At 55.7% G+C, this 57,481-nt stretch carries 50 protein-coding genes and 1 pseudogene (1 of these 51 cut by a window edge); 25 read left to right on the forward strand and 26 right to left on the reverse strand.

All coding sequences use genetic code 11. From position 1 onward, the window contains the following. Window positions 1–171 precede the first annotated feature (171 nt). Window positions 172–3,531 carry an FG-GAP-like repeat-containing protein gene (locus tag AC5S3R_RS12195; RefSeq protein ID WP_494267314.1) on the reverse strand — a complete coding sequence of 1,120 codons (3,360 nt, stop codon included), beginning with the start codon at window positions 3,529–3,531 and terminating at the stop codon, window positions 172–174. Between the two features lie 362 nt (window positions 3,532–3,893). Continuing rightward, window positions 3,894–6,164, reverse strand: coding sequence for a S53 family peptidase (locus AC5S3R_RS12200; RefSeq protein ID WP_494267315.1), 2,271 nt, complete (start codon window positions 6,162–6,164; stop codon window positions 3,894–3,896). Between the two features lie 240 nt (window positions 6,165–6,404). Between AC5S3R_RS12200 and AC5S3R_RS12205 the strand changes: the two genes are divergently transcribed. Beyond that, a complete protein-coding gene (locus AC5S3R_RS12205) occupies window positions 6,405–8,393 on the forward strand; it encodes a winged helix-turn-helix domain-containing protein (RefSeq protein WP_494267316.1) in 1,989 nt (662 codons plus the stop codon). Between the two features lie 298 nt (window positions 8,394–8,691). Here the strand turns inward: AC5S3R_RS12205 and AC5S3R_RS12210 are convergent, their stop codons facing one another. Further along, on the reverse strand, window positions 8,692–9,129 hold the full coding sequence (locus AC5S3R_RS12210; RefSeq protein ID WP_494267317.1) for an RES family NAD+ phosphorylase: 438 nt from the start codon (window positions 9,127–9,129) through the stop codon (window positions 8,692–8,694). A 141-nt stretch (window positions 9,130–9,270) separates the two neighbouring features. Continuing rightward, a complete protein-coding gene (locus tag AC5S3R_RS12215) occupies window positions 9,271–9,990 on the reverse strand; it encodes a helix-turn-helix domain-containing protein (protein WP_494267318.1) in 720 nt (239 codons plus the stop codon). Between the two features lie 405 nt (window positions 9,991–10,395). On the opposite strand from AC5S3R_RS12215, the gene AC5S3R_RS12220 reads away from it, so the two are divergent. After that, window positions 10,396–11,073, forward strand: a complete 678-nt coding sequence (locus AC5S3R_RS12220) for a hypothetical protein (protein WP_494267319.1) — start codon at window positions 10,396–10,398, stop codon at window positions 11,071–11,073. After that, window positions 11,055–11,498: pseudogene (locus AC5S3R_RS12225) on the forward strand (IS21 family transposase); the annotation flags it as partial. The gene AC5S3R_RS12220 and the pseudogene AC5S3R_RS12225, both read left to right, overlap by 19 nt. Before the next feature lie 222 nt (window positions 11,499–11,720). On the opposite strand, the gene AC5S3R_RS12230 reads toward AC5S3R_RS12225, so the two are convergent. Next, a complete protein-coding gene (locus AC5S3R_RS12230; RefSeq protein WP_494267320.1) occupies window positions 11,721–12,473 on the reverse strand; it encodes an SDR family NAD(P)-dependent oxidoreductase in 753 nt (250 codons plus the stop codon). A 109-nt stretch (window positions 12,474–12,582) separates the two neighbouring features. Between AC5S3R_RS12230 and AC5S3R_RS12235 the strand changes: the two genes are divergently transcribed. From AC5S3R_RS12235 to AC5S3R_RS12245, 3 genes are all read left to right on the forward strand, one after another. Further along, complete coding sequence (locus AC5S3R_RS12235; RefSeq protein ID WP_494267321.1) at window positions 12,583–13,176, forward strand: TetR/AcrR family transcriptional regulator; 594 nt, start codon at window positions 12,583–12,585, stop codon at window positions 13,174–13,176. Window positions 13,177–13,642: 466 nt separating this feature from the next. Next, entirely contained in the window at window positions 13,643–13,972 is a 330-nt protein-coding gene (locus AC5S3R_RS12240; RefSeq protein WP_494267322.1) for a TrbC/VirB2 family protein, read from the forward strand. 39 nt (window positions 13,973–14,011) lie between these two features. After that, window positions 14,012–14,503, forward strand: coding sequence for a DinB/UmuC family translesion DNA polymerase (locus AC5S3R_RS12245; RefSeq protein WP_494267323.1), 492 nt, complete (start codon window positions 14,012–14,014; stop codon window positions 14,501–14,503). Window positions 14,504–14,521: 18 nt separating this feature from the next. On the opposite strand, the gene AC5S3R_RS12250 is transcribed toward AC5S3R_RS12245, so the two are convergent. The 6 genes from AC5S3R_RS12250 to AC5S3R_RS12275 form a co-directional block, all read right to left on the reverse strand. Then, entirely contained in the window at window positions 14,522–14,977 is a 456-nt protein-coding gene (locus AC5S3R_RS12250) for an NUDIX hydrolase (protein WP_494267324.1), read from the reverse strand. Window positions 14,978–15,005: 28 nt separating this feature from the next. Then, window positions 15,006–15,269, reverse strand: a complete 264-nt coding sequence (locus AC5S3R_RS12255) for a hypothetical protein (protein ID WP_494267325.1) — start codon at window positions 15,267–15,269, stop codon at window positions 15,006–15,008. A gap of 297 nt (window positions 15,270–15,566) precedes the next feature. Next, window positions 15,567–16,349, reverse strand: a complete 783-nt coding sequence (gene budC, locus AC5S3R_RS12260; RefSeq protein ID WP_494267326.1) for a meso-2,3-butanediol dehydrogenase — start codon at window positions 16,347–16,349, stop codon at window positions 15,567–15,569. Between the two features lie 146 nt (window positions 16,350–16,495). Then, entirely contained in the window at window positions 16,496–16,999 is a 504-nt protein-coding gene (locus AC5S3R_RS12265; protein WP_494267327.1) for an SRPBCC domain-containing protein, read from the reverse strand. Between the two features lie 2 nt (window positions 17,000–17,001). Next, the gene (locus AC5S3R_RS12270; protein ID WP_494267328.1) at window positions 17,002–17,604 is read right to left on the reverse strand and encodes an NADPH-dependent F420 reductase; all 603 of its coding nucleotides are present in this window, start codon (window positions 17,602–17,604) and stop codon (window positions 17,002–17,004) included. Window positions 17,605–17,650: 46 nt separating this feature from the next. After that, complete coding sequence (locus AC5S3R_RS12275) at window positions 17,651–18,160, reverse strand: SRPBCC domain-containing protein (protein ID WP_494267329.1); 510 nt, start codon at window positions 18,158–18,160, stop codon at window positions 17,651–17,653. 126 nt (window positions 18,161–18,286) lie between these two features. On the opposite strand from AC5S3R_RS12275, the gene AC5S3R_RS12280 reads away from it, so the two are divergent. After that, the gene (locus AC5S3R_RS12280) at window positions 18,287–18,889 is read left to right on the forward strand and encodes a TetR/AcrR family transcriptional regulator (RefSeq protein ID WP_494267330.1); all 603 of its coding nucleotides are present in this window, start codon (window positions 18,287–18,289) and stop codon (window positions 18,887–18,889) included. A 218-nt stretch (window positions 18,890–19,107) separates the two neighbouring features. Here AC5S3R_RS12280 and AC5S3R_RS12285 read toward each other — a convergent pair whose 3' ends face one another. Further along, on the reverse strand, window positions 19,108–19,872 hold the full coding sequence (locus tag AC5S3R_RS12285) for an SDR family oxidoreductase (RefSeq protein WP_494267331.1): 765 nt from the start codon (window positions 19,870–19,872) through the stop codon (window positions 19,108–19,110). Between the two features lie 540 nt (window positions 19,873–20,412). On the opposite strand from AC5S3R_RS12285, the gene AC5S3R_RS12290 reads away from it, so the two are divergent. Next, a complete protein-coding gene (locus AC5S3R_RS12290; protein ID WP_494267332.1) occupies window positions 20,413–20,856 on the forward strand; it encodes a winged helix-turn-helix transcriptional regulator in 444 nt (147 codons plus the stop codon). Between the two features lie 432 nt (window positions 20,857–21,288). On the opposite strand, the gene AC5S3R_RS12295 is transcribed toward AC5S3R_RS12290, so the two are convergent. The 3 genes from AC5S3R_RS12295 to AC5S3R_RS12305 are packed head-to-tail and all read right to left on the reverse strand — an operon-like array spanning window position 21,289 to window position 24,248. Then, a complete protein-coding gene (locus tag AC5S3R_RS12295) occupies window positions 21,289–22,191 on the reverse strand; it encodes an IS481 family transposase (RefSeq protein ID WP_494267333.1) in 903 nt (300 codons plus the stop codon). 29 nt (window positions 22,192–22,220) lie between these two features. Beyond that, the gene (locus AC5S3R_RS12300) at window positions 22,221–23,321 is read right to left on the reverse strand and encodes an IS110 family RNA-guided transposase (protein WP_494267334.1); all 1,101 of its coding nucleotides are present in this window, start codon (window positions 23,319–23,321) and stop codon (window positions 22,221–22,223) included. 42 nt (window positions 23,322–23,363) lie between these two features. Further along, a complete protein-coding gene (locus AC5S3R_RS12305) occupies window positions 23,364–24,248 on the reverse strand; it encodes a LysR family transcriptional regulator (protein ID WP_494267335.1) in 885 nt (294 codons plus the stop codon). A gap of 143 nt (window positions 24,249–24,391) precedes the next feature. Between AC5S3R_RS12305 and AC5S3R_RS12310 the strand changes: the two genes are divergently transcribed. After that, the gene (locus AC5S3R_RS12310; protein WP_494267336.1) at window positions 24,392–24,754 is read left to right on the forward strand and encodes a VOC family protein; all 363 of its coding nucleotides are present in this window, start codon (window positions 24,392–24,394) and stop codon (window positions 24,752–24,754) included. A gap of 445 nt (window positions 24,755–25,199) precedes the next feature. Here the strand turns inward: AC5S3R_RS12310 and AC5S3R_RS12315 are convergent, their stop codons facing one another. Then, window positions 25,200–25,895 carry a hypothetical protein gene (locus AC5S3R_RS12315; protein WP_494267337.1) on the reverse strand — a complete coding sequence of 232 codons (696 nt, stop codon included), beginning with the start codon at window positions 25,893–25,895 and terminating at the stop codon, window positions 25,200–25,202. Window positions 25,896–26,039: 144 nt separating this feature from the next. Further along, a complete protein-coding gene (locus AC5S3R_RS12320; RefSeq protein ID WP_494267338.1) occupies window positions 26,040–27,032 on the reverse strand; it encodes an AraC family transcriptional regulator in 993 nt (330 codons plus the stop codon). A gap of 120 nt (window positions 27,033–27,152) precedes the next feature. Between AC5S3R_RS12320 and AC5S3R_RS12325 the strand changes: the two genes are divergently transcribed. Next, complete coding sequence (locus AC5S3R_RS12325) at window positions 27,153–27,887, forward strand: SDR family NAD(P)-dependent oxidoreductase (RefSeq protein WP_494267339.1); 735 nt, start codon at window positions 27,153–27,155, stop codon at window positions 27,885–27,887. Window positions 27,888–28,168: 281 nt separating this feature from the next. After that, on the forward strand, window positions 28,169–29,344 hold the full coding sequence (locus tag AC5S3R_RS12330) for an FAD-dependent oxidoreductase (protein ID WP_494267340.1): 1,176 nt from the start codon (window positions 28,169–28,171) through the stop codon (window positions 29,342–29,344). Between the two features lie 264 nt (window positions 29,345–29,608). Here the strand turns inward: AC5S3R_RS12330 and AC5S3R_RS12335 are convergent, their stop codons facing one another. The 3 genes from AC5S3R_RS12335 to AC5S3R_RS12345 all read right to left on the reverse strand — a co-directional run bounded on the left by AC5S3R_RS12335 (window position 29,609) and on the right by AC5S3R_RS12345 (window position 31,594). Continuing rightward, entirely contained in the window at window positions 29,609–30,445 is an 837-nt protein-coding gene (locus AC5S3R_RS12335) for an alpha/beta fold hydrolase (RefSeq protein WP_494267341.1), read from the reverse strand. A 96-nt stretch (window positions 30,446–30,541) separates the two neighbouring features. After that, window positions 30,542–31,150 carry an FMN-dependent NADH-azoreductase gene (locus AC5S3R_RS12340; RefSeq protein ID WP_494267342.1) on the reverse strand — a complete coding sequence of 203 codons (609 nt, stop codon included), beginning with the start codon at window positions 31,148–31,150 and terminating at the stop codon, window positions 30,542–30,544. 12 nt (window positions 31,151–31,162) lie between these two features. Next, on the reverse strand, window positions 31,163–31,594 hold the full coding sequence (locus AC5S3R_RS12345; protein WP_494267343.1) for a nuclear transport factor 2 family protein: 432 nt from the start codon (window positions 31,592–31,594) through the stop codon (window positions 31,163–31,165). A 110-nt stretch (window positions 31,595–31,704) separates the two neighbouring features. On the opposite strand from AC5S3R_RS12345, the gene AC5S3R_RS12350 reads away from it, so the two are divergent. From AC5S3R_RS12350 to AC5S3R_RS12360, 3 genes are all read left to right on the forward strand, one after another. After that, on the forward strand, window positions 31,705–32,100 hold the full coding sequence (locus AC5S3R_RS12350) for a winged helix-turn-helix transcriptional regulator (RefSeq protein ID WP_494267344.1): 396 nt from the start codon (window positions 31,705–31,707) through the stop codon (window positions 32,098–32,100). A 320-nt stretch (window positions 32,101–32,420) separates the two neighbouring features. After that, on the forward strand, window positions 32,421–33,200 hold the full coding sequence (locus AC5S3R_RS12355; RefSeq protein ID WP_494267345.1) for a hypothetical protein: 780 nt from the start codon (window positions 32,421–32,423) through the stop codon (window positions 33,198–33,200). Between the two features lie 217 nt (window positions 33,201–33,417). Further along, window positions 33,418–33,543 carry a hypothetical protein gene (locus AC5S3R_RS12360; RefSeq protein WP_494267346.1) on the forward strand — a complete coding sequence of 42 codons (126 nt, stop codon included), beginning with the start codon at window positions 33,418–33,420 and terminating at the stop codon, window positions 33,541–33,543. A gap of 359 nt (window positions 33,544–33,902) precedes the next feature. On the opposite strand, the gene AC5S3R_RS12365 is transcribed toward AC5S3R_RS12360, so the two are convergent. Next, a complete protein-coding gene (locus AC5S3R_RS12365) occupies window positions 33,903–34,514 on the reverse strand; it encodes a helix-turn-helix transcriptional regulator (protein WP_494267347.1) in 612 nt (203 codons plus the stop codon). Window positions 34,515–34,951: 437 nt separating this feature from the next. Here AC5S3R_RS12365 and AC5S3R_RS12370 point away from each other — a divergent pair, with 437 nt between their 5' ends. Genes AC5S3R_RS12370 through AC5S3R_RS12380 form a run of 3 tightly spaced genes read left to right on the forward strand, consistent with a single transcriptional unit; the run spans window position 34,952 to window position 40,767 of the window. Continuing rightward, on the forward strand, window positions 34,952–36,127 hold the full coding sequence (locus AC5S3R_RS12370) for an efflux RND transporter periplasmic adaptor subunit (RefSeq protein ID WP_494267410.1): 1,176 nt from the start codon (window positions 34,952–34,954) through the stop codon (window positions 36,125–36,127). A 13-nt stretch (window positions 36,128–36,140) separates the two neighbouring features. Then, the gene (locus tag AC5S3R_RS12375) at window positions 36,141–39,335 is read left to right on the forward strand and encodes an efflux RND transporter permease subunit (RefSeq protein ID WP_494267348.1); all 3,195 of its coding nucleotides are present in this window, start codon (window positions 36,141–36,143) and stop codon (window positions 39,333–39,335) included. Next, window positions 39,328–40,767 carry an efflux transporter outer membrane subunit gene (locus tag AC5S3R_RS12380; RefSeq protein WP_494267349.1) on the forward strand — a complete coding sequence of 480 codons (1,440 nt, stop codon included), beginning with the start codon at window positions 39,328–39,330 and terminating at the stop codon, window positions 40,765–40,767. Before AC5S3R_RS12375 ends, AC5S3R_RS12380 begins: the two co-directional genes overlap by 8 nt. A 232-nt stretch (window positions 40,768–40,999) precedes the next feature. Here the strand turns inward: AC5S3R_RS12380 and AC5S3R_RS12385 are convergent, their stop codons facing one another. The 3 genes from AC5S3R_RS12385 to AC5S3R_RS12395 all read right to left on the reverse strand — a co-directional run bounded on the left by AC5S3R_RS12385 (window position 41,000) and on the right by AC5S3R_RS12395 (window position 47,468). Beyond that, entirely contained in the window at window positions 41,000–42,091 is a 1,092-nt protein-coding gene (locus AC5S3R_RS12385) for a serine hydrolase domain-containing protein (protein WP_494267350.1), read from the reverse strand. A gap of 1,384 nt (window positions 42,092–43,475) precedes the next feature. After that, on the reverse strand, window positions 43,476–46,238 hold the full coding sequence (locus AC5S3R_RS12390; protein WP_494267351.1) for an ATP-dependent helicase: 2,763 nt from the start codon (window positions 46,236–46,238) through the stop codon (window positions 43,476–43,478). Window positions 46,239–46,379: 141 nt separating this feature from the next. Further along, window positions 46,380–47,468, reverse strand: coding sequence for an acyltransferase family protein (locus tag AC5S3R_RS12395; RefSeq protein ID WP_494267352.1), 1,089 nt, complete (start codon window positions 47,466–47,468; stop codon window positions 46,380–46,382). 604 nt (window positions 47,469–48,072) lie between these two features. Here AC5S3R_RS12395 and AC5S3R_RS12400 point away from each other — a divergent pair. The 8 genes from AC5S3R_RS12400 to AC5S3R_RS12435 all read left to right on the forward strand — a co-directional run bounded on the left by AC5S3R_RS12400 (window position 48,073) and on the right by AC5S3R_RS12435 (window position 55,146). Beyond that, a complete protein-coding gene (locus AC5S3R_RS12400) occupies window positions 48,073–48,609 on the forward strand; it encodes a helix-turn-helix domain-containing protein (RefSeq protein WP_494267353.1) in 537 nt (178 codons plus the stop codon). Window positions 48,610–48,629: 20 nt separating this feature from the next. Further along, window positions 48,630–49,223, forward strand: coding sequence for an NfeD family membrane protein (locus AC5S3R_RS12405; RefSeq protein ID WP_494267354.1), 594 nt, complete (start codon window positions 48,630–48,632; stop codon window positions 49,221–49,223). A 375-nt stretch (window positions 49,224–49,598) separates the two neighbouring features. Continuing rightward, complete coding sequence (locus AC5S3R_RS12410; protein ID WP_494267355.1) at window positions 49,599–51,011, forward strand: flotillin family protein; 1,413 nt, start codon at window positions 49,599–49,601, stop codon at window positions 51,009–51,011. A gap of 157 nt (window positions 51,012–51,168) precedes the next feature. After that, entirely contained in the window at window positions 51,169–51,831 is a 663-nt protein-coding gene (locus AC5S3R_RS12415) for a PspA/IM30 family protein (protein WP_494267356.1), read from the forward strand. A gap of 218 nt (window positions 51,832–52,049) precedes the next feature. Then, entirely contained in the window at window positions 52,050–53,099 is a 1,050-nt protein-coding gene (locus AC5S3R_RS12420; protein WP_494267357.1) for a carboxypeptidase-like regulatory domain-containing protein, read from the forward strand. 150 nt (window positions 53,100–53,249) lie between these two features. Continuing rightward, window positions 53,250–53,807 (forward strand): LOG family protein, encoded by a 558-nt coding sequence (locus AC5S3R_RS12425; protein ID WP_494267358.1) that lies wholly within the window; start codon window positions 53,250–53,252, stop codon window positions 53,805–53,807. 7 nt (window positions 53,808–53,814) lie between these two features. Continuing rightward, window positions 53,815–54,288 carry a nuclear transport factor 2 family protein gene (locus tag AC5S3R_RS12430; RefSeq protein ID WP_494267359.1) on the forward strand — a complete coding sequence of 158 codons (474 nt, stop codon included), beginning with the start codon at window positions 53,815–53,817 and terminating at the stop codon, window positions 54,286–54,288. A 90-nt stretch (window positions 54,289–54,378) separates the two neighbouring features. Beyond that, window positions 54,379–55,146 carry an SDR family oxidoreductase gene (locus AC5S3R_RS12435; protein ID WP_494267360.1) on the forward strand — a complete coding sequence of 256 codons (768 nt, stop codon included), beginning with the start codon at window positions 54,379–54,381 and terminating at the stop codon, window positions 55,144–55,146. Window positions 55,147–55,293: 147 nt separating this feature from the next. Here AC5S3R_RS12435 and AC5S3R_RS12440 read toward each other — a convergent pair whose 3' ends face one another. Together AC5S3R_RS12440 and AC5S3R_RS12445 are read right to left on the reverse strand one after the other, a co-directional pair. Further along, on the reverse strand, window positions 55,294–56,955 hold the full coding sequence (locus tag AC5S3R_RS12440) for a M28 family peptidase (protein ID WP_494267361.1): 1,662 nt from the start codon (window positions 56,953–56,955) through the stop codon (window positions 55,294–55,296). A 229-nt stretch (window positions 56,956–57,184) separates the two neighbouring features. Further along, a protein-coding gene (locus AC5S3R_RS12445) for an AraC family transcriptional regulator (RefSeq protein ID WP_494267362.1) crosses the window boundary here: on the reverse strand, window positions 57,185–57,481 show its final stretch. 678 nt of this gene lie beyond the right edge of the window; only the last 297 of its 975 coding nucleotides appear in the window; its start codon lies beyond the right edge, outside the window; its stop codon occupies window positions 57,185–57,187.

Below are 57,481 nucleotides of genomic sequence, written 5' to 3' on the forward strand. Positions count from 1 at the left end.
CAAATGAGCGTGTCTTCCGCCTTTTTGTCCTGAAGCACTCAGCTATTTTGAAAGATCTTCGGACGGGCAAGAGACACGTTACATATCGGATGAATGTCGATGTTGCATATTCGCAAATAGCAAGAGAGGCACGCAAAATCCTTGCGTGCCTCTCTTGCAGCAACGTCCCAATTACTTCGAAACGTTGATGGTGAAGGTTTGGCTCTGCGTTATGGTTCCTGATGACGCCGTAACGGTCAGGACCGCACTTCCGGTTGGGGTCCCAGGATACTTGTAACCATTGCCTCCGCATCCGGTGAGCGACAAGGAGAATCCGCCGGCCAGTCCCAGTATCAGGACGAGCATCATGGCCCTTGGAAGGTTACGTTTGCGCACTGGAAAGAGAAGCATAAGGAAACCCGCTACCGATACTCCTCCAGCGCCGCCAAAGAGTTCCAGCGCGTGATTCTTTGCGGAAGAGGTGTTGTTCGGTGGTGTCGTGGTGACGACGGCCGTGACCGTCATCGATTGTGCCCCCGACATCGTGACAGAACTCGGGAACACCTCACAGGTTGACTCTTTCGGAGCGCCCGAGCAGGTGAGTGCGATCGACCCGTTGAAGGTGGAGTTTGAGCCGAGGTTGAATGACACCGAACCAGACTGTCCCTCAACCAGAGAAAGCGTTGCCGTTGCTGCTGTTCCAAGCGTGAAGGCGGGCTGCAGAGCTGTGACCACGACAGAGGTGCTAGCGGTGGCCGCATTAAAGCTACTGTCCCCGCTATACTTCGCCGTGATCGTGTCCGTGCCAACCGGAAGCGTCGTCAGGCTCAGCGAAGCGGAGTTGCCCGAGAGCGAGGATGCTCCCAGCAGGCTTCCATTGTCATAAAAGCTTACTGTTCCGGTTGGGCTCCCTGTATTGACCGTGGAGGATACCGTCGCCGTGAGCGTGACGCTCTGATCCTGAGTCGCCGAGGATGTGCTTGCGGCCACGCTGAGGCTATCGCCGCCAACATTGAGGAAAAGGTCGGAACTCAAAACATCGTTATAGCCCTGGACGACTTGCGGAACCGAGAGCACATCGATCGCGCCATCCCCGTTGTAGTCGGCTGCAAAGATGGAACCGCCGTAGGTTGCAATTGCCGAGAAGCCTGTAGCGCCAGGAGCCAGCGCTCCGCCGCCAAGGTTCTCGTAATAGACAAAGCCGGGAGTGTAGATGTCGGTGTAGCCGTCAAAGGTGCCCTGGCTCAGAGCAAGGTCAGGCTTTCCATCTCCGTTGAGGTCTACATACGCACCATCGTAGGAGAACGTGCCCATGCCGTAGATGACGGGTTGCTGGAAGGTGAAATCTCCATTGCCCTTCATGAGGTAGGTTCCGGTAGTAGAGGGGAGAGCGGCGCCGTTTTCATCCACCTGCGCTTCAACGCCAACAGTAAGATCCTGAATACCATCGCCATCAAAGTCGCCTGGGATGATAGAGGTCGCGGCAGCAGACTCCAATACATACTGGGCCGTTGCCTGGTTGAAGGTGCCATCGCCATTTCCGGGGATCACGTAGAGATAATAGAACCCGTTGGTGTCCTGTGCGTCAATGAGGGCGAGATCCAGTTTCCCATCTCCATTGAAATCGATGAGTTTGGGAATCTGCGGCGCATAGCCAAACGCGGTAAAGGATGGCGTGAAGTTTCCTTTGCCATCATTGAGCAGCACAAATACTCCAGGTTGTGCTGTACCGGGGGAGTAAGCATTGCAGTTGGCATCTCCCTCGTACGCTACGATGATGTCCTTGTAGCCGTCACCGTTCAGGTCACCTATATCAACATAGCCCAGTGTGCAACTCAGGGCAGTGCCAAGCGAAAGATTGACCGGGGTTGCAAAGGTGCCATCCCCGTTGCTCAGCGCCACGCTCAATACATAGCTGTTCAACGTGTCTGAATAGGCTTTGATAACCAGGTCGGATTTTCCATCGCCATTGAGATCTGCGCTGGACGGGTAGACGGTATTAATGTCAGAGGAAGCAACCACCGCGGAACTGATGGCCGTCGTATAGGTAAAGTTCCCTTTTCCATCGTTGGTGCCGACGATAATATCCGGCTGGTCGGAGATGTTGACTTCATGGCTCGTGTCAGCGGCAACAACATCCACAATGCCATCGCCGTTGAAGTCCGCAGTTGCAAGCACTTCCAGTCCCGACGCTGTTTCCCCGGACGGCTGCATCGTTGCCACGCCTGAAAAGGTCCCATTGAGGCCAGCATAGAAGCCGACGTGCGAGCTTGTCTGGTCTACCATGACAAGGTCCAGCTTGCCGTCATTATTGAAGTCCCCAGGCAGTGGTTGTGTAACTCCGCCATTGCCGGATGCGAGCTGGGCTGTGGGAACGGTATTGAAGACTCCCTTCCCCTGATTGAGGAACACGGAAAGATAGCCGTAGTTATATGCAATGGCGTCAATGTTGCCATCGCCGTTTACGTCGGCGAAGTTTACGATAGGCGCTCCGCCGTTATTCAGATTTCCGAGATTCGAAAGGAGCTTAATCGGCGTCTGCAGCGTGCCATCGCCGTTGCCCTTGGCAAGCCATAGACCGCCTAAAGACGCCGGGGAGTAGATGACATCCTGGTTTCCATCCCCGTCAACATCGGCGACGAAATGTGACCCGTAGCTCGCATCATTGAGATTGAGAATTGCGCCTGTAGTGGGAAAGTTGGCAGGAAAGCTGCTGAAAGTGCCATCCCCGTTCCCTGTCAGAACCTGAATAAAAGACTCCTGGTTAAAGTTGGAGTCATATCCAAGTAGAGGGATTACAAGGTCGAGTTTCCCGTCGTTATTAAAATCGCCAACTGTACGATTCGCATACTCGGAGACAATATCGCCATTGAAAACAGTGTCCTGTTCGGGAAGTTGCGCGCCGAACGTTCCACTTGCCGTTCCCAGTTGAGTTATGAGTGAAACCGTGGTTTCAGACCAGCTATCTTCATACAGGGCGAGTGCGACCATGTCCGGAATCCCATCGCCATTGACATCGGCGATGGTAACTCCGCCTCCCTTATCATTAAAAATGGCTCCGGAGGAGAAGTTAAAGTCATACTCCACGGGATCGAGAAATCCTCCCTTCTTATTGTTGATATAGACAAACTCAGCATTATTGACCAAGTCCGTAACTTCAAGATCGACATATCCGTCGCTATTTACGTCTGCGGCCTGAGAGTCAATGTAATAAACACTGGGATTCAGAACAGCTGTCGTATTGCTGGACGTTATCTTCCAGTCAGAAAAATCTCCGGTGCCTGGGTTCAGTAGCACGTTCACAGAGCCGTCGCTTTGCACAACTACGATGTCCTGCTTCCCATCCTTGTTAATATCGGCTGCTACGGATGTGTAGGTTGCGCTGGAATCGGTGGAAAGACCGCCTGCAGCAAACGGTGTTTTCTGGAACCCCGGAAAGTTAGCCGTATTGTTGGTTATTGCCGCGGTTGCCGCAGAGTGAATGCCGGACTTGGCGTGCGACGCGGAGGTGAAGCCTGACATCTTTGCCATCAGCGCCTTGACCCGGGGCATAAGAATGTTTTCGCGGGCTGAAAGACTGCCGCCTGCGTGTGACGCTTTGCTTTGCTGTGTCGTTGTACTCGGCACGAAGAGACTCTTCGTGCGCGGATCGTTCCTCATCCTCTCAATAGCTCGAGGAAGGGGCTGTCCATTGAGCACAAATGGAATCTGCTTTTCCTTCGTTTTGGCCCTGGATGGGATGGCATTGGCATTGTGCGGGAAGGCGAGTCCGAGGCACAGGGCGGCCAGTATGGCGCCGGAGTTACGAATAATTCGAAACATAAAATCCTTTCATTGATATGCGGATATGCAGAATGACTTTGAACAGGCGGCACTTTGCGTCGGGGAGGCCGGTTCCGTGCCGCATCGCCTGGTTAGAAACTCACACCGATCGAACGTATGGGAACAATGGGTTTTATCGGGGTAACCCCGATAGGCTTCCCAAGCCCTGTGTCCTTGGCCGCTGCGGGCGAAATCTGGGACCAGTTATTGAAGAGATTGACCGCATTGACCGTGCCGAGACCTGTTGCAAAATCCCAACCCGCATTAGCCGGATAAGCGACATCCAGCGTGGAAGGAGATACGCTGAGTTCGCCGTAGTAATACCTGGTGTAATACGTCGATTGATACTCGATCGACGTCCCATAGCAATTGAGCGGACCGATGCAAGGCACAGCAATATTGCCCTTGGTGACATCATGAAAGGTGCAGGAAGAATCCGTGGAACTGCCGAGGGTCGAGTCACAGGAAGATGTCGATGCGGCGTTCGGGCTTCCGGTCACACCGTATTCCGCGGCGGCGAGTTTGTAGAGACCCACGTTCGGATTTCCCTGGCGGCCGTATTTCTGCGTCACGAGCGCAAAGATGCCAGCCATGGCAGGCGAAGCAAAAGAGGTTCCGCCCCCCGTGTTGTAGATGGAATCAAGCGCATTGGTTGGATCGCAGGGAGTGCCGTCATAGTACTTGTCGGTATTGCAGAAAACGAGCCCGTGTCCCCAGAAGCCGCTGGAGGCAAACAGGGAAATATCCGGAATGTCGCGGGTATTATCCGCAGGATTGCCGGCCACGTTCTGCCATGAGGGCTTTGTAAACTCCTGGCTTGGTCCGCCGCTTCCGCTGCCGGTGGTTATAAATTCGAGTCCCGGCCAGTTGTTGCAGAATCCCGTCGGCCCGGAAGCTTCGGTGTATCCTTCCCAGGTCATCAGATCGCTGTCCGCGCAGGAGTTGTTCCACGTCTTCTCCGGCACGTACGAAAGGGCGGATCTGTAATCCGAAGCATTGGTTTTAGACCAGTACTGATCCACGGTTCCCTGGGCGGCATCGTAGAAATCCGTCCCGCCGACCGATACGTCATAAGGAGTGGAGGCGAAGCCGCTAACCTTGATGCCATTCTGCGCATAAGACTCGTTGGCGTCGCAGCTTGCGGCTCCCTCATCTCCAGAGGAGACAAAAACCGCCACGCCTTCGGCCGCTGCCTGCTGGAACGCATAGTAAAACTGATTGAGCTGTATGATCCCCATCTCAGTTTCACACTCGCCGTAACTCATGCTGATCTCTTGTGGCGGCGTCTTCCAGCTCAATAGGTTCAGCACCGCGATCAGGCCGCCGAACTGGGTCTGCGTGTCTGCGCATGCCGCTAGGATCACCGCGGCATCAGGCGCTGTGGCTCCGGCCCATTCCGCGTCGAGTGCGGCCTCGGTTTCAGCGGAGTTTTTGCCGGGGTTCAGGCAGGGGTGAGAACCTGTCACGGTCTCCTGGGTAAAGGTTCCCGCGTATCCGGAAAGGCCAAATGCCTTGCGGAAGCTCGCAACATCGCTCGCCTTCATCAAGGTGTCTTCAACGACTGCAATCGTCTGCCCCTTGCCTCGGTAACCGGACGTCCAGAGTGGGGTCAAATTGTAGATTTTGGCAATGTCGCCCGGAGCGACAAGTTGAAACTCCTCCCCCTCATAGTCGACGAAAAAGGAAGGCAGCGAGTCACCGGAGCGACTAACTTCGGTCAACTTGCCGGTCTTGCCATCCCGCTTATAGGACCTGCCGCCGCGAATCAGGGGGTGGGGAAAGAAGTCCGAGAGGGGAACTCCAGAGATGATTCCAGCCAGGGAGGTCGGAACAGAGGGCTCGACAGTTGCCGACGTGTGGAGTTTACCGCCCACCCTCAGGTTGTGCATCTCGGTATGAAGGGCCTGTTCAACCTGGCCGACCGTGCCGGAAAACTGAATCATGTTCCTGCCGTCGTTGACGCCTTCTACGGTGAGCCCCTCGGAACGAAGCCAGTCGGTCACCTGTTCAAGTTCCTCATCTGAGGCTCCAAAGCGCTGACCAAACTCGGCAGCCGTTAACCATTGATGGAAGTTGGCGGAGTTCGGATTGTGCAGGTCGTCTATGGCGGCCTTCACTTTGCTCTCCGCTTCCGGTGTACGCTTGAGCTGAAGCATCATGTGTTGCAGCATCGTGTCAGGTGCGACTCGGCCGAGATCCTCCGCCGATCGAACGACCGATGCAACATGCCCTGTAAGTATGGTTCGTTGGCCCTGGATGATCTGAGGCGCAGCGCTGGATTTGAACTGGCTGAATGCCGGGGCGGCGATCAGGGCAAGGCAGAAGAGAAGGGAGAGCAATCTCCAGGTTCTAGACGCAGACATTCGGGTCTCCAAAGTGGGAAATGGGTTTTAAATGAAACGATTGTGGGAGTATGCCTTGTGACGAAACAATGAAAAACAACGTCACTTTTACAACTCAATAACGTATCAATATATCTTTTTTATTTTCATATACTTGCTGGAAATCATCCTGCGCGGACTGGTTGCGGATCCCTGGCGGGAGGTGCCGGTGCGGGTGCAGGAGCAACGTGGAATGACAATATATATTTGAGGAACACGGATATGACAGAACGCCACGGACCGATTTTCATGTTTTCGGACTTTATTTTCGATCCGGCAACTGGCGACCTGACGAAGAATGGCCATCGTATACGAATTGGCAAACAAGTCAGCGATCTACTGGCCATTCTGCTCACTCATTCTGGCGAACTCGTCACGCGGGAACAGATCCGCGAAGTTCTTTGGCCTCAGCGCGAGCAGTTGGATTTCGAAAAAGTTATCAATAACGGCATCAGCCGTTTGCGCTTCCTGTTGCAGGACGACCCGAAAAACCCCCGGTACATCGAGCGCATCCCCAAGCGGGGATATCGGCTGATTATTCCCGTGGAACGGCTATCGCGCCCGCGATCAGACGCTGAAGCATTGGGACCGACCGCCCACCCCCGGCTACCCAGGGAAGAGAGCGAAGCAACCGTAGGCGCCGATGAGATTCGCTACTTGGAAGTCGACGCATCAGCCGATCCACGTAGGGGTAGGAGCTTATCTGCATTCTGGCCTCGGAAGCACTGGGGTCTCTCTATTATATTCGCGTCGTTGACCTTTCTGGCACTCGCTGCCTGGGCCGCCTTTCTGCTCCGCCCGCACCAGACGGCCACCCCCGACCAAACCGCGCCGGTTGTCATCTCACTTGAAGTGACGCCGATCGAATACGATACCCCGGACCTGAAAGGACTCGCCAGCAGCTTTCAACTCGAACTCGTTGACGCCCTCTCGCAATTACCAAATCTTAAGGTCAAAGAGCAGCACACCTTGTCGAAACCAGCCGGTGGCCCTGCGTTTCCGGTTGACAAAAATGGCCTGGCGACAATTCTTTATGGCCGGCTGTCTCGCCCGCTCGATAAATGCCATCTTGAATTTGAGCTGGTGCGAGCCTCGGATGGAACTCATCTCGCATCCTTTCAATACAACGGGAGTGAGTCAGAGTTCGCCTCTATCCGCGAGAAATTCCAGCAGGACATCTTCGTACGGCTCAACCTGGCTCGCCAGCATGGCCTTCAAGCACCGGCAGGGACCTCCAATCAAGAGGCCTATAACGAATACCTGCAGGCGAGACTGCATTTCTGGCAGCAAACAAACGATTCCATGCAGGCCGCTGTCAGGGAGTTCCGTTCTGCGATCGCAAAGGACAACAAATTCGCCGCGGCTTATGCGGGGCTCGGCCGAACCCTTTTCGTAATGGGAGAGCACGGTCTATTACCGCAACCTGAAGCGATCGCACAGGCGAGCGATGCAATCACGATCGCGCTGAGACTGGATCCCTCATCTGCGGAGGTACATGGAGTCCTCGGTTTGATCCATTCTTACCGGGACTGGGACCTGGCCGCCGGAGAGCGAGAACTTCGACTCGCAATTCGGCTGGATCCGACACAGGCCATTTATCATCAATGGCTCGCCGTTGTGCTCTCGATTGAGGGAAAAGGGGACGAGGCTCTCCAGCAGATTGATTTCGCGCACGCTGATGCACCGGACTGGCCCCCTGTCTACACCTCTGAGGTCTTTGTGGCCGGCAATGCCGGCAATCAAAAACGTCTCTTGGCGGCAGCACGGCAGTTGGAAATTCTTACCGCCAATTCCCTTTTCGCAAAAGACGCCATGGCGAATGCTCTCTGGTATAGCGGAAGACCGATCGAGGCTATCGCCGAATGGCGTGAGATGGCCGAAGCGGAGCATGACCAGGTGCGTGTCGATATCGAAAATCAGGGATTGCGCCGGTTTCAGCAGGGAGGAGTTAAGGCTTATGCTCAGGTCCGTCTTACCGCGATTGCAAGTGGAAAGGGAACCCGGAGCCATCCCAATGACTTCAATCCAATTGAATGGTATGCAACTGCCGGCAACAAGAAGAAGGCAATCGCCCTGCTCCGCGACCTGGCTGCGAACCGCAATCCTGATTTTCTGGAGAACATCCAGAGTCCCGGACTCATAGGCCTCCATGCGGAGAATGGATTTAAAGCGCTCTTGATACAGGAGGGGATAGTGCTCTCCCACATCTGAGAGCCGATATATAGCTTCGAACTCAAAGTAGGGTTAGATGAGCGAAGATCCAATTACCAATCGACAGGTTGGATTGTTCGACAGTCAATAGCTGCGAACCATAAGCACTTTCTTCTCCGGATCACACTGGTCAGCACCGGGTCATTGGTAGACTTTCCGCTTGATCACGGGTCGCGTTCTTCCTACCTCGCTTGTGAAGGCAAGGATCCTCAGTTAGAAGGTGCGATCAACGTCGTCTTCTCTCTATGAGGGGAAGGCCTGTCTTTGCGATGAAATGTAGAAGGCGCCAGGGCGAGCGCTAGGGTCTAACCTTTGTAGCCATTCGCTTCGCTTTCGCGACGAGATCGTCGGCGTTGTAGAGAGTCAAGGCGTCGGTACCGCAATGGTCGACATAGACGACAAGATTCTCGGTACCGCCAACAACACTGGGGAAGACCAGTCCCTGGATCTTGGCTGCGATCAGCACAGCAGCGAACTCCATTGAATCGACGAGAGAGTCGGGAGATAAGGTCCGATCCACGAGATCTTTCATATCTAAGGGTAGAGAGCCTGCCGATAGATCAAGTACTCGCTCCAGATTGACTTCTACCCCGAAAACGATGCGCGGATACTTGTCTAGAGTGATCTGCGACGCACCCCCAAGACGGGATTTGCGCGCAAGAAGCTCAGCTCCCGTGCCGGAATCGGTCGCGTTCAGGTACACCGCTTTGGTCCCCAGCGGGCGCGAAGCGTCCACCGACAGCCGCTGTTCCTAGACCGCTAAGGACCTCATCGGGGTCCATGTAACGATACTCGACACTCCGGAAATACGTTCCCGCGAGGGGAGCGTGGCCCGCCGACCACAGGTCGAGTGCAGCGCGTTCGGAGATCGACAGACTCAAGCCGGCTGCCCCTCGCGGAGCCGCAGAAACTCAACGATCAAATCCCGGGCTCTGCCACTCGCGATCAACTCTTTCGGTGTTTTGTGCTGCAAAGCGGTCAGAGGAGTCGATAACCATTCCGTCTCCCGTGGAGCACTCACATAGTCATCCATCAACGAAGTCAGTTCCACGAGATCGCGCATCTTGCGCTTGAGCTGACTTGTACCGACACCCTTCTCCCAGTTCTGTAAGGTTCGAGGGGTCACTCCGAGCGCCTCAGCCATCTCGTCCTGGATCAGTCCGAGGCGTTTCCGGAGTCTCACCAGTTCCTTGCCGCCGTCATCCAAAGTCTCATCCGCTGGGAATTGAACCTTTTTCGCGCGGAGGAGTTGGCGAAGGTGCTGCATGTTGAACGCCCACTCGGTCTCCCGGAACCTGCTTCTTTCCGCAAGCTTGCCGATACGGAAGGCAAAATCCGACGAATGGTGAGGGAAATAAAACACCACACTCGCGGGCTTGTAGGACTTGAGTTCGAACAAAGCCGACTCAATGACTGTATCTTCTGTTGGATGATGTAGATAGAAGACGACTATATCGGATTTCAGATCTCGATGGGGGGCCGACTGCGGTACCGTCTGGAAGGCCGCGCGAAAGCGAGAAAAGACAGATTTCGCCTCCTCAAGCTCGCTCTTGCCCGTCCATACGACCAGTTCATGGCTCTCAGCCTGCATCAGCATAAAAGACCTCTTTTTTCATTATAGGCGAAAAACTTCATGCTGGGCGAAGAAAGCCGCCTCAGCCTTGCATAACAGGTCAACGGAATGGCATCCGATCACACCAGCGTTTCCCATCAGATTTGGGAAGAGGGCCGAGTTGAGCGGTGAATTCGTCGAGGCTCACTCTTGATACTTTTCGCCGAGTAACGAGAAGCTAAATGCAGCGGGACAAGACATTATTTCGCTGAATCCAGACTCCATTGGTACGACGCGGGCATCCGCATACCTAAAGGCACGAGTCTCAAGGGTGTATTAGACATCCTTCTGGAACGGCTCACCGAACCAGAATACGAACCGTTTCGCGCGAAGTTACGGGCAGCTAATGACCAACTCGACCCAGAGCGATCTGCTGGACTTCTTTGCGAAATGTTGGCCCAGACGTTGGCGGAGAAGGTAACTAACGCAAGATCCAAGCTGCTGGGCAATCCGACCGATCAATCAGCTCGCGAGGTTGTTGATTATGGGAAAGCCGATGTTCTCCAGACTCTGCTTGTGAACAAGGGTCTGCGAGACCGACACTTCGTGCGGGAACCATCGCATCCAACTGCGCCGATACGGAGACTGGTAGAACAGTTATCACGTTCGAAGGGCGCGGAGGACGAGGGAGATAAACAGTACATCTTCGTTCCTGAGGATCTCGATTTCAGTGGCGTGGACACGTCGGACTTGGGTCAATCTGTAAAGACGGCCATCGCCCAACTCGGGCGTCCCGAAAGGAAAGCGGCTGCTTGTCGTGTGCTGAACGATGCTCTGGATGGGGCCAAACAGAGCTTGCTTGGTATCGATCCCACTGTGACCGAACTGTTCGATGCAGTCCGAAAGAAATTGCTTGAGCAAGGCAAAGAACTCATCCTGCTGATCGAAGACTTCGTGGTCTTTTCGGGAATCCAGAAGCAAATCCTCCAAGTTGTCATTAAGGAAGGGATCAGAGACGGCAAGCAAGTGCTGTGTACGATGCGGACGGTCCTCGCCTATACGTCAGGCTACTTGGACACAGCAACGGTGCTGACAAGGGCCGGTATCGAATACGTTACACGATCGTGAAGGACTACGTGCGCACGGCGACGCTGCGGGGGCAAGAAGTGTTTGTACCGCTGGTGCATCCTGCCGGCGAGGCGCAGGTCGATTTCGGCGAAGCGCTGGTGGTGGTGGCCGGAGTCGAGCACAAGGCGCATTATCTGGCGATGGATCTGCCCCATTCGGACGACTGTTTCGTGGCGGCATTTCCGGCCGAGACGACAGAAGCATTTCTCGAAGGTCACGTGCGAGCCTTCGCCTACTTCGGCGGCGTTCCCACGCGGATACTTTATGACAACACCAAGATCGCGGTGGCGAAGATCCTGGGTGGCGAGCAGCGACAGCGCACACGCTCCTTCTCCGAGTTACAGAGTTACTATCTGTTCGCCGATAAGTTCGGCCGACCGGCCAGGGGTAACGATAAGGGCAAGGTGGAAGGCCTGGTCGGCTACACCGGTATCGAGCTCGATGAGGCTTATCTGGCTCAGGCAATGGAACGTATGAACAGAGTTCACCAGAGGATCGCCGCCAGGCGGTCCTCTTCTTTTTTGTCCTCGAATCGGCAACTCGCTTATTAAAAAGCGGCCAGTGCAAAAGTGGAAAGCGCCTTGCCCTTCCCACTTTCGCACTGGCCCGACGACGACGGGGCAATCACCGTCTATACCTTTAGCTCTTTATATCTGAACCATTCCGCCATCGACGAATAGCTCGGCACCGTTCACGTAGCTTGCGTCGTCGGAGGCGAGGAACAGGACTGCCTTTGCAATCTCATCCGGCTGTGCGGGGCGGCCGAGAGGAATCTCTTTCGCCAGTTCTGACAAGAGTTTTTGAGCATTCTCCCGGCCGCCCGTTGCGTTCTCGATTGCCGGAGTATGCACCGGCCCAGGACTGACGACGTTCACACGGATGCGGCGCGCGCGTAGTTCATTCGCCCATGTGCGCGCGAAACTCCGTACCGCGGCTTTGCTTGCGCTTAGGACACCAAAGCCAGGTATCCCCTTGATGGTCCACATCGAAGCGTTCAGGACCACCGCGGCGCCGTCCGGCATGAGCGGCAAGGCTTTCTGCATACAGAACAAAACTCCCTTCACGTTCGTCGAGAATGCGGTCTCGAATTGGAGTTCTGTGATCTGCTCAATGGTGGCATGTTCAGCCACACCAGCGTTGGCGAACAGGATATCCAGCCGTCCCGCCCGTTCCCTCACCGTCGAGAAGAGCCGGTCAAGATCGTCCAGCTCGGATACGTCGCCCTGTACCCCGACGGCCCCGTGGCCGATCTGCTCGATCGCTGACGCGAGTTCCTGGCTTCTGCGTCCCGTCACGAAGACCTTGGCGCCCTCGCTTGCGAGCAGTGTGGCCGTTGCCAGACCGATCCCGCTGGTTCCGCCCGTAACCACTGCAATTTTGTTTTCAACTCTGCCCGACATACTCGATCTCTCCTAAAGCGGCGAACCGCCGCCTGAAACTCCAACCGTTCGGTTGGATATAACTCATGAGATTCCAACCGTATCGTTGGAGATGCAATATTATTCAGCTATGGCTTGGGATACTCAGGAAACGCGACGCCGTCTTCAGGAGGCGGCGCATGCGGAGTTCAGCGCAAACGGCCCGGACGGCACGAGCATGGCGCGGATCGCGGACCGTGCCCGGATCAACAAGGAAAGGCTCTACAACTACTTCGGTGACAAACGATCCTTGTTCGAGACGGTCCTCACCGAGGAACTGGAGAAGCTGGCCGTCTCCCTGCTGAACAATGCTCCCAGCCTCGAGAATATCGGAGAATACACGGGATGTATCTTCGATTACCACGCGGAGCATCCAGACCTTGTTCGACTCTTGCTCTGGGAGGGGCTGGCGGGTGGCCCAGCAGTCAACGAGGTAGGACGGACCGCTCACTATCGGCGAACTGTAGCAACGATAGGTGCTGCCCAACGGAAGGGCGTGCTTAATGACGATCTCGACCCCGCGAAGCTGCTGTTCTTGCTGATTGCCCTGGCTGCATGGTGGTTCGCCGTGCCCCAGCTAGCGCGCATGGTTACGGGCTCAGATGGCAACGATCGGGCGGAGCGACGGCGTCGCCGTGCCTGCGTCGTGAGCGCTGCCGAACATCTCGCATCACCCCACTCCTGAGAATGTGTGTGCCGGGAACTACTGGTTGTTCCACTGAGAATCTCCCGGCATCAACGCGGCATGTCGTTCGACTCGTTCCGCAATAGTCTCAGTCGTCTTGTTCCCCCATGCACCGTAACGATGGTCGTCCATCTCCACGGTGCAGCGAGTCTGCCTGCGAGGCTGTCGCGCCTCAAGGCGAACATCTCTTCGAGGCCATGATCCTTCCGCCTTGACCCGCGCCAGCCCCGCAGCCTTTTGCTTGCCATCGTGGAAATGGCCATCTCTGCGCCGACGCGGCGCGCTCCTTTCGACGGTTTCCCTTGTGTGTCCCACCCGCCACAGACCGTGTCCGCGATTTATACCAAACCTGAATAAGTCAGCACGAAAAGGTATAAATCGACCCTGCGATTCCGCCCTACCTTGACTCCAGACGTTGCAAACGGAGAGTACCCACTCGCCGGAGACGCAAACGAAAGGAGCACCAATGCACATCACCCTTCCCATCAAACGACCTCACCTCGGGCGATTGCGCGCGCAGTACCGGAGATGGGTCATCCCCTCGCTGATGTTTCTCGCGGCCCTGCCGGTCTACGCACAGACAGGCAGCGATCCGTGGGACAACGCGGTCAACGTTCTCAAAACCGCCTTCACCGGCACGATTGCGACCGGGCTGTCGCTGGTCGCAATCGTCGTCGGAGGACTGATGTTCGCCTATGGCGAAGGCCAGTCCAAGAAGACCATCGCCGGCATCGTCTTCGGCGTGGGCATGGCTATAGGCGCGGTAAATTTCATGGCTTGGCTTTTTCCGAGCTAGGCTACGAATGGGAGGAGGTGAACCTACCTGAACGTCGGGATGAAGGACCCCGGCTTCAGAATCCAGCCATTCTCTCTCGCCCCGACCCACGAGAACCAAAACTTTCTGTATTTGTTTCTGCGCGTCTTGATCGAAGCCGGTGGACGCTATGAGCTGACGCCGGAGGATGAAAAGGTGCTGTTCGCCTCAATCGAGCGAGTTTACAAGCTGCCCGCCGAGATACGGACGCTCACCAACTTCGCCTCCATCCTCGGGCCTCTCGGGGAGCGCCTGCACCGCTGGACCCAGGCCGGGCAGTTCGGCTACCTCTTCGACAACTCCGAGGACACGCGAAGCCTTACTCCATCGGTACCTCCCGCATCGTGTGATGACCTGACTACGATCGCGCTGGCTTTGCGGGAACGAGTTGAACTTGGACCACAACAGCTCTTTCGCCTGGTCGGCGTCGGACTCAGCAATTTCCACCTTGAGGTGGAATCCCCACTCTTCGAGAATGAAGATGCCGAGGTGAGTACGCCGCTATCGGTCTAGTTCGCTCAGCAGTCTGCGCTAGATAATCTCCGAAAGCCGCAGCAGAAGTTGCCGTTGTTCCTCCCGGATATAGTCGCTCGCCTCTCGGATTGAAAGCCAGCGCCCGCGATCCACTTCGGGGATTTCAAGACGACGCCCGGAACGCGATGGCCACTCAATCTCACAGGTATTGCTGATCAATTTGGACGGATCGCAGTCACCTTCAAATGCCCAGGCGTTCACAATCTTGCCGCTCTTCTGCTTGATCGAGCCGAGATCGACAAACTCTCCTGTAGCTCGAAAGCCGGTCTCTTCTTCAAACTCTCGCCTCGCCGCAGCAAGTGGATGCTCCTCTGGCTCATACTCGCCCTTGGGAATCGTCCACGCTCCTTTATCTTTCTTAGCCCAGATCGGTCCTCCCGGATGAACCAGAAAGACCTCCACCACATCGGCCATTCGCCGGTACATCAACAGACCCGCACTCCGTTTCGGCATTCGCAACCTAAGTATTTCTATACTGAATTCACCCGGACGTCTTCAGTCCCAGCTCATCCACAATACCGTCCAGTTTGGACACGCTCAGCGCAACAATATGTCCCACGGTACCGCGATAGTCCTTGTAGAACGCCTCGAAGAGTTCGGGCGCACAACGACGACGCGTCACATTCACGACTTCGTTGGTAGCCAGCGTTCGGCGCGGAGTCAGTTCCTTGCCGTCTGCCTCTAGCCAAATCTCGGACTGGCCATGATTGATCTGTTTTGCATGCAACATGTAGCTCTCGCTCATGGTGTCAGTTTACCGTTCTGCAGGTTGTTGAAGAATTCTGCTTTTGAAGAATGAACCCACCCAGCAATAGCTATTCGTCAACATATTTGCCTATGTTGACTCTCCGCAATTGCTCAAGCTCTTCGATTTCGCGTTCGGATCGTTGGCCTGCCTCTGTCCAGGTTAGCTGATACTTCCACCCGGTTATGGGGTCCGTAGTAACCTCCTTCTCTCTTATTTGCTAGCCACGGCTAACGGCACTTCCGCCGATACGTGATTCGTTTGGCACTCGCGCGGGCCGGTGGTCCTATCTGGATTTCAGCTTTTCCCGAAAAGTGAGAGAAAGTTTGGTTGTCCGTTGGAGGCATGGAGCCCACCGTCGACCGGCAGGATCACTCCGTTGACAAAACGGGCGTCATCGCTTGCGAGAAAAGCAATCACACCTGCGATTTCATCGGGTGTGGCGGCCCTGCCTATCGGGAGGCGGTCGCGAAAGGCGTCCACCACGGCTTCAATCTTCTCAATATCAACAGTTGCATCCGTCGAGGTGAGACTCGGTGCCACGGCGTTGATACGGACGCCGCGTGAACCGTACTCTAGCGCCAGGGCGCGCGTGAAATTCGTGATTGCCCCCTTCGCAGCGTTATAGGAAATCATCCCCCAATCTCCGCCGAGACCAGACACGGAGGAAAGATTGACGATGGAGCCCTTCGTCTTCAAGAGATGAGGCATCGCTTCCCGTACACCGAAATAGACGCCATCGAGATCAGTCGCCATAATCTTTCGCCAGACCTCCGTAGTCGTCTGTTCGAAAGCACCAAAGGTAGCGAACCCCGCGTTGTTAACCAACACATCCAGCTTTCCAAATTTGTTGACTGTGTCTTTCACAAGTCGTTTTACGTACGCCTCATCAGAGACATCGCCGGGGTGAACGAATGCCTTTGCTGTGTCAAAACCTGCAGCAGTTTCGCGCAGTTTGTGTTCACGCCGTCCATTCAGCACGACAAACGCGCCTTCGCGCAGGAATCGACGCGCTGTGCCAGCCCCGATACCGGAACCGGCTCCAGTTACGATCACGACTTTACCTTCAAATCGATTCATGATGTTTCTCCTATGAGCCTCATTCGATGGTTATGTTGTCCCGGCGGTCAGTTTTGGCGAGCATGACATGAGACGTTTCCGCAGGGATGACGCGAGCCGGGCGAACGGTGCGGCAAAGCCCGGCGAGCCGTCAGCGGAATTAGGGGTTAGCTCCTCGCCTTCGCGACTTCCGCCTCGGCCGCACGCGCCAGACCTTCGACCCAGTCCTGGTGATAGCTGTAGAGACCGCCGGGATACTCATGGCCGAGCTTTTGAAGGAACCACGGTCCCTGCTGCGTTTCTTCGGACAAGACATGACAACCTCTCTCCGTCGGCGTGATGACCCAGCCATGATAGGCGGTAGAGCCTGTTTCATCTCCCTCGACGGTTGTCGACCACGCGAGACGGCGGCTAGGCACGAACTCCGTGACAATGGGGAACATCCGGAAGCCGATGGTGACTCGGCTATATTTCGTTCCCAGTGCCAATTCGGACTCACCCGTAAGAATCTCGACTTGATTTTCGGGTGGAAAGTAGCTGGACCAGTTCCTGGCATCGATGAGCAGCTTCCATACCACTTCTGGCGGCGCTTTCACGTCAATGTCATTCAGTGCATAGATCGGGGAGATTTTCGGATCGTATTCGGGAGGCCAGATTACATGGTCGTACATTGTTACTCCCCCTTCTTGAGCAGGTCTTGAAAGATTAATGGAGCCCAGCTATTGCCCTGCGCCTGGATGAGCAAACCTCCCTCGGCGAGCTTTCCCAGAGCAACCGGCGCATAGCCGAGCTGTTTTACAATCGCAGCGACTCTTGCGCTCGCGTCCTCGCTGTCGCTGGAGAGAAAAAGAACACGCCGCGCCTCCCCAACTTGCGGGTCTTGCGCCAGTATTTCTGCGGGCAGGTGATTGAAGGCTTTGACCAGCAATCCCCCTTTGAAAGCCTCAGCGACGACCGCGGAGGATGGGCGATTACCAAGCTCCTCAGGTGAGACGCCATGGGCATTCGTTACGTCCATGATCAGCTTGCCCTTCCAATTCGCCGCAGCCTTTGCCACTTCTCGGAAACTCTTGAAGGGGATGGCAAGCAAGATTACGTCGGCCTTCACGGCATCCTGCAAGGACCGGGGGTGAACATTGGGGCCAATTGCATCGGCGATTGGAGCGAGCTCTTCCGGCGACCGCCTGCTAGCCAAAGTCACATCGATATTTTTCCGAGCGAAAGCTTTCGCGAGCGCCTTACCGACATTTCCTGCGCCTAAAATCGAATAGGTCATAGAACATCCTTTGCATGTCAAGCTGACATTTCGTGGTTGGTGAAGCCTAGCTGCGCTTCAAGTTCACCTGAAGGGCAACGGTTGCAAGATCACGCAGAAGACGTTCATGGGCAAGCCAGAACCCGTCGGGAGCCTTCTTTGCTAGCTCGATCCAGAGCGCACCGCGCATCGTTTCTTCCGTCCAGAGATGGCAACCCTGCTGCGTAGGCGAGATTATCCAGGCGTGGTAGGCTACGGAATCCGGTGCTGATTTCGGTCCTCCAAACCATGCAATCCGTGTGACGGGCTCGAACTCTGTTACGGACGCTGCCACATCTTGTCCGGCAAGGTTGGTCTCAAAACGCGTCCCGGATCGCAGCCACTGACCTCCGCCGATCAACTCGACCTGCTGAACGCCCGGATAGAACTTATGCCATGTGCTTGTGTCGGTGAGCACCGACCAAATCGTTTCCGGAGAAACCGCAACTTCGAGTTCATTCGTGAAGTGAATAGGGCACCGGCTGGGTTGCATGTCCTCGGGCCATCGAATTGCTTCATATTGCGCTCGTTCTGTCATGAGGTTGTCCTCTCTGATATCCACGCTAATTCTGGTATGAGTATTCCAGAACACTTGTTACAGATGTATCATGAATGAATCGGTTGCACAAATTTCCTCTCTAACGAGGTAGAGGCGTTCACAACGATGCATACAGGAACAAAGAAGACGGGACGGCCAATCGGATTCGACCGGGAAGCAGCTTTGGAAGCTGCGATGTTGCTGTTCTGGGAGCGAGGATTCGAGGGTGCTTCGATAGCCGATCTGACCCAGGCGATGGGGCTCAGTGCTTCAAGCATCTACGCGGCGTTTGGCGACAAGCACAGCCTCTTTTCGCACGCGGTGAACCGTTACCTCGAAACGCGGGCGCAATATGCCACGAAGGCGTTGGCCGAACCCACGCTGGAGAAGGTCATTCGCGCGCTGTTCGACAATACTGTGGCGTTCCTGACCGGCCTTGGTCATCCACCGACCTGCATGTCCCTGGCCGGAGCGATGGGCTGCAGCATCGACGCTGCTCCAGCGAGAAACCTGATGACGGAGGTTCGAAAGGCAAATGAAGCGGCCATTAAGAATCGCCTGCTACAGGCTCGTAAAGCCGGAGAGTTGTCTAAGGAAATCAACGTTGACGACTACACCCGCTATATCTCTATGCTTCTGGCCGGACTCTCTATTCAAACAGCAAATGGATGCACGAAGGCCGAGTTGAAGCGAACAGCACAGTTAGCTCTCAAACATCTCGGTTATTGAGTAGTATTTGAGCCGCTCCGTCCTAGGAAAACCCTGCAATGATTCGGGCTCAGGATGTTCATCTGTTCACTACGCCAAGAAAGAGTCCTGGTGCTAGGGAACGAACCTTAGGAGAACACGAAAGCCGAGGTGCTCGTTGCGTTCGCTTGGAGGATACGCGTAACGCATGGAGGTTCGACAGGCGCGGCGTCCAGGATTGCCCCAACTGCTACCACGGTCTACCCGCCACGAGCCACCATCTTTGCCATTTGCCCGAATGGAAGCGAGGGAGCAACACGGCTAAGCAGATAAAGAACGTTGCTGAGGCCGGGGCGAATTTCCGTCTTGCCTGCTTCAATTCCGGTGATTGCCTTTGTCACCAGGACATTCACCGGCATTGCTTTTTGGCCCTTCATCTCCGATTCGAACTCTTCCCGGAACAACTTCGTCTCGACTCCCGGAGGCGCCAGTTCTACTACCGCGACGTTTGAACCTTTGAGCTGAACACGCAGGCAACGTGTGAAGGCGTGCAGACCTGCCTTGGCTGCACTGTAGATGGGGGAGAGTGGAAACGGAATAAATGCAAGGCCAGACGAGACGTTCACAATCAAGGCATTCGGCCTGCTCTTGAGATGAGGAAGAAACTCCTGCACCAGTTGCACCGGACCATTCAGATTGATGTCGAGTTCTCGTGTGACGTCTGTCAAGGAACGCGGTTCATTCATGTTGAGATTCCGCATGATGCCTGCGTTGTTGATCAGGATGTCACATGCCGGGAACTCTGTAGTGACGCGTTGGCGCAGGGATTGAATGTCTTCAGGCTTGCTTGCGTCGCTCCGGAATACATGAACGCCGGGCAGAGCGGACTTCGCCTCTTCCAGCTTGCGCTGGTCGCGGCCGGTGATGAGGACAGTGTTCCGGCGTGCGATGAGTTGCCTGGCCATCTCCAAGCCGATGCCGCTAGTACCGCCGGTGATGAGAATCGTTCTTCTGTCGAGTTTCATGGGACCTCTGAATTTGTTGTGGGTTGAGAAGCTTTAGACCGTAAGGGCAGTGCCGACAAGAAACGCTGCAAAGAGAGCCACTGTCAAGCGTGGCTGGGTGTATTCGAGAAAAAGCAAGCTAAGGACGAACCACGCACAGGCCGCCATAAGGCCCAGCGCAATACCCGACCATTGACCCATGGCAGTAACACCGTGATGGATGGAAAACAGGGCCAGCGCTGCGAACAGTATTTGGCTCGCGGCATAGGAGCTGTTGATGCCGTAGTACAGGGTTGTCGCAGGCCTTGGCGCGCGCATGCCCCGCAGGTACTGGGAGGCTACATCGATGCTGAAGTGTAGTAGCCCGCTCAAGAGAAGCCAGCCATATGCCGCGTGAAGCAGTGGGCTGTGCAGTCGGTTTCCGTGTTGGACTAAATACATATTCACCTTTGGCCGCTCTGTGCAGCGCGCGACCATATGTGTCACTATATGAGAGCCGCTATCCTTTAGGAAGTAGGCACCTGAAAGTTTGATATGCACTTAAAAGAGAGTGTAAAAATCATGGCCAAAGGAAAGCTTTCGAACGAGCAGGTTGCTTCGCTGCAGGCCTACCAGGCGTGCAAACCGCCAGAGATCACGGACCCTCGCGTCGAGGTGCTGGTCACAGAACTCATTGGCCGTGTCGCCGATAAATGGACGATGTTGATCCTCGAAGTGCTTACGGAACAGGGAGAACTGCGATTCACGCGGCTCAACGAATTTGTGCCGGGGATCAGCTACAAGATGCTCACTCAAACGTTGCGCTCGATGGAACGTGAAAGCCTGATTGCTCGTACGGTGCACCCGGTGATCCCGCCGAAGGTCGAGTACAAGCTCACGGACTTGGGTCTCAGCCTGGGAGCGGCGTTTTGCGGGGTCTGGATGTGGGCTGAGAAACACATGGAAGAAGTAGAGCAGGCGCGCGCGGCCTTCGATCGAAGATACGCCCACACCAGCAGAGCATAGATCTTGAGAAACGCCGCTCTCGTCACGCGAGAACATCTTCTCATCAACGACTATTTAACGGCAGCCGATGTTTTGCGCTTACTGTCCTGTACTTTAGGACGGCGAGAAGAGCGCTTATAGCAGCACCCGATTCATAGTGCTGCAAGCCGACATTGTATGAACAGGTCACTGGTGTCAAGCGGTGGTCGTTGTTTTTCTCTTTTCACGGTCTGTGCTTTTGCTGTTGTCGTTGCGCCGCATGTTGCTCTCCACCGGTTTGTATACGCACTCTGGATGAGCAGTTTGCAGTGCAAGCTCGGTGCCGGTTGGGGTTCGAGAGGAGAGTCGATGCTGCCATTTCTCGGACGGCCTTTTATGGGCCAAAGTCGGCTCGCAGTCATCGGAACACGGTGTGATCGCAACGGGTAAACATAGTCCAGCTCTCAAGCAGCTTCAGCATGGAAAGGCACGTACGGTTCCTGGGTGCCTGTAGTGGTTGTAGTAATCGGTCCAAGGCTTGAGGCAGTCATCGCGTTGGTCAGAGTCGTTCCAGTGTTTTGCGTAGGCCCATTCTCTGAGCGCGGTCTGGATGAAGCGTTCGGCCTTTCCGTTGGTTCTTGGGGTGTATGGCCTTGTGCGTCGGTGTTTGAGCTGCATCTTCTGACAGGCGTGTCGGAACTGGCTGGAACGGTAGCATGAGCCGTTGTCGGTGAGCAGTGCGCGGACGCCGATGCCGTGGCTGGCGAAGAACTCCACGGCTGCGTTGAGGAAGCCGATGGTGGTTTCTGCCTTCTGATCGGGCAGCATCTGTGTGAAGGCCATGCGCGAGTGGTCGTCCACAGCCACGTGCAGCGCCAGGAAGCCGGGGTGCTTCTGCTTGCCACGCAGCCTCCCATCGCCACGCAGGCTGACCTGGGAGAAGCGTGTCATGCCCTTGATGTCCAGATGCAGGAGATCGCCAGGGGCAGCGTGCTCGTAGTGCTGGACGGGCGGCAGCGGGTTGAGGTCGCGCCATCGGCTCAGCCGGACGCGGCGCAGGATGCGGCAGACCGAAGCCGGGCAGACGCCGGTGCGGCGGGCGATCTCGTATCCGGGCATATGCCCTTGGCGCAGTTCGACGATGCGGCTGGCAATGCCTTCCGGCAAGCGACGCGGGCTGCGGTGCGGCCTGGAGCTACGGTCCAGCAACCCATCGAGGCCGGCGATCCGGAAGCGAGCCACCCACTTGGCGGCAGTTTTTGCGCTCACGCGGAAGGCGGCCGCGGCCGCCTTCCGCGTGGCTCCCTGCTCGACAACGAATCTGGCTAACGCCTCTCGACTGCGAAAGCTAAGTCGGGCATTCTTATGAATGTCCATTCGATTCCTCCGAAGGTTCTAGTTGCTCGTCACAACCAGCTTCTCCGGTTCAAATCGAATGGACAACCTCCTGAAAGATCACAGGTACCCCAGATGCGATGGAGCAGGACGGCCAGTTTCCGCGCCACGGCAACCACAGCCCTGCTCTTCGCCTGCTTGCCACCTCGAGCTGCAAGATGCAGCCCCCACTGCCGGAGTGACGAGTCTCTCCCATGCGGCCGTAGGATGTGGTTCGCGCACTCGATCAGAAGACTTCGGAGATAGACGTTCCCAGCCTTGGTGATGCCGAGCTGAGGGTCTCGTTCTCCAGACTGGCTGCGTCGCGGGCGTAAGCCAAGGTAACAGCCGACATCCCGACTTCGCCCGAAGCGTTCCTTGTTGCCTAGAGTCAGGACGAAGGTGAGCGCGGTGATATGGCCGACGCCTTGCACCTTCAGCAACGCCTGCGTCTCGGGATACTCTGTCTGTGTTAGCTGCTGAATCTGGCGATCATACTCCTTGATCTTCAGAGTCATCTCCGCGATCTGCTGAAGCACCGGTCCGAGCGCCTGCTGTAGCCCTGGCGGCATGACTGCGAGACTGCGCTTGGCGAAACACCGCGTAGAAGAAGCCGGCATCCGATGGCCACAGGACTTCGTTAGTCCACGCACCGCGTTCACCGCCGCTGTGCGCAGCCGAACCAGGAGATCCCTTGCACGAATCAGTGTAAGCGCCTCTTGTTGCTCGACGGTCCGGTGCGCGATCGGACGCAGTATCTCCGGATCGAGCCGGGCATACCGCGCCAGCTTCTCAGCGTCGACCTGGTCGCTCTTCCGATCACTGTGCGAAATCGCCCGCAACTCACGGACGTTGGCCACGATTACTTCATGGCCAAGCTCCTGCAGTTGCTCGCTGATCCAAATCGAGTGGGTTCCAGCCTCCATCGCCACGCGTGCGTGAGGAACATCTGTAAACCACTTCTCGATCGCCTTCGGCGTGGTCCGAAAGCGACCTCGATCCACTACTTCGCCGCCTTCGTGGAGAGTACAGTAATGGCTCCAGACATCTCCAAGGTCGATACCAATCGTCATCCCGATCTTGGACTGCCTGCGTGGAACTTCCGCGATAAGGTGCTGCGTCGTCTTTTTCATGGGATACAGTCTCTCCCTTCCGGAAGACCTGCTCATCCCATTTCACGGTATCAAACGAGCGTTACAGACCTCTCGAACGCACTTGCGCAAGTAGCGGTGAGCGTTGTCCGAGTCGAAGCGCGGATGCCACGTTTGCGAGATCATGATGGGTGAGAGTGGGACAGGGATCTTGAACGTCCGTAAAGACATGGCCTCTGCGGAGGCTGCGAGTATTTGCGGTACGGTGGCAATCAAGTCCGACTGACTGGCCAGCACCATGGCTGCATGAAAACTTGCGACAACAAGAGGAACGTCGCGCCGAAGCTTCAACTTCTCCAACGCTCGGTCGATGGGCGTGAAGTCGAGCCCCTTGCGAGAAGCGTTCACGTGCTTATAGCTGGTGAAGCGTCGTAACGTCATGCTTCCTTTCCATATCGGGTGATCGGTGCGAGCCGCTCCAACAAGAGTGCTCTTGAAAAGCACCTGCTGCTTGATCTCAGGGCTTGTCGCCATTGTCCCACTGATGACTAGATGAACTGTTCCTTCCCGCAGGTCGTCGATATCGCGTGCGGATGCCTCCAGTACTCGGAGCTTTACATGCGGAGCATGACAGGACATCAACTTATAAAGTCCGGCGGTAAGAAGTGCTGTTGAATCCTCGCAGCGCACGGTGAAGGTCCGTTCGACCTCGCGAAGCGATACCGCCGCTTTTGCCTGCACGAGCGCACGCGTTTGCTCTACCAACGCCGATACCTCTGGCTGCAGTTCAAGGGCGCGGGACGTGGGTACAAGGCGCATACCGGCTCGAATCAGAAGTGGATCGCCCATCATCTTTCGCAGCCGCAGCAGGACGCGGCTCGTCGCAGGTACGCTCATACCCATTCGTTCTGCAGCACGCGTGACGCTTTGCTCCTGAAGGAGTGTATCGAGAGCGAAGAGAAGGTTCATGTCCGGTTGTTGCATTTCAGTGCAAGTATACCTTGCGCACAACGGCATTGAACGCAACTACTCACCGACTGTAAGGTCAGTTTATAAAGCCGTCGGCAAATGGCACGTGGCCCAACGCAACCAACCAGGAAGGATAACACCCGATGAAACTGAACCACCTGAATCTAGCCGTCCCCGATGTTTCTGCAGCTACGCAGTTTTTTGTCGATCACTTTGGCTTGAAAGTTAAGAGGGCAGTCGCCGACAAGATGGCGATTCTTGAAGATGAGGACGGATTTGTGTTGAACCTCGGGCACTTCAAACCTGCTGAAGTGTCTTACCCCGATTTTCTTGGTTTCCACGTTGGATTCAAGCAACAGACTCGTGAGCAGGTGAACCTGATCCGCGCAGGCATGCTGACCGCCGGTCTAATGCCACCAGAGCCACAGGAGTTTCACGGCGCGTGGACGTTCTATGTGCGGTGTCCCGGTGGTTTCTTTGTGGAGGTTTATTGTCAGGAAAGGTGAGCATCACCAATACGGCGTACCTATAAAGCCCATCGAGATCGGGCTTCGCGGCAATAGGGTCGGTTCGAGGAGGCTCCTGATAAACGGGCTTATGTGAAGTGATATCGAGGGTCCATTAAGGGTCCAATAACGGGGAAAATATGTCGCATAAAGTCGTGTTTCATCGCGGTTGATGTCGAGCAATTTCAATTAGTTGCAGACCGCATCCAAAATGGCATGGAAGAGATCATCGGTTTGATACGGTTTCGCCACCCTGAGAGATCCGCGAGTCTGGAGCCAGACAACCGCAGACGGCTGACGTCTCTCCACCTCTGTGAACCAAGCAGCAAAGCTGTCTCGGCAAGAATCAACCTTCTCAAAAATTTCGAGGACTTCCGTCACCAAGTCCATCGGAGCTCTCATGAACGCAAGTGGGCTGTTTGCTGCAGATCGTTACTGATGTCCGCTATTGATCCGAGGCGTCTACGGTCACGGGTTCGGCCTCCTCAGTGAAGAGCACCTTCAGCTTTTCCGGGACCTCGACATTCCATTCTTTTGCCAGATCGAGCAATCTCAGCGTGTAATCCTCGACTCGGATCTCTATCTCGCCGTAGCGCGTGATCCTGTCCTTGCGTTTCATCGCTGCGTGCATGGGCTTCTCCCAGGGGAGGTTTGTCACGAAGTCCCGAAGCTGTTCGGGCGTCAGCGCACCGGATGGGCGTCCGACGATCTCCTGGTCAAAGATGATGATGCGGCCGCTGTTAATGAAGTTCACCAACTCGTGGAATCCGAGGACGTTGGCCGTCCCAAGTGAGAGCCCGCTAAACATCCGATTTCCGGTGATCGCCGCAGTCACCACGGTCGTGACCGCGCTGAGGTCTGTCTTCAAAAGCTTTGCGAAGTACTTCCGAAACCCCTGGTTGCTCCAGAGGGCCGTGAACTTTTCAAGCTGTCGGCGGGCCTTCAGGAGGTACTCGTAGGAGGTGCGAAGTTCTGCTGTGCTGCATGGGTGAAGCGAGTTCTTGCACTCGAAGATGAACAAGAATTTGCCTTGAAGGGCTACTACATCAGCGTCGCCCTCGACACCGGCGTAATGGTATTTGACATCATCCCATGCGCCGACCCCCTGCTTATGGAACTCGTTCTTGAGCCTCTGTGCCAATAAACCGTCGCCCTTTTCCCCCAGACGCTTTTGCGTTACGCGATCTCCCGTTCCTAAATGCAAGGCGCCGAGGGCACCCATTTCAGTGGAAGAACACACTTCCATGGTACCCAGGCCCCGCCGCCAAAATTAGGATCCTCCGCTTCAAAAAGCTTCCGCAATTCCGGCATTACTGCGGCGTTCAAAACCACGTTTGATGTAATCACCCGTGTTGGCCCCGACAACTCGCTTGAACGCCTTACTGAACGCAGCGTCGGACTCGTAACCGACCGAGCGAGCGACGTCTATGAGCTTTTTGTCCCGCTGTTGCAGTAGCTGCATGGCCTTCTGCATCCGCCACTCGGTTACATATTCCAGTGGTGTTTGTCCGAGTAGCTCTTTGAAACGCACAGCGAATCCGGAGCGAGACATGCCCGCCGCCTCAGCCAGGGATTCGACCGTCCAGGGTTTGTTCACTCTATCGTGAAGGGCACTCAGAGCAGTCCCAATTTGGGGATCAAAGATGGCACGAAGCCATCCCTGGTTGCGTTCCGGTTCGGACGCGATATGCGCCCGGAGTGCCTGAATGAACAGAACCTCGGCCAGTCGAGTCGCTACGACTTCCGATCCCGGCGCCTGCCCTGCCATTTCAGAGGCCAGCGCTTGCATAGTGTTGTGAAGAGCAAGTGTGTGGGCCTGATCAGCCTTAATCAAAATGAAGCGCGGTAATAGCTGCGTGATGGGCTTCAGGCTGGCTCGTTCGAAACTGAGGGAGCCGCAGACGACTGTCGTTGGTGCGCCGCCACCTCCGTAATGAACGACGGTGTTGGGTTCAGCGGCGATTTCGCGGAAGGTTGACCTTGGACGTGTTCGCGGATTATCGCGCATGACGATCGAAGTGTCGCGGGCGAGCAGAAAGCAATCGCCACCGGTGAGGGGGATCGGCTCCTGAATGCCTTCCACACTCAACCAGCAGTTGCCACGCGACAGCATGGCGAAGTGCGCCAAATCTGTAGGTGAAATCCTTTTGCCGGAAGGCATGACTTTTTCTTCGGTTTGTTTTTCCTGTATCAAGCCCCACGGGGCTGTTGCTTCCAGCCTGTGCTGACCGAAAGCGGTTACGTGAAGCGTTCTGAAGATGTCGGTTATCGGGTCCAAATCAGCCTCCTTATTTTGGACGAATAGACAATATTTCTGGACTCCTGAGCAATTCGCGTCCACTGCCAAAAGAATCTATTGCTCTGTAGTGGATGCTACACATTATTCGAAGGAGCAAAAATGGGAAAGCTTGAAGGCAAAGTTGCAGTTATCACGGGTGGAAGCGACGGTATGGCGCTGGCGAGCGCCAAATTGTTCGTTGACGAGGGTGCCTACGTTTTCATCACAGGCCGGAAGCAGGAGACGCTCGACAAGGCCGTCAAGCTGATTGGCCGGAACGTGACCGGCGTACAAGGTGACGCGGCCAACCTCGACGATCTCGACCGCCTGTTCGAGACGGTCAAGCGAGAGAAGGGCAAGATCGATGTCCTGTTCGCGAGCGCCGGCATAGGCGAGCCTGTCCCGCTTGGCCAGATCACCGAGCAGCACTTCGATAAGACCTTCGACCTCAACGTGCGCGGCACACTCTTCACGGTGCAGAAAGCGTTGCCGCTGTTCAACGACGGTGGGTCGATCTTCATGACCGGGTCCAATGCTTCAGCGAAAGGTTTTCCGGGTTGGGGAGTGTATGCGGCGAGCAAGTTGGCGTTGCGCTCCTTCGCACGCACGTGGCTCAACGAACTCAAGGAGAGAAAGATCAGGGTAAACCTTATGGTTCCTGGTGCAATTGCCACAACGATGCAGGAATCGGTTATGACCCCAGAGGCGAAGCAGTATTTCGAATCCCTCATCCCACGGGGAAAGATGGGGCAACCTGAGGAAGTCGCTACCGTAGCCCTGTTTCTAGCTTCAAACGACTCAAGCTTTGTGAACGGGCAGGAGTTGTTCGTCGATGGCGGCATGACGGCGATCTAAAGTCTGCGAACCTCGGTGAGTGGCTGACCTTCCACTGAAGCGAACGCGGCTCAAGGCGCAATGCCTACGCGAAGGTCGCCACACACCGGGGATGCATCATCGGCGCGGCTGAAAGCCGACCAAACCAATATCGACACGGATTGGAGAAGCACTATGAGCTACGCGGTTGTAGGATTCGGCAGGATAGGCCATCAGATCGGATAAGCCGAATATAAGATTTAAGAGAATCGTACCGGCCCCTGCGGCCTGTGAATATAGCGAATGGATTCTCGAAGATAAGTATGAGCGCCATCAACGGAAAGAAGATCGCCATCGTCGGCGGAGGACCTGGTGGGCTCACGCTGGCACGGCTGTTAGAGCAAAGCGGTGCGCAGGTGTCAGTGTACGAGCGCGACCAGAGCCGTAGTGCGCGAGTCCAGGGCAGCGCATTGGACCTCCACGAAAACTCTGGACTTGCGGCGCTGGAAGCCGCTGGCCTGATGGAAGCGTTCTGGGCCAATCATCGGCCGGATCTCAATAGCCTGCGCCTTACCGATACCAATGGAACGGTTCTTCACGAGCATCTCCGCCGGACGTCCGGTCCGGGAAAACGCCCTGAAATCGAACGTGGTCCGTTGCGCGACCTTCTGCTCGACTCGCTTCAGCCCGGCACCGTCCAGTGGGACTGTAAGCTGGAGTATTCAGAGTTCCAGGGCGAGCAGGTCTTATTACATTTTGCGAACGGACAGACCTCAGTGGCGGATATCGCCATTGGCGGCGACGGCGCAAACTCCCGTCTGCGTGAGTTGGTCACTCCTATCCGGTCGCAGTATGTCGGAGTTTCGCTCGTAGAGGGCCTCGTTCCTGCGGCAAAGCACGCAATACCGGAGTTGTGGGACCTTCTCGGAGGCTCGGCGTTGATCGCTTTGGGAGGCGAACGGACGATTGGCATGGGAACGAAGCCGGACGGCAGTGTGCTGTTCTACGCGGGATTGAAAACCGATGATCCCGCGGCCAGGCAGAGCCTTGAAGAGGCAGGCGGTCCGGACGAGCGAGTGAGATGGTTCCACGCCAACTTCAGAGGGTGGAGCGATCTATGGGAACCGCTCTTCAGAGAGGCTGTCTCAATGGTCTGGCGTCCGCTACTTGTTTGCCCGATGGATCAGCATTGGACGTCGAAGCCAAACCTTACGCTGATTGGGGATGCGGCGCACGTAATGCCGCCCTATGCGGGCGAAGGCGTGAATATGGCGATGCTCGACGCTCTGGTGCTGTCAAAACTTCTCCTCAGCGAAGCCACGCCTGGTGATGCAATCGCGGCGTACGAGACGGAGATGTTCTCCCGCATGCGATCCATGACGGCGGACACCATGGTAAACACGGAGATGTTCTATGCGCCGGATGCCTGCGAGCGCGTTGTGGCCCTGTTCCGTAGCTTCGTTGGAGGAGAGGCGGTTCCGCCAGCCGGCGAGGCTTAATGCCAGGTCCTGATACGTCGGCATTGAGGAAGTGATTCGTCTTTTGAGTCGAAGTATGAACTGCTGACTTCAGGGCAATGCACTCATCTACCCCGCAGACTGCGTGCTCGTTACTTACGAGAAGGGCGTTTATGAGGAGTAACACTAATGTCGCGCATGAAATGAATGCTCTGCTCTGTCTCGCTCACGAGACAGAATCGGCAGCTCCTTGCGGATCAATTTTCATGGGAAGGTATAGGCGACGAAACCGCCGCCCATATTGGATTAGGCCCGGATGAAGGCCAGGATATCTGCATTGATGATGTCCGCGTGAGTGGTCATGAGGCCATGTGGATACCCGGGATAGACTTTGAGCGTTCCGTGCTTGAGCAACTTGGCCTGAAGTAACGATGCGTCTTTGTAGGGGACAACCTGGTCGTCGTCGCCCTGCAGCACCAAGGTTGGAACGGTGATGGCCTGCAGGTCATCCGTTTGGTCAGTCTCTGAAAAGGCCTTGATGCCTTCGTAGTGAGCGAGCGCGCTGCCCATCATCCCCTGACGCCACCAGTTCTCGATGATTCCCTGGGAGGCTTTCGCGCCCGGCCTGTTGTATCCGTAGAACGGGCCTGAAGGAACGTCAAGAAAGAACTGTGCCCGGTTAGCCGCCAGCGCCTCTCGAAAGCCGTCGAATACCTGAATAGGAGTGCCATCAGGATTGTTGGCGGTCTTGACCATAAGCGGAGGAACGGCGGCGAGCAACACCACCTTGGCAACGCGTCCTTGTGGCTGGCCGAATTTTGCAACGTACCGCGCCACTTCACCGCCGCCCGTTGAGTGACCAATATGGATCGCGTTCTTTAGGTCGAGATGTTCGGCCACCGCGGAAGCATCAGCTGCGTAATGATCCATATCGTGACCGGTGCCGATCTGGGAAGAGCGACCGTGGCCACGTCTATCGTGGGCCACGACGCGATAGCCTTGAGCAAGAAAAAACAACATCTGCGCGTCCCAATCATCCGATGACAGGGGCCAGCCATGGTGAAACGCGATGGGCTGGGCATCCTTCGGTCCCCAATCTTTGTAGAAGATTTCTGCGCCGTCTTCGGTTCTTAAAGTTCCCATATCATCTGCTCCTGTGTTTGATTTGTATTGTTGTCGATACATGCGAATACGAAGTCGATCCCCGAGGCTGCTCCTGCACCGAGGCCTGAGCTGCCTCTACAGAGACAGCTCTTCGACAGCTTGATTCGCCTTCAGCACGACAGTCGCTGCCAGTGAGGGGATATTCATCCCCTCGATTCGAACTGTCTGTACATCCACGATGCCGATGAACGCCAGAATCTGGCGCAGGTAAGGCTCGACAAAATCCCAAGGACGCCATGGACCTTCCGTAAAGACTCCGCCCGAAGCCAGAATGAGAATTGCCTTTTTGTTCTTCGCCAGACCAAGGACGCCGCCGTCGGAATACTGGAAGGTCCTGCCCGGCCGCACAACCAGGTCGATCCAGGCTTTGAGGGCCGAAGGAATGCCGAAGTTCCACATCGGTGTCGCCATCACCAGGAGATCGGATTCCAGAAGCTCGGCGGTTAGTTGATCGGATTGATGGGCAGATTCCTTCAGGCTTTTCGCCTCCACCGGGTCCTTCGTCGAAATCGCCCGAAGGGTGAGTTTGTCCAAATGCGGTAATTGCTCTACGGTAAGGTCGCGGCGCAGGACCTTTGCGCCAGGATAGAGGCCAGCGAGCCGTTCAGCCAGCGTATCGGAAACAGCTCGACTCGCCGAATCTTTTCCTCTTGGGCTTACTTCAATCATGAGTATATTTTTCATGGCGGCTTCCTCTCAGTGAGCGCGCGGCGTCAGTGCGTTCCACGCCGCATGCGAATCCATGTAGTCTCTCCAGTGCGCGATTTTCCGGTTCTCGAGATGAATGATCGAGCAGAATCGATTGTCGTATTTCGCGCCGGTCGCCAGGACGGTTCCGTGGACCTCGTATTCGATGACTACGACATGCCCCGTGTCCGCGGTGTGGACGACGAGGTTGTCCGCTGACTGCAAGTTGATGACGTCAACGTAGCCCCGGAATGCATCCATCAAAGCAGCCACTCCCCGAATGACGCGAGGCCAGCCGAGATCGTAGAGAACCTCGTAGATGGTGTTATCAGTGACGATGTCAAAGAAGTGCTCACCATCGACAAGATCACCCAGCGCACGACGGACCAGGTCGAAGTAAGGGGCTGCGGCCTTGTAGGCAGCGTATTTTAGCTTGGACATACCATGTTTCTCCATTCGCTTTACGATGCTCAACGGGATGACTATAAAAGAGTAAGCTGCTCTCAAACAAGAAGGCACATTGGCATTAGTAGCTAACACCGAGGTAAGCCATGAAGAAAACGGGCAAAACAGCTTCTCTGGACCCAGCAGCCGTCTGCAAAAGTTCCGACCCGATGGCGGTCAGGGAGCTATTGACGAAGATTGGTGACAAGTGGAGTATCTTCTTGATTCTTTCGCTTGACCTGCTCGGAGGACGTGCGCGGTTCTCCGAACTCGAACGTGCGGTGCCGGGCATCTCGCAGCGGATGCTGTCGATGACGCTCAAGAATCTCGAACGGGACGGGCTGGTGATACGCGAGCTCTTCCCCGAAGTACCGCCTCGCGTTGAGTATGAAATTACAGACCTTGGAAAGAGCCTCCTTCAGCCCACACAGGGGTTGGTCGATTGGGCGAAGGCAAATTGGGAGCGAGTCAGAAAGGCGCAGGCCAAGTACGATTCCAAATGATCTTCATAACCTGTATCGATTGGCAGATCACTAACGAGAAGTCGGCTAATGAGATGGTCCGCCGCTGTTACCCTCCGCTGACGCGGCGAAGGCAAGGCTCAATGCTTTCTTTCTACTGAACGAGGCGATAGATCTGCTCTCTCAGCCATCCGAAGCCGGCGTCTTTTTGTGTTCGTTCATGCCAGATAAGGCGATAGTCAAAAGCCGTGTCGGCGTGCAGGGGTATGAGGGACAGTGGGGCTGACTGTGCAAGCGTTTGACCTAGACGCGAGGGTAAGAAAATGAGATCGTCGGTGTTCGCGAGCAGCAGAGGAGCTGAAGTGAAGTACGGCGTTCTCAGTGCAATTCGCTTCGCCGGGTGTAGCACTGATCCGATGAGCATTCCATTGCTGAGCTATACACTCGACGCCCATGGCGGCATGAAACGCTGGATGCAATTTCTGGACTTCGTCACTGATGTCACGGTTGAGGGTGATCTTTGTTCCGAACAGGGCCAAGGACGCATCGCCCGATCATCCCGGCTGCTCCTGTCGCTGCGAGGCCAACGGTCGATCACATTGCTGCCAGACGGTCTCGAGCCTCTGCTCGTTAGCCGGGGTGTTGTGTCACAGTTGAGCCCCCACCTGCCACTCGCACAAGTCGTCGCGTTTCCAGAATCAATCTCATCTCAAGATGTGCCGGCCACAGAGCCCGCTGCAATGAGAACGGGATACTTCATGGGGAATGTCATTCGTTACGCTCTGATGGCCCCTTTCCTCTATGCAAGTGAGGCAACTCATGCTGAGGAAGTGGAACCTTGGATAGAAGATGGGGAAACCTGGCGAGTGCTCAAGGTGACCTTGCCTGCCGACCAGGTTGCGCCGTGTCAGGTCCAGTATGCCTACATTGGCGAAGATGGCTTGATCAGGCGCACAAGAAACGACGCTTCTTTGATCGGGGCCTCAGGAGAAGTCGTCAATTATGTCGACGCATACGTGACAGTCGATGGGATCAAGATACCTCGTAGCCGCAGTGTATTCTCTTGTGATCCGTCTGGTCGCAAGATCGAGACCATGCCACTCGCGAGGATCATCTTCTCAAACTCATTTTTTACAGATTAGCTCGCTTCACTGGCCATGGTGAGTGGGAACTCCGGGGTCCAGCATTCTCCATCACAAAAGCGACGATTGTCTCACGGCGTTCAATCCATGCGAGTATCTGACCAAATCATGCAGCATTCGGCAAAGAACCCAACTCGCGTCTCCCCATAATCTGCCTTCATCAGCCTTACAAGCTCTGGTGTGACTGCAGGTCGCATCGGATACGGAGAAGGTGGCCATGAACCATGCAGAAGGCAAAACTTCCATCAATGACGCGGGCATTGACGTTATCGTGAATCTCGCGCGGTCGGGGGATTGCGACGCCTTTACCCTATCCAACTCAGCGTGCTCCGAGCAGTATTGAGAACCTGACTTCGTTGAAATTGAAAACGCCATAGGCCGTAAAGGGCAGGACGGATGATTCCTGCAACGGACATAAGTGAAGCTCTGATTCTTGCTCTGCAGCAAGTGGTTCGGCACAGCCAAGCGGCCATTGTGCCGCTGATTAGTACCGGGAAACGCTTTTAGCGGAAGTAAGCACCGCTCTGGTGGGCTCAATGAACGCATCGGCCTGTTGTCAACTGTGGAGAAATTTGTCAGCACATTGTTGTCGAACCCAGGAGATTAAAGCGATTTGGTCAACACTGGCCGCAGAGAAACATGCATCTTGGAAGTCGGGAGGTGCATATACAGACGAACAAAGCAGCTTATTACGGTGCACGTTCAGGCATTGTGTGGAGCCGGCCAAATTTTGTAGGCGCATCGCCTCGAACCAGAGAGGATGTATTCGGTTCTCTCTATACGGATGTTGTCTCCGCCGAGACACTTCTGAAAGAGGGAGAGCTCTGATCGGCAGAATCCCTGACAAGTTGTGGCGGCTTCCCCAATGGGGCAGTGATGTTCGATAAACAGAAATGAGCCATCCGCTTCCTGGCTCCACTCCGGCATATATCCTTCGCGGCTGCGGAGCTGCGCGAGCTGCTGGATGCGTGCCTGCAGGGTCTCAGCGCCTGCAAAGGCAGTAAGGTACGCGGCCTCTATTTCCTCATCTCTGAAACGAAGGATGGTGTTGAGAGCTCCTTCCCCAAGGCTTTCCCGAATTCCCCGGATGAGTTGTACGGTAATCAGGCTATGAGCATCGGAGAATCGCCCTTCTCCCAACTCCGTAAGTTTCCATCTCTGGGAAGGGCGGCCAACACCTTTCTTTTCGGATTGAAATTTGATCAGGCCATCCGCAGCTAGTTTCTGAAGTTGCTGACGAGCGGCTTCGCCTGTGATCTTGAGTGAAAGAGCTAGGTCGGAAGCAGTCTGCGGACCATTGATCTTGAGCTGCAAGAGCAATCGATCCCCTTGCGTGCGACAAGCATGTTCATTTTCCAAGTCGATGCTTGATATACCCGCCATGTAATCATTATACGAAAATCTGACAAAAATCTAGATTTATTGGAATCTTAAAGCCACACGATTGCATCTCCGCGACTGCTCGTTTAACTGTAAAGCCCCTTTAATTCGATGAGATTGTCGTAAACTCCATCCAGAAAAGCTCTTCTTCCTGGCTTCCTATCCACCATAATGCCCCTCAGAGGCCATTTGTCAAACCTGGTAGGTATCAAACGAATTTTCCAAGACATTTCTTGACATATTCCGGGCGCGGATTTATACAAGAAATACCTTTGAAATTGTGCCGCCGGGCTTGATCGCAAAAAGCCTTAGTCGTGCCTGGAATGCTTTTGCCACGTGGAGAAACTACTTTGTATATCTTTGACAGACAAATCGCTCTTGTGCCCTCTCTGCTGACGAGTACTTGTGCCCTTGGGTTGGCTCTGCTTGTGACAGGTTGCAAACCTCAAGCGAGCGTCGCTCCTGCCCCTGTGCCAGAGGTCGGCGTAGCCTCCGTCGTATCCCGTGAGGTGCGTCTATCGAATGAATTTAATGGCCGTGTTGCTGCCGTTGAATACGTCGACGTCCGTCCGCGGGTCACTGGTTATGTAGATCGTTTTGTCTTCCGCGAAGGCGATACCGTGAAGCGCGATCAGCTGTTGTTCGTCATCGATCCGCGTCCGTATCGCGATGCTCTTGAAAGCGCAAAAGCCGGGCTCGATCACGCGCGTGCCGTAGCAGACTTTGCCAAAATTCAGGAGCAACGTGCGCAGGCACTGGACTCTTCCAAGGCGATCTCGCGCGAGGAGTATCAGAACCGGGGCTCGGACCTGAGCCAGAGTCTTGCCAACGTCCATGCGGCAGAGGCCGCAGTTGCAACGGCGGAGCTGAATCTGGGATTCACCGAAGTGCGCTCCCCGATCAATGGCCGGGTCAGCCGCGCCCAGCTTACCGCAGGCAACCTTGCCCAGGCAGACCAGACGGTGTTGACCACGGTGGTTTCGCAGGACCCCATCTATGTCTACTTTGATTGCGATGAGCAAAGTTATCTACGCTACAAGAATCGTACCGGCAGGGGCGAGCGCGTCAACGCGAAAAATCCTGTACGGGTCGCTCTGGCAAACGAAACGGGCTTCCCGCATGCCGGCCGAATCGATTTTCTGGACAATACAGTGAATCCGTCGACGGGGACCATCCGCGCTCGCGTTGTGATGAGCAATCCCGATCACAGCTTTACGCCCGGCCTTTATGCGCGTGTGCAGCTGCAAAACCAGGCCGAGCAGCCAGTCCTGCTGATTGACGACAAAGCAGTGCTGACCGATCAGGATCGCAAGTATGTCTATGTATTGGGCGCTGGCAATAAGGCGTTGCGCAAAGATGTCACGCTCGGTCCTCTTGTCGATGGACTTCGTCTGGTGCAGTCCGGCCTGACCTCAAACGACAAGGTGATTGTGAGCAATCTGCAGAAGATCTTCGTTCCCGGCGTGCCCGTTACGCCGAAGGATACCGCGATGGATGCATCCTCCACTTCCGCATCGCCTGCCGCGTCTCAGGCAGTGACCAATTAAGGAATCGACGAACATGGACTTCTCACGTTTTTTTATTGATCGGCCGATCTTTGCGGTCGTGTTATCGATCATTATCTTTTCTCTTGGCCTGATCGCAATTCCCATTCTTCCCTCCGGCGAATATCCCGAGGTGATACCGCCGAGCGTCGTAGTGCGGGCAAACTACCCAGGCGCCAATCCGAAAGAGATTGCAGAATCGGTGGCAGAACCTCTGGAAGAGGCGATCAACGGCGTTGAAGGCATCATATACATGAAGTCGGTCAGCGGCTCTGACGGCACTCTTCAGGTTGTGGTTACCTTCCGCCCCGGTGTCGATCCGGACACCGCTGCCGTGCGTGTACAGAACCGTGTTGCTCAGGCTCAATCGAGGCTCCCGGAAGCGGTGCGCGATTATGGTGTTACGACGCAGAAGCAGTCTCCCACGCCGCTGATGTACGTCGACTTTGCCTCGCCGAACCATCGCTATGACTCGCTGTATCTGAGAAATTACGCCGTCCTTCATATCAAGGACGAGCTGTCGCGCCTGCCCGGTATCGGCGACGTGCAGATGATCGGTTCCGGCGACTACGCCATGCGCATCTGGCTTGATCCGAACCGTCTTGCCTCACGTGGCCTTACAACCACGGATGTGCTCAATGCCATTCGTGAGCAAAATGTTCAGGTCTCGGCAGGTCAGCTTGGAGCGCCACCTTCTCCCAAGTCAGCGGATTTTCTTGTCTCGATCAATGTGCGCGGACGCCTTCGCACGGAGCAGGAATTTGGCGCCATCGTGCTCAAGAACGGCTCCGATGGACAGATTGTGCATCTTTCCGATGTGGCGCGGGTGGAATTAGGCTCTGGAGACTATACCAGTACCTTTCACGCAGATACCAACGACGACGCGGTTGCGGTTGGTATCTTTCTGACGCCCGGCGCCAATGCGCTTGGCGTTGCCAAAGCGGTCTATGCCAAGCTGGACGAGTTGTCTAAGAGTTTTCCCGAAGGGATGACGTACAGCCCCATTTGGGACCCCACCGTGTTTGTGCGGGAATCGATTCGCGCTGTAGAGCACACCTTGATGGAGGCCATCCTGCTGGTTGTCATCGTGGTGATTCTGTTTCTGCAGACATGGCGCGCTTCGATCATTCCGCTGGTTGCGGTGCCGGTTTCGATTGTCGGCACGTTTGCCTGGCTGTATGTGCTCGGCTTCTCCATCAATACATTGACGCTGTTTGGCATGGTGCTTGCCATCGGCATCGTAGTGGATGACGCTATCGTCGTCGTGGAAAATGTCGAGCGTAACATCGAACAGGGATTGGATGCCCGTGCCGCCGCGCATCAGGCGATGAAAGAGGTTTCCGGTCCCATCGTAGCCATTGCGTTGGTGCTGTGCGCCGTGTTTGTGCCCATGGCATTTCTCACCGGCGTCACCGGCCAGTTTTACAAGCAGTTTGCTGTAACGATTGCGATTTCGACCGTCATCTCCGCCATTAACTCGCTGACGTTATCGCCGGCGCTGGCGGCAATACTTCTGAAAGGCCACGGCGCGCCCAAGGATCTACTAGCACGAGGCATCGATAAGGTGCTGGGCTGGTTCTTCAGGCCATTCAACCGATTCTTCCAACGCAGCTCTGATCGTTATCACCGTACGGTAGCGGGCTCGTTGAAGCTGCGCGGGGTGGTCTTCTTCGTTTACGCCGGTCTTTTGGCTGCTACCGTGTTGCTCTTCAACAAGATTCCGACAGGTTTTATCCCGACTCAGGACAAGCTCTATCTCTTTGCCGGAGCCAAACTTCCGGAAGGAGCATCGTTGGCCCGTACCGAAGAGGTGATGCACAAGCTGGTCCAGATGGGAGACAAGGTAGAAGGTGTTGAAAAGGTAATGGGCAATGCTGGGTTCAATGCCTTGCAACAAGTCAACACGCCCAATCTCACTGCGACCTACATCATCCTCAAGCCGTTTGACGAGCGTAAGCGCAGCGCAAAAGAGATCAATGCGGAACTAAGCGCCAAATTCTCGACTATCACTGGAGGATATGCCTATGCTCTTTTGCCGCCTCCCATTCAGGGGCTTGGCAATGGTTCGGGCTACTCCCTGTATATAGAAGACCGCGCCGGTCTTGGGTATGGCGCTTTGCAGAACGCAGTGGTCGCGTTTCAGAGCGCGGTTGCACAGACCCCAGGCATGACTTTTCCGGTGAGTTCTTATCAGGCCAATACGCCGCAGCTTGAGGTTAAGGTTGATCGAGACAAGGTCAAGGCGCAGGGCGTCGATCTAACGGATCTGTTCAACACCATGCAGACCTATCTGGGCTCAGCCTATGTCAACGACTTCAACGTGTTTGGCCGCGTCTACCGTGTCATGGTGCAAGCCGATTCCACGTTCCGTCAACGGGAGGAGGACATTGGCAATCTACGTGTACGCAACGCACGCGGCGAGATGGTGCCGGTCGGTTCGCTGGTGACGATTACTCCAGCCTATGGACCCGATCCAGTGATGCGTTACAACGGTTATCCCGCGGCCGATCTGATCGGGGATGCGGATCCGCACATCCTCTCGTCTGGCCAGACGATTGGCAAACTTCAGGAGATCGCTGACAAGGTATTGCCGCGAGGCATGGTATTGGAATGGACCGATCTGAGCTATCAACAGGTGACCCAGAGCGGCGCGGCGGCAATTGTGTTCCCGCTCGCGGTAATGCTTGTATTCTTTGTGCTCGCTGCGCTTTACGAGAGCTGGACCATGCCGCTCGCGGTCATTCTGATCGTTCCGGTGTGTATGTGTGCAGCTCTGTTGGGCGTATGGTTGACGGACGGTGACAACAACGTATTCGTGCAGGTAGGCCTGGTTGTGCTGATGGGCCTTGCCTGCAAGAACGCCATCCTGATCGTCGAGTTCGCACGCGAACTCGAGATCCAGGGAAAAGGAACTGTTGAGGCGGCACTCGAAGCCTGCCGTCTGCGTCTGCGTCCCATCGTGATGACGTCGATCGCGTTTATCGCTGGTTCGGTGCCTCTGCTGCTCGAACATGGCGCGGGAAGCGAAGTACGCTCGGCCACTGGCATCACTGTGTTTTCCGGCATGCTTGGTGTGACATTGTTTGGTCTGTTTCTTACCCCGGTCTTTTACGTTACTTTGCGCAAACTCTCTGGAAAAAATCTGGCTGTGCCAGGAAGCCATAGTTCCATGGAGGGCGATAACGCTGCATTGGAAGGCAACCATGTATAACTTGTGCCGAATCCTTCCCGTAGTTCTCGTTCTGTCTTTGACGGGCTGCTCCGTAGGGCCGCACTATAAGCGGCCGGACGTCACCTTGCCCCAACAATTTACTGCTCCTTCCACAGGAGAAAGCCGTAATCAAACGCCTGTTGCGAATGCAGGAGACACTGAGTTCTGGCATAGCTTTCAGGATGCGCAACTGAGTGCGCTGATAGAGCAGGCGCTCCAGGCAAATAACGATCTGCATGCTGCACTTGCCCATTACGACAGCTCCAATGCGCTATTGCGTGTAGCGAAGTTCGACCGCTATCCGACGATCACTATGAACGCTCAGGGAGGACGTCAACAGATCGCCGAAAGCGAGGCGTATGGTTATGATCCGGTCAGCCGTTTCTTTAACGCGGGTATGAATGCAAGCTGGGAGCTCGATTTCTGGGGTCAGGTGCGTCATAACATCGAAGCACAACGGAATCTCGCAGCGGCAAGCGCGAACGATCTTGCAGCATTACAGGTGACGATTGTCGGTGATGTTGCAAGTACCTATGTCGATCTGCGTGGCCAGCAGGAGCGTCTACGCATCGCACACGAAAATGCCGATAACGAGCGTGAGACCCTGCAACTGGTAGAAGCACGCCTCGCGGCTGGCCGTGGCACTGATTTTGATGTGGAGCGCGCGCGTGCCCAGATGGAATCAACGCTTGCGCTTATACCCACCCTTTCAACCTCCATCGCCGTCGATGAACATCGTCTGGCGGTATTGTGCGGACGCACACCGGATGCTTTGGCTGCAGAGCTCGATTCCGCAAAGCCATTACCGGTCCCGCCGCCGAGCATCGACCCGGGCGCGCCCGCCGATCTCGTGCGTCGCCGCCCTGATATTGGAGCCGCGGAACAGAGGTTGCATGCAGCAACGGAGCAGATTGGTATCGCCACAGCCGATCTATTTCCACGCCTGAGCTTCTCCGGTATGTTCGGAGGCTTCGGCTCTCGTTCAGGCACCCCCTTCGATAGCATTAGCCCAACCAGTCTTGCGGTGCTAGGTATCGACTGGTCCTTTCTTGACGTAGGCCGTGTACGCGCGCGGCTGGATGCAACCCGCGCCGATTCATCCGCTCAGCTCGCACAGTATCAGCAGACCGTCCTGCTGGCTCTGGAGGATGTAGAAAACTCGCTGGTCACGTATGCGCGTGCTCAGGACAGAACTGCTCAACTGGAACGCGCGGCACAAGACAGCCGACGGGCCACGGAACTTGCGCGCACGCGCTATACAAATGGCGCAACAGGATTATTGGATTTGCTGGACGCCCAGCGAGTGCAACTCCAGGCCGAAGAATCACTCGCTGAAAGCCGCTCTGGCAACGGGATCGCGGCTGTTTCCTTATACAGGTCACTTGCCGGCGGCTGGCCACAACGATTGCCGCTGAATGCTCACAAGCATTGACGCCGGGATGTATCTGGAAATTGAAAATATTTTTTAGAAGGATGGTCGTCACACTGGAAACTGGCCGCAAAGTATAAAAATTGCTCCTAACAAGCACCTATCTTGAAAAACTTTGTTTTTCAAGATAGGTGCTAAATCGCCAAATCGCTCATTGAGACGGATTACTTCCGCTAAACCGACTAATGAGATGATCCACAGCGATGAGTAATTGTTTGCCCTCCTGTCCAATGACCTAGGAACGCTCCTTTGCAACTCGTACGAATTGGTACTTTGTTTGGCCACCATCAACCAGCAGAGTATTCGGATCGTCTGTCGGTTGGAGCCTGGTTGTCCATGGTGGAGTTATGAGAACGATTTGGCGACTCGCGCCGGAGTGCTCTGCTGCAAGCTTGCTGGAACCAGACTCAAAGTCAATCTGGAATCCTTCTCCCACTTGCGAGATATACGCAGATCCCAGCTCCTTCGAGATATAGTGGTCTGTGTACTTGCGAATCAATGCTGTGGATTCAACATCCGTCTTGATCCGCTGACGCGTGACCTCCGTTGACTCGTCGAGGGCCTTCTTCTCAGCGGCAATCATAGCTTCGGCCTTGCTCTCTGCTCCGAAGATTAACTCCAACAGCTTCTGTTCAACCGATGCCAAAAATTGATTTGCCAGACCAAGGTTCGTGAGAATCGCCATCCCGATGCGGTGCTCCGGCAGGAAGAACATATCTGCGGTAAAGCCACGCGTATTACCACCATGGCCAACCTCGGCCAGGCCCTGTCGGTCTTTCAGAAACCACCCTAATCCATAGCTACTCTTTCCGTCGATCTTTATGGCAGAACGACGGCGCGCCAGCAGGTTCTCCTCCGTGATAATCCGTTCGCCTCGATCATTCAATCCCTCCAGCATCTCGCATTTCAGATATTGGGCCATATCGACAACGTTGGACCAGACCGATCCAGCCGGAGCCACGGCGTCGGCAAAGGTTTCAAGCACAGGATCGATGGGAACAGCGATCCCGGATAGATCACGGCCGTGGGGAGCGGCGTCGAGAGTCGAGTCCGTAGAGAGGATCGAGGTATGTGACATCCCCAGGGGCTCAAAGACAAGCTCTCTCATCGCGCGTTCGTATGCGTCTTGCAGAGGAAGGTCGTGAGCGTAGCTGTGCGCTGCAGCACATCCTGACAAAGCGGCCTGGCGATGATCAGTCCTTGTAAACGCCCTTGTCGCTTGCAGCTTAGTTTTGTCTCCAGACACATGGGAAACAATCGATTTCCAGAAGTGATTAAGCTGGAAACAATTGGAGCAAAGCGAGCGTGCTCGAGCACCCTTCCGCACTCTCGGATTTGATCAATTCGCGGAAAGAGCAGACCTCTGCCCACGTCGACCTTGTTGCCTATGCACGGCATAGGTCAGGCTCTCAGCACTAGGTTTCTGCGAGGGTGCTGAAATTTGGAATCTGCGTTTTTCCCAGTGTTTTTGAATGCTCAAGGGTGCTTCACTTAGCCATCAACGCAGCTAAATATTTTAGATACAATCAGTTAGCGTAACTGTCACAGCAGAGGTCAGTGAGGCCTGGAGACCAATGATGATCAGGCTCAGGCTGCTGCACCCAGGCACGGGTTTAGAAGAATTCCCTCCGTGGATATCTTCAAGGGGGTGTGTAGCACTGACCAAAGCCGTCTAGGGGAAGTGACCCCCTCCTGAACGCCTTCCTCCGGTGCCACATTCAGCAGTGCCCCGCACCTGTTGAGCGGTCAAAGTTCCGCTCAACAATCAATATGGACGAGTGGATGACACTTTATTATTTCTGCTGCTCACATAATCACCTCGTTTCAGACATGTCAGGATGAATCTATTTTTCTGGGGAGGCATTGCGCTCACAGAAAATAAAGAACTTCGGTTCTTGGTAGGATGACACTTTATTATGAGCGAACAGTTGCAAGGCTTCGTATCAGGGCATGACTTCAGTCGTGCCGAAAAGCATAGAAAAGGCATTGAGCTTTAGTCCCTGGGGGATGCTTTCGTTGCCCGCCAAGCTGAAACTGATCCATCGGACGCTGCCCAAGGCAACCGAAACCATGAGCAGTCTACGCCCCATCGCACTTGATGAAACTCATGCCCTGTAACACATGCACATAAGCAGAACAGACCAACCGGAGCGCCCTCGTCCCTGCCTGTGGAAAACTCCTGTCAAGCCCTTTTCGCGAAAATATCTTCTAACTCTTTTATCATCAACACAAAAATCTCCAGGCAGTTTGCGCTCAATTATGGTGCTTTATGCCAAACTAAAAATAAGCAGAAAAACGGCCCGATTCCAAGGAATCGGGCCGTTCTGTTTTACCTCCGCAATTACACAGTAAATACACAATGAGCACGAACAGGTAGGCCGGGCTTCAGCCCCGGCAATCAAACCAGCCAGAAGGAATGGGCCTTCAAGCCCTGAGGTACGCTTTTGCCACTTCACATGGCTGCGCTCCCCTCAACCCCAAGAAAGGAGAACCCAATGCCATCAATGGCAGGCACAACCCACTTGTCCCTTGTCCCTCTTCCCTTGTCCCTGCCCTCTGCACAGTTCCACAGTTCCGGAATAAAGAAACTGCACAGTCCCTGTGCAATCACCCACAACCCGCACAAAACAAAAGAAATGGGGAAGCACCCCACTGTGCGCATACACACGGAGATGCAAACACTCTGCGCATCTCCCGATTTGCCTCACACCCTAAAGCTTTTCCAGATTCGCAAACTTCTCAATCAGCTTTTTCATCCCGTGGCGGGCAAACATCACGGTCAGCTTGGCGTCTTCCCCTTCGCCTTCCCTCATCAGGATGGTGCCCTCGCCATACTTGGCATGACGAACCTTCTGCCCCTTGTTCAGCCCGGATGCCCCTTTGGACTCGGGAATATCCATAGCAGGACGCGAGGTAGTGCTGAACTTCGACGCCCCACCCTTACCACCAAAGAACTTGGCAATGTTGTCGAGCGAGTTCCCATCGGAGCTATTGGAACTACTTCCCTTATTGCTGCTGAAACTGCTTTTGCTGCCGCCGCCGTAGCTGGATGCGCCTTTGCCGTAGCTTCCACCGCGGTTGTTGCTGCCATAGCTGTAAGTCAGCCGCGGAGTATCCTGGCTCTCGTCTTCGTAATTGAAATGGCTGTCGCCAAAGTCGTCTCCGCCACGGCCACTGCGAGAATTACCACTCGCCCACACAGGCTGACGCGGGCTCAGATTCTCAACAAGCGCGGGCGGAATCTCTTCCAGAAAGCGCGAAGGAAGCGTCTGCTCCGGCGCGTCGTTGCCGTAGCGGCGGCGGTAGTGAGCGCGAGTCAGGATGAGCGTGTTCATAGCGCGCGTCATGCCGACGTAGCAGAGACGGCGTTCTTCCTCGATCTCTTCCGGGTTATTGAGCGTGCGCGAGCTTGGGAACAGGCCGTCTTCCATGCCGGTAAGGAAGACGAGCGGAAATTCAAGCCCCTTGGCCGCATGGAGCGTCATCAACGTAACGCGAGCCTCGGGGTCGAATTGGTCGGCAGTAGAGGCAAGTGCCGCGTGGTCAAGAAAATCAGCCAGCGTTTCGCCGCGTACTTCTGCATCATGCGCAGCGTTGGCCAGTTCCTTCAGGTTTTCGATACGGCTGAAAGATTCCGGCGAACCTTCCGTCTCAAGCGCCTTGATGTAGCCGGAGCGGTCAATAATAAAGCGAATCAGCTCAGGCAAAGTAGCAGCATCTCCCGGCGCGCGAAACGGCGCGGACTGAGCTTCTTCCTTCTTTTCCTCTTCCTGCTTAGGCGCTTTCAGAAAAGCCTTCTTAGGCTCCTGCTTCTTTTCCGCAGCGGCAAAAGGATTGAAGCTAGCAAAATCCAGCAGAGACATCTGCTGCTCCGGCTCGGCATCTTCGTTTTCGCCAAAATCAAATTCCGTAGCAGCATCCGCTTCTGCCGCTGTCTCAGCGCTGGTTTCGCCGAAGGAAAAATCCGTGTCCCCTTCTTCTTCCGTCTCAGGCGCAACATCAGCAGACAGCTTGCCGGCAAAGTCGGGGTCCATCATGGCCTGCGCATCAATCATCATTCCGCGAAAGGAGTCCAGCGCCATCAAAGCTCGCGTGGGGATAAGCTTTTCACGAATAGCAGAGCCGATAGCGTCCCATGTGGACATGCCTGTTTCAAGCGCAAGACGTTCCAGCGTGCCGAGTGTAGTTGCGCCGATGCCTCGGGCGGGAACATTGATAATGCGCTGAAGCGCCATGGAGTCATGCGGGTTGCGGATCAGGCGCAAATAAGCCATGAGGTCCTTGATTTCCGAACGCTCGTAGAAGCTGAAGCCGCCGACCATCGTGTAGCGAACCCCATAGCGGCGCAGCGATTCTTCCACCAGTCGCGATTGTGCGTTGGTACGGTAGAGGACGGCGCACTTGCCTTCCTCGCCATCGGAACTGGTCTCGCGGAGAAACTTCTGGATGCGGTCGGCAATAAAGAGCGCTTCGTTTTCACCGTCAGGAGCTTCGTAGTAGCCAATAAGTGAGCCACCCTGCCTGTCGGTCCAGAGCTTTTTGCCTTTGCGGCGAAGATTGTTGGCAACAACAGCGCCAGCCGCTTCCAGAATGGTCTGCGTGGAGCGGTAATTCTGCTCCAGGCGAACAATCTTCGCGTTAGGGAAGTCCTTTTCAAAGCCGAGGATGTTGTTGATGTCCGCGCCGCGCCATGAGTAGATGCTCTGGTCTTCGTCGCCGACGGCGCAGACGTTTTTGCGCTCGCCCGCCAAGAGCTTCATCAGCTCGTACTGCGGCTTGTTGGTGTCCTGATACTCGTCTACCAATAGGTAGCGATAGCGGTTCTGGTAGCGGCTGCGGACCTCTGCCGAGACCTTCAGGAGACGCTGGGCTTCGAGGAGCAGGTCGTCGAAGTCGAGGGCGTTGTTCTTGATTAGCTCCGCTTTGTACTGCTGGTAGATTTGTGCGATTTTTTCGGTGTTAGGGTCCTTGGATTCGAGATAAAACTCCTGCGGATCAACCATGTGGTTCTTGGCCCAGGAGATTTTGCCCAGCACCGTGCGCGGGGTCAGCTGCTTAATGTCCATGCCCATGCGGCGCATGATCTGCTTGACAATGTTCTGCTGGTCGTTTTCGTCGAAGATGGCAAAGCTGCGCGTCAGGCCCTTGCCGTTGACTTGCAGGTGCTCGATGTCGCGGCGGAGGATGCGGACGCAAAGTGAGTGAAATGTGGCGATGAGCGGCTTTGCCAGCGTGGTTCCGCCGATGAGCTTGTTGACGCGCTCGCCCATTTCCGCCGCGGCTTTGTTGGTGAAGGTGACGGCGAGGATGGAGTCGGGGGCAACACCTTTTTCTTCAATAAGCCAGGCGATGCGGTTAGTGATGACGCGGGTTTTTCCCGAGCCGGCGCCGGCAAGAATGAGCAGCGGGCCTTCCGTGGTTTCTACGGCCTCACGCTGTTGGGGGTTCAGTTTGGCTACTAGCGGCGACGTCACAATGGCAATCCGGGGGGAAAGAATCCTTCTATCAGTTTACCTGTCTTAGCTTTTAGCTGTTAGCTCGGCAGTGGGAGAACTGGCAGAGTGCTACCCCACCCGTGTTCACAAAAAGCGTGAACACGAATAGGGCACCCAGGTTTAGCGCCACTTTGCGCTGAGCCAAGCTCTTACTGGTTTGTCGTAGAAGACCATTACGATGCAGCCGAAGGTGAACATGATGATTACGCCGACGAGGACCGCGGGCCCCAGGCCGGAGTGCAGAAGTTTGTGTTTCGCGGCGTAGTCGCCCCATATCCAGATGACGGAATAGTGTGTCATATAGAGCGGGTAGGACAGGTCACCGGAGAATTTACAAATGCGTTCCACTCGCGGCGAGAGTTTGGCTTCGGCGCCCAGCATGACGAGCAGTGGGAAGTACAGGATGATGATGGCTGCTTCGCGGACCCATGCGCCGGTTTTATAAGGCGAGACCAGGACCATGATGAGCAGCAGGCTGAGCGCGGTGAAGCCGAGGCGGCTTTTGATATGCCAGCCCATGCGGTAGATGAGCAGGCCGGCGAGAAACGAGAAGGCTACACGCGCGCCGCCGTCCCAGAAGGTGCCGGTGCTCCAGCCGCCGGGGAGATTGCCGGCTTTGTGGCCGACCCAGCAGAGAAGGATGGCCGACGCAATGGTGAGCACGAGGAGCGCACCACGGCGGAGGCGGAAGAGGATGAGGCCGAAGACGATGCTAGCGACGTACTCCCAGAAGAGGCTCCACGCAGGGGCGTTGAGGCCAAAGAGATTGAAAGCTCGCTCTTTCATAACGCCGTAGGGAATCATGAGGAGCGAGGTCGCGAAGATTATCGCGATTTTTGCCGCGTTGTAGCCGGGGGCGATGCCGAAGGGATTGGCGTAGAAGGCGATGAGGCCGAGGATGAAACCAAGAATGACGAGCGGGTGCAGGCGGATGAGGCGTGCTTTGAGGAAACTCCAGAAGGACATGGTTTGCAAGCGGTCGTTATAGGCGTAGCCCATGACGAAACCCGACAGGCAGAAGAAAAAATCGACAGCAAGGAAGCCATGGCCGAGCCAGAGGTTGTCGTAGGGCCAGATAACCATTTCCAGAAAGTGGAAGGTTACGACGGCTACGGCGGCAACTCCACGCAGGCCGTCGAGGACGGCGAAATGCGGCCTGGTGAGGGTGGGCACCCCGGTTGTTTCCATTGCTGCTGAAGTTTCCGCCATCCTCGGGGCGCTCCTTGATTTTGGGCTGATTATTGCAGGCTACTACGTCTTTTTTAGCCGCCGTGTGTAGTGCGCACAGTGGGATGCCTTTCCAGACTGTTTGTTTTGTATGGGTTACGGATGATTGCACAGTGGCTGTGGAGAATCTTTATTTGTGAACTGTGGAACTGTGGGGAAGGTAGGGTACAGGGTACGGGGTGCAGGGTGGTTGTGGCTGGTGTTGGGTGCATTGGATTCTCCTTTCTTTGTGGGATAGCTGGAATGGGGAACTTAAGGCATCGGTAATCCCCGGTCCCCAAATGCGAGGGACCGGGGCACCCGCAGGAGGTATTAAGAAGAAACCCGGGGCTAAAGCCCATACAATTTGAACCAATATTCAGGGGCCTGAAGGCCCCTGCCCCCTCCGGAAAAACAGAACGGCCCGATTCCTTGGGAATCGGGCCGTATTTCTTTGACTATTTTGAGTTTGGCACAAAACCCCATAATCCAGCGCAAAAGATTTCCACAGAAATTGAAAATATTTTTCGATTTCGCTTGACTCGTATTGCAATCGGCAATAATGTCAATTGCGGATTGCAATATGGTGTTTCCCTGGCGGGAAACTTTGGCTCGAAAGGGGCCGCCTGTTGCGGCAATGAAGCTGGGCGAAAAAATTCGTTATTTGCGCGAGGTGGAAGGGAGCCTTCGTGGGCTTGACCGCGCGATGAGCCAACTGGAATTGGTTCGGGCCATTGAGGCTGAGACCGGCGAGAAGTTGAGCCAGAGCTACCTTTCCCAGATTGAGAGCGGAGCGCGGCCTCACCTTACCAACAAGACACGACAGATTCTGGCTACCGTCTTCAAGGTTCATCCGGGGTACCTGGTGGATGACCCGGAGGGGTACTCGGCGGAGTTGATGAGCCCGGTACGCGACGTGGAGGACAAGCTGGACCTTTGGCTTGTTTCCGGCGCGGAGCGGTTTCGGCGCGACCCGGAACTGCGGTCGGCGCTGCTGACGCTGGCCCGGCATGAGGACTCCCGGCAGTGCCTGCTGCTGATGGAGGCGGTGATTGAGACGCCGGGGCTGGTGGAGAGGCTTTCCGAGGTGCTGGTGAAACAGGGTGCAGGGTACAGGGTGCGGGATACAGGGGAAGAAGCGTAGCGCGGTGTGGGAGAACACGCATGAATTGGGAAATGTTGTACCTAATTTGTTTTGTTGCGGGGCTGATGTTGAGTGTGGTTGCGCTGTTGGGCGGAATGGGGCATTTGCATGTGGGTGGACATGTGCATGTCCATGTGCCGCACGGAGTGAACACGGCGGCGCATGCGGCTTCCGCTGCGGCGCACAGCGCAGCGCGGGTGCCGTGGTGGAATGGCTTCTCCGCGATGATTTTTCTCTGCTGGTTTGGCGCGGCGGGATACCTGCTGACTCGTTATGGGGGGTTTATGGCAGGGGTAACGCTGGCGTTGGCTGCCGTGGCCGGTATTGCCGGTGGAGCGATTGTGTTTGCGTTTCTTACTCGCGTGATGTTGCCGCATGAGAAGGAACTTACCGCTGAAGAGACAGATGTTGTGGGTGCCGTGGGTACGGTTTCGGCTCCTATCTTTGCCGGCGGGACGGGAGAGATTGTTTACCAACAGCTCGGAGCGGTGCGGTCTGCGCCTGCCCGCTCTGAGGATGGAAGGCCGATTTCAAAACAGGAAGAGGTCTTTGTTGTGAGGTATGAACGTGGGATTGCTTACGTGCGCAGATGGGATGAAGAAGCAAGGGACTAAGGGACATAGGGACTAGAAAGACAAAGACGGTTCGTGGTGAGTGGACTGCGTGGTAGTGGAACGGATGCAAAGCAAGTCCGTCGGTTCGCTCAGAACAGCATGAACTTTGAAGTTCCGTTTTCTAGTCCCTACGTGCCTAGTCTCTATGTCCCTGTACTTGAGAGGTTTCAATGACGAATACGACTGTGCTGATAACGGATATGGCCATCCTGGCTGGGATTTTTCTTGCTGGGTTTCTGGCTAAGTTATTTCCTCGACGCGGCCGCAGTGTGAAGCAGTAAGTTGCAATTGCTGAATTGCTGTTGATTGGCCGATGGACGTGAACTTTTAACAAGTAACAAGGTTGTTCTCCCGGTTGAAAGGACCGGGAATGTAATGAACCTCGAAACAATAGTTTTAGTAGCAGGAATCGCTGTACTGGCGCTGATTCTCATCATGGGCATCATTGCCCGCATGTACCGGAAGGCCGGGCCGAATGAGGCGCTGATTGTGTATGGGTTTCGCGGACCGCGTGTCATTAAAGGGCATGGCACGGTGATTTTTCCCATGGTGGAGAATTGCCGCGAGCTGAGCCTGGAGCTGATGAGCTTTGATGTGGCTCCGCAGCAGGACCTTTATACGAAGCAGGGTGTTGCTGTGACGGTCGAAGCCGTTGCACAGATTAAGGTGCGGAGCGATCAGGCTTCGATACTTACTGCCGCCGAGCAGTTTTTGACGAAGATGCCGCAGCAGCGCGAGGGTTTGATTCGGCTGGTGATGGAAGGGCATCTGCGCGGAATTATCGGTCAGCTTACGGTTGAGCAGATTGTGAAAGAGCCGGAGATGGTGGGCGACCGGATGCGGTCCACGTGTGCGGATGACATGAGCAAGATGGGGCTTGAGGTGATCTCTTTCACCATTAAGGAAGTGAAGGACAAGAATGAGTACATCGCTAACATGGGGCGTCCGGATATTGCTCGCATTCGCCGCGATGCGGATGTTGCGACGGCTGAGGCGGAGCGCGATACGGCGATTCAACGGGCCAATGCGCAGCGCGAAGCTGCAGTAGCAAAGGCGCAGGCGGACCAGGACCGCGTGATTGCGGAGACGGCTTCTGCAACACGGCAGGCTGAGGCGCAACGCGACCTGGATATCAAGAAAGCAGAGTACGCGGAGCAGAGCAGAAGGCAGCAAGCGCAGGCGGATAAGGCTTATGAGATCCAGACGAATGTGATGCAGCAGCAGGTGACGGCGGAGCAGGTGAAGGTGCAGCAGGTGGAGAAGGAAGGTCTTATCAAGGTGCAGGAGGCTGAGATTCTGCGCCATGAGAAGGAGCTGATTGCCACGGTGCTGAAAGAGGCCGAAATCAACAAGCAGCGGATTGAGACGCTGGCTGCTGCGGAGAAGGCTCGCTTGATGGCAGAGGCCGAGGGTAAGGCGGCTGCTACTCGCGCAACAGGTGAGGCTGAGGCGGCAATCATCTTCCAGAAAGGTGAAGCGGAGGCTAAAGCAATGAACGTGAAGGCCGAGGCTTACCAGGAGTGGAACCAGGCGGCAGTTGTGGACAAGCTGCTTACGAATATGGCGGATGTTGTTCGCGCAATGGCAGAGCCGCTGAGCAAGGTGGACAAGATTACGGTTGTGTCCACTGGATCTGACGGAGCTGCGGGTGTGAACAAAATTACCGGCGATATGACGAAGATTGCGGCGCAGGTTCCGGCGTTGTTTGAGGCGCTGAGCGGGATGGACATCAAGCAATTGATGTCGAACGTGAAGGCAATTAAGGATAAGCCGGAGGAGAAAAGCTAGCTGTTAGCTTTTTAGCTCTTAGCTCGCAGTGCGTGAACGGGGCTTTGTATGCGTACTGCGGGCTGATGGCTTTATGAAGGACCAGGCAGTTTCGGCAACCAAAAGTTTTTTAGCTAACAGCTAAGAGCTAATGGCTAAAAGCTGAAGGAGGTGGGTTATGGCATTGCTGGAGAGAGTGGGAACGCTGTTGCGGGCGAACCTGAATGAACTGGTGGAGAAGGCGGAAGATCCGGAACGGCTGCTGAAGCAGGTTGTTCTGGATATGGAGAATCAACTGCTTCAAGTGAAGACTCAGGTGGCGATTGCGATTGCAGGGGAGCATCTGCTGGAGAAGAAGCGGGCGGAGCAGACCGATAAGTTCGCGGAGTGGAAGAAGAAGGCGGAGCTTGCGGTTACGAAGGGGCAGGATGAGATGGCTCGCGGGGCGCTGGAGCGGGCGCTGAGCCATGAAGGATTGGCTGCTGGCTTCGCTTCTCAGCTTGAGGAGCAGAAGCATGAGGCAGAGAATCTGCGGCAGGCACTACGGAAGCTGGACCAGAAGCTGAGCGAGACGCGGGCACGGAGCGAGATGCTGATTGCGGAACATCGCCGGGCGCGGGCTGTTGGGCGTGCGGCAGAGGCTCGGCGGGCTGCGGGACTGGATACCGGGCAGGCAGTTGAGCGCTTGAAGAGCCGTGTGCATGAGCGGGCCGCGGAAAGTGCGGCGACGACCGAAGTGATGGCGCAGGAGTCGCTGGAGGAGAAATTTGCGGCCCTGGAGAACGAGGACCGTGTGGAAATGTTGCTAAAGGAGATAAAGGAGCGGCAACCGGTGCAGTAAAGTGCAGTCGAAATAAAGATGGAACTGACGGGGCGGAGGTGCGTCTAATCAGGAGGTTATCCTGATGGGCTCTTCGCCCCGTTGTGTGTGCGGAGAGAACAAGTTAACACAAGTTTTTGCCTGCCGGAGGGCTGATTTTTCTTCATACAACGGCTTTTCTGGCGGCAATTTTGGTTGGTGGAATGATGTTTTGGAATACTTGTCCTTTTCGGGGACAGTTGACTGCAATTTTTCTTTTCTTCTTTTTGAGTGGCGCGGTAGCTGCGCGGGCCCAGCAGGTCGATTCGGGCGTCGCGGCTGCGGCGGCTGTTGCCGTAGACGCAGCGGAGGTTCCGCAGGCGCCGGACGCACAGCCGGGTTCAATTGCCGGCACCGTGATGGATGCGTACGGCGATGTGGTTGTTGGCGCCACCGTGAAGCTTGAAGACGGCACGCCGGCGGACTTGCGCACGGCAGAAGCGAATGACGGCGGCACGTTTCAGTTCACGGGACTGCGGCCGGGTGTAACATACCACCTTACGGTAAGCGGCACGGGGTTTGTGAGCTGGAAGTCACAGGATATTGTGCTGAAGCCGGGCGAGTCCTATACGGCAACAGGAATTCAGTTGAAGCTGCCAGATAACGCGGCCTCGGTGACGGTGTATGCGGATACAGCCGCGATTGCCACGGAACAGGTGAATGTGGAGTATCACCAGAAGGTTCTGGGGTTCATTCCGAATTATTACGTTGTGTATGACTCGGCGAACACGGTGCCGATGACGGCGAAGCTGAAGTTTCAGATGGCGTTGAAGGCTGCGACCAACCCGGTGAGCTTTGCGGGGGCATTTTTTCTGGGAACCGTAGACCAGGCAGCGAATACGCCGGATTATCACCAGGGATGGAAGGGATACGGAGAGCGCGTGGGAGCTGTTTATGCCGACGGCTTTACGGACATTCTGTTTGGCGGAGCAATTCTGCCGGTGCTGCTGCATCAGGACCCGCGCTACTACTACCAGGGAACGGGCACGACGAAGTCGCGGCTGATGCACGCGCTTTCTTATCCGTTTATCTGCAAGGGCGATAACGGAAAGCTGCAGCCGAACTACTCGACGATGGGCGGGGATTTGATTTCTGCTTCGCTGTCGAATATTTACTACCCGCCGTCGAACCGCGGGGCTGGGCTGGTGTTTACCAACTTTGCAGTAGGCACGGCAACGCGTGGAGTCAGCACAATTCTGCAGGAGTTTGTGCTGCGCAAGCTGACACCGGCAGCGAATAAAGATAATTAAGACCTGCGCTGCAGGCAAAATCAAAGGTGTTTTCAGGGCTGAAATCTGACCTGTTCCGGTCGTTTTCAGCCTTTCTTCTCTTCCCTCCCCTTACTTGCGTAGCCGGGATGTATTCGTCCTGTGACGTTAGGGCGCTATTCTGTGGAGGTAATGACAGACTCCATTGCTACTCCCCGCCGTGTGGCGGTTTATTGCGCCTCTACGATTGGAAATAATCCTGCTTACCGTGCCGAGGCTGAGGCTCTTGGCGCGGCGATTGCTGCCGCTGGCCTTGGGCTTGTGTATGGTGGGGCGAATGTCGGGTTGATGGGTACCGTGGCCGATGCCGCGCTTGCCCACGGAGCGGAAGTGATTGGCGTGCTGCCGGAGGTGCTGGCAGGGCGCGAGATTGCGCACCCAGGGCTGACGCGGCTGGAGATGGTCTCATCCATGCACGAGCGCAAGGCCCGCATGGTGGAGCTGTCCGATGCGTTGCTGATTCTGCCCGGCGGATATGGAACGCTGGATGAGCTGATGGAGGCCGTTACGTGGGCGCAGCTTAAGATTCACTCGAAGCCCTGCGTGCTTATCAATACACTGGGCTATTGGGATGAGCTGCTCGGCTTTCTGGATAAGGCCGTCAGGGAAGGCTTTTTGAAGCCGCAGTACCGGGGATTGATGCTGGTAGCGGCGAGCGCAAAAGAAGCAATTACGATGGCAAACATTTAGGAAAACGATGCGTATCTGGAAGCCAACACTCGCCGCAATGGGAATTGCCCTGGCAATGGGCGCAGCAACTCGGGCGCAGAATCCTCCGGATCAATCGGAAACAGAAGTATCCCAGCTTGTGCAATCCTTTGTGGCTGCCGAAGAAGCTTATGATTCCGCGGCGCTCTCCAAACTCATCAGCGAGCGGTACGTCGAAGTCTCGCCCGCTGGAGAAGTCGATGCTCATGATCGCTTCCTGGGCTTCTATACGCAGGACAAGAAAACCTCGTGGCCGCCTCACACCCTCTCTGACAAAGAGATTCGCGTATTTGGTGATACGGCGATTGCAATCCTCAAATTTACCTATACGATGCCCGGCGAGAACGGCCAGACCCGCAATATGGAGATTCGCGGAAGCTTTGTGGCGAAGCGCGAAGGCGGAACATGGAAGCTGATTGGCGCGCAGTATACGGGCATTCGGCCTGCGCCTGCGAGCCACTGAGAACAGGTGCACTGTCCGAACTCTCTTGTGCAACCATTTTGTAACAAAGTTTCCTTCGGCCATGAGATAGCATGGGGGCCGAGGTGAACCATGAGCTTGCAGGGTAAAACCGCCGTCGTTACGGGCGCGGCAACGGGAATTGGACAGGCAATTGCAATCGCGTTCGCGCAGGCGGGCGCGGCTGTGGTGGTGGACTATATTGGCGATGCCTCCACCTCGAAAGATACGCTCTCGAAGATTGACGCGATTGGCGGCAAGTCTCTCGGCGTTGAGGCAGATATCTCCAATCCGGACCAGGTGAACGGATTGATTCAGCAGACGGTTGCCGCTTTTGGCAAGCTGGATATTTTTGTGAACAATGCCGGGATTGAGAAGAAGTTTGCCTTTGTTGACTACCCGTTGGAAGAGTGGCAGAAGATTATGGCGGTGAACCTGACGGGGCCGTTTCTATGCGCGCAGGCTGCGGCAAAGCAGATGATTGCGCAGGGCGGCGGCGGGCGCATCCTCAACATCTCTTCCATTCATGAAGACCTGCCCATGCCGACAAACGCGCCTTATTGCGCATCGAAGGGTGGCCTTCGCATGCTCACGCGAACCATTGCTGTTGAGTTGGCTCCGCACCAGATTACCGTGAACAATATTGGCCCCGGCGCTATCTTCACGCCTATCGACAAGGACGTGGAAAGCAATGCGGATCTGAACCGTCAGATACTGGCAGAGATTCCCGCAGGGCGATGGGGCAAGCCTGAAGAGGTGGCGAAGCTAGCGGTTTATCTGGCTTCTGACGATGCCGCGTATGTCACGGGGAGCACGTATTTCATTGACGGCGGAATGCTGCGGAATGCAGGAAGTTTGTAGATAGGGGCCAGGGACGAAGGACGAAATCAAGGCGGGATGATGGTTATCCCACCCACCCGCAAAAACGCGGATGGATGGGGCACCCAATTTTGGTGATAACAAAAGGGGGAGGCTTTTCGGCCTCACCCTTTCTGTTTTGTTGCTTCGTTATTTTGTCAGAGGCTCCGGCGTTGGGATGCGCGGCAGCATCTCCGCACGAGTGGCGGCGTTGTAGGTGAACCATGCTTCGATCATGGCCCCCTGCATCACGTCGTCCTTCTGTACGCGGTCATAGAGATCGGCGTTGGAGTGGTGGGTGCGCGTGCCGTACTCCAGCCCATCCTGCTGGAAGCCGATACCGTTCAGACCAATCCACGAGAAAGCGGTTGAGTCCGTGCCACCGGGCGAAGGAGTGGGCCGGAACTGCATGCCCGACACAGCAACGATGTGCTGGTCCTTGATTGGCTCAATCCATGACTTGAAGATTGCGCCGATCTCCGGGCTGCCACCTGCCGATACGCCGCGGAAGCGGCCCGAACCGCCATCGTCGTTGAAGTAGACATCCAGCTTGTCGTACTCGGGAGTCTTCTTCATGGTGTCGCGTGGAGCAAAGTGTTGCTGCACATACGCAGTGGAGCCGTAGACGCCTTCCTCTTCGCCGCCCCACAGGGCAATGCGGACCGTACGCGCCATAGGCTTTTTCAGCGAAGCAAGAATGCGCACGGCTTCCATGGCCACCGCAGAGCCGGTGCCGTTGTCGGTGGCTCCTGTACCGCCCTGCCAGCTATCAAAGTGGCCGCCGAGCATTACGACTTCATCCGGCTTGGTGGATCCGGGAATTTCGCCAATGATGTTGAAGGCGTTCTGGTCATCCTTCTGATATTCGACCTGAATATCGAAGGTGAGCTTGGGCGTGGTTCCGTGCTGCAACAGGCGAACGACGCGGTTGTACTGCTCGGCTCCAATGGCGACAATCGGAGGCGGAACGGGGTCGTTGGGATTCTGTGAACCGCCGTAGGAGGAGAAGATTGTGCCGCCGTCACCGTTGTAACCGGGCGTGAGAACTACGGCTGCGCCCTCTTCCTTCATGAAGGCATTCACTTCGTTGCGGAGAGCCTGATTCTTAGGACCGGAGAGAGCAAGCGAAGTCGGCGTGTACTCCCATGTGCCTTCTCCGGGGCGGCCACGACCGCTGGGGTCGCGATTGGCGGCAGCACCGCCGGGAGCACCGGGACCGCGTCCACCACGCGGAGCGTTGGAGGCTGCGCGAGCTTCAATCTCTTCATCGGTGGGGCTGGGCATTGCGTCCGGCGTGGTGTGCAGATGGAGCGGAGCCGGATCAAACATGAGTACAATCTTGCCCTTCAGCTTGCCCCTGTATTTCGCGAAATCGTCCTTGGAGTGGATGGGAGCCCATATGGCGTCCGCCGTGATGGGACCGTTGGTGCCGGGCGTCCATGCCAGCGGGAAACCGGGAATGGAAGCATAGGCCGGGGATTCCAGTGCGCCGTAATACTTCTTAATCTGCCAGCCGTAGCCGAAGGGCCACTTTTCGAGGTGGACATTCTTCAGTCCCCAGGCCCGCAACTGCTGCATGGCCCACTCGGCTGCTGCGCGATGATTGCGGCTATTGGTAACGCGGGGGCCGTAGACCTCGGAGATGTAATAGAGGTGTTCCATTACCTGCGAGTTCTGAAAGGCTTCGTGCTTGATCTGCGCAAGGGCGTCGAGGTCAACCTTGTCGCCTGCAGGTTCCTGTGCGGTCAGGGATGGGATGAGCAGCAGAGCTATGACGAGAGCGGCAGCCTGCTTTATGCGGTACAGGTTCATAGAGGTTCTCGCTTTCAAGAAGGAAAAATCTGGATTAACGGACAGGGCGAAACCGAGTTAGCAGAGGCAAGAGAGATGTCCTGCGAGATCCGTACGTTATGCAACCGCAGGGAGACTTTTCACAATGCTGTAATGGGACAAAGCTATCGAATTCGCCTTCGCAACGCAAGATGGAAGCCATCAGGAATCGCTGAAACGATTCTCGAATCGCCTGTTTGTGCTGCAATGCTCAGCCTGCTACGGGTTCCAATTGCAGAGAGGCGGACTCGGTTTGCGGCTGAGGTGGACAGCCTCTTGCATACTGCCGCGGTGAGCAGCCCATGACGCGCTTGAAAGCTGTGCTGAAGGCGCTTTCCGATTCATAACCAAGCGAGGAAGCTACGGTTGCGATGGAGTCCTTGGTGTTGGCCAGCTTGTCGGCGGCAACAAGCATGCGCCAGCGGGTGAGGTAGTCCATGGGTGACTGGCCTACTTTTTCCTTGAATCGCTGCGCGAAGGTGGAGCGCGACATTCCGGCCTGTACGGC

Source organism: Occallatibacter sp. FHG110214_02, assembly GCF_059115385.1.

What these genes read in the sequence shown, in the direction of transcription:
- AC5S3R_RS12230 (WP_494267320.1), bottom strand. Translation starts at nt 12,473, where the DNA reads ATGTCGGGCAGAGTTGAAAACAAAATTGCAGTGGTTACGGGCGGAACC.
- AC5S3R_RS12395 (WP_494267352.1), bottom strand. Translation starts at nt 47,468, where the DNA reads ATGGCGGAAACTTCAGCAGCAATGGAAACAACCGGGGTGCCCACCCTC.
- AC5S3R_RS12375 (WP_494267348.1), top strand. Translation starts at nt 36,141, where the DNA reads ATGGACTTCTCACGTTTTTTTATTGATCGGCCGATCTTTGCGGTCGTG.
- AC5S3R_RS12330 (WP_494267340.1), top strand. Translation starts at nt 28,169, where the DNA reads ATGAGCGCCATCAACGGAAAGAAGATCGCCATCGTCGGCGGAGGACCT.
- AC5S3R_RS12205 (WP_494267316.1), top strand. Translation starts at nt 6,405, where the DNA reads ATGACAGAACGCCACGGACCGATTTTCATGTTTTCGGACTTTATTTTC.
- AC5S3R_RS12425 (WP_494267358.1), top strand. Translation starts at nt 53,250, where the DNA reads ATGACAGACTCCATTGCTACTCCCCGCCGTGTGGCGGTTTATTGCGCC.
- AC5S3R_RS12255 (WP_494267325.1), bottom strand. Translation starts at nt 15,269, where the DNA reads ATGAGCGAGAGCTACATGTTGCATGCAAAACAGATCAATCATGGCCAG.
- AC5S3R_RS12430 (WP_494267359.1), top strand. Translation starts at nt 53,815, where the DNA reads ATGCGTATCTGGAAGCCAACACTCGCCGCAATGGGAATTGCCCTGGCA.
- AC5S3R_RS12335 (WP_494267341.1), bottom strand. Translation starts at nt 30,445, where the DNA reads ATGGGAACTTTAAGAACCGAAGACGGCGCAGAAATCTTCTACAAAGAT.
- AC5S3R_RS12240 (WP_494267322.1), top strand. Translation starts at nt 13,643, where the DNA reads ATGCACATCACCCTTCCCATCAAACGACCTCACCTCGGGCGATTGCGC.
- AC5S3R_RS12405 (WP_494267354.1), top strand. Translation starts at nt 48,630, where the DNA reads ATGAATTGGGAAATGTTGTACCTAATTTGTTTTGTTGCGGGGCTGATG.
- AC5S3R_RS12200 (WP_494267315.1), bottom strand. Translation starts at nt 6,164, where the DNA reads ATGTCTGCGTCTAGAACCTGGAGATTGCTCTCCCTTCTCTTCTGCCTT.
- AC5S3R_RS12380 (WP_494267349.1), top strand. Translation starts at nt 39,328, where the DNA reads ATGTATAACTTGTGCCGAATCCTTCCCGTAGTTCTCGTTCTGTCTTTG.
- AC5S3R_RS12340 (WP_494267342.1), bottom strand. Translation starts at nt 31,150, where the DNA reads ATGAAAAATATACTCATGATTGAAGTAAGCCCAAGAGGAAAAGATTCG.
- AC5S3R_RS12410 (WP_494267355.1), top strand. Translation starts at nt 49,599, where the DNA reads ATGAACCTCGAAACAATAGTTTTAGTAGCAGGAATCGCTGTACTGGCG.
- AC5S3R_RS12270 (WP_494267328.1), bottom strand. Translation starts at nt 17,604, where the DNA reads ATGACCTATTCGATTTTAGGCGCAGGAAATGTCGGTAAGGCGCTCGCG.
- AC5S3R_RS12415 (WP_494267356.1), top strand. Translation starts at nt 51,169, where the DNA reads ATGGCATTGCTGGAGAGAGTGGGAACGCTGTTGCGGGCGAACCTGAAT.
- AC5S3R_RS12300 (WP_494267334.1), bottom strand. Translation starts at nt 23,321, where the DNA reads ATGAAAAAGACGACGCAGCACCTTATCGCGGAAGTTCCACGCAGGCAG.
- budC (WP_494267326.1), bottom strand. Translation starts at nt 16,349, where the DNA reads ATGAATCGATTTGAAGGTAAAGTCGTGATCGTAACTGGAGCCGGTTCC.
- AC5S3R_RS12290 (WP_494267332.1), top strand. Translation starts at nt 20,413, where the DNA reads ATGGCCAAAGGAAAGCTTTCGAACGAGCAGGTTGCTTCGCTGCAGGCC.
- AC5S3R_RS12360 (WP_494267346.1), top strand. Translation starts at nt 33,418, where the DNA reads ATGAACCATGCAGAAGGCAAAACTTCCATCAATGACGCGGGCATTGAC.
- AC5S3R_RS12325 (WP_494267339.1), top strand. Translation starts at nt 27,153, where the DNA reads ATGGGAAAGCTTGAAGGCAAAGTTGCAGTTATCACGGGTGGAAGCGAC.
- AC5S3R_RS12245 (WP_494267323.1), top strand. Translation starts at nt 14,012, where the DNA reads ATGAAGGACCCCGGCTTCAGAATCCAGCCATTCTCTCTCGCCCCGACC.
- AC5S3R_RS12195 (WP_494267314.1), bottom strand. Translation starts at nt 3,531, where the DNA reads ATGCCCCGGGTCAAGGCGCTGATGGCAAAGATGTCAGGCTTCACCTCC.
- AC5S3R_RS12235 (WP_494267321.1), top strand. Translation starts at nt 12,583, where the DNA reads ATGGCTTGGGATACTCAGGAAACGCGACGCCGTCTTCAGGAGGCGGCG.
- AC5S3R_RS12305 (WP_494267335.1), bottom strand. Translation starts at nt 24,248, where the DNA reads ATGAACCTTCTCTTCGCTCTCGATACACTCCTTCAGGAGCAAAGCGTC.
- AC5S3R_RS12285 (WP_494267331.1), bottom strand. Translation starts at nt 19,872, where the DNA reads ATGAAACTCGACAGAAGAACGATTCTCATCACCGGCGGTACTAGCGGC.
- AC5S3R_RS12310 (WP_494267336.1), top strand. Translation starts at nt 24,392, where the DNA reads ATGAAACTGAACCACCTGAATCTAGCCGTCCCCGATGTTTCTGCAGCT.
- AC5S3R_RS12220 (WP_494267319.1), top strand. Translation starts at nt 10,396, where the DNA reads ATGTTGGCCCAGACGTTGGCGGAGAAGGTAACTAACGCAAGATCCAAG.
- AC5S3R_RS12250 (WP_494267324.1), bottom strand. Translation starts at nt 14,977, where the DNA reads ATGCCGAAACGGAGTGCGGGTCTGTTGATGTACCGGCGAATGGCCGAT.
- AC5S3R_RS12440 (WP_494267361.1), bottom strand. Translation starts at nt 56,955, where the DNA reads ATGAACCTGTACCGCATAAAGCAGGCTGCCGCTCTCGTCATAGCTCTG.
- AC5S3R_RS12280 (WP_494267330.1), top strand. Translation starts at nt 18,287, where the DNA reads ATGCATACAGGAACAAAGAAGACGGGACGGCCAATCGGATTCGACCGG.
- AC5S3R_RS12215 (WP_494267318.1), bottom strand. Translation starts at nt 9,990, where the DNA reads ATGCTGATGCAGGCTGAGAGCCATGAACTGGTCGTATGGACGGGCAAG.
- AC5S3R_RS12275 (WP_494267329.1), bottom strand. Translation starts at nt 18,160, where the DNA reads ATGACAGAACGAGCGCAATATGAAGCAATTCGATGGCCCGAGGACATG.
- AC5S3R_RS12295 (WP_494267333.1), bottom strand. Translation starts at nt 22,191, where the DNA reads ATGGACATTCATAAGAATGCCCGACTTAGCTTTCGCAGTCGAGAGGCG.
- AC5S3R_RS12435 (WP_494267360.1), top strand. Translation starts at nt 54,379, where the DNA reads ATGAGCTTGCAGGGTAAAACCGCCGTCGTTACGGGCGCGGCAACGGGA.
- AC5S3R_RS12265 (WP_494267327.1), bottom strand. Translation starts at nt 16,999, where the DNA reads ATGTACGACCATGTAATCTGGCCTCCCGAATACGATCCGAAAATCTCC.
- AC5S3R_RS12350 (WP_494267344.1), top strand. Translation starts at nt 31,705, where the DNA reads ATGAAGAAAACGGGCAAAACAGCTTCTCTGGACCCAGCAGCCGTCTGC.
- AC5S3R_RS12345 (WP_494267343.1), bottom strand. Translation starts at nt 31,594, where the DNA reads ATGTCCAAGCTAAAATACGCTGCCTACAAGGCCGCAGCCCCTTACTTC.